The sequence below is a fragment of the Hydrogenophaga sp. GW823-FHT04C09 genome (genome assembly GCF_058796355.1).
Genome location: NZ_JBXAIO010000003.1, coordinates 163,970 through 220,086, shown reverse-complemented (window position 1 = coordinate 220,086; position 56,117 = coordinate 163,970). Strand labels below are relative to the sequence as shown.

Annotated in this window: 49 protein-coding genes (2 of these 49 running past the window's edge); 27 read left to right on the top strand and 22 right to left on the bottom strand. The window is 67.2% G+C overall.

The window, feature by feature from the left end; genetic code table 11:
• Together AC1Q9M_RS10085 and AC1Q9M_RS10080 are read right to left on the bottom strand one after the other, a co-directional pair.
• Positions 1-881: the beginning of a catecholate siderophore receptor Fiu gene (locus tag AC1Q9M_RS10085; protein ID WP_492433601.1), read on the bottom strand. 1,345 nt of this gene lie to the left of the window's left edge; 881 of the gene's 2,226 nt are visible here — the first part of the coding sequence; it begins with the start codon at positions 879-881; its stop codon lies beyond the left edge, outside the window.
• Positions 882-1,136: 255 nt separating this feature from the next.
• Positions 1,137-3,539, bottom strand: coding sequence for a TonB-dependent receptor domain-containing protein (locus AC1Q9M_RS10080; RefSeq protein ID WP_492433599.1), 2,403 nt, complete (start codon positions 3,537-3,539; stop codon positions 1,137-1,139).
• 436 nt (positions 3,540-3,975) lie between these two features.
• On the opposite strand from AC1Q9M_RS10080, the gene ahpC reads away from it, so the two are divergent.
• Both ahpC and ahpF read left to right on the top strand, forming a co-directional pair.
• On the top strand, positions 3,976-4,539 hold the full coding sequence (gene ahpC, locus AC1Q9M_RS10075) for an alkyl hydroperoxide reductase subunit C (protein WP_291111412.1): 564 nt from the start codon (positions 3,976-3,978) through the stop codon (positions 4,537-4,539).
• Positions 4,540-4,687: 148 nt separating this feature from the next.
• Entirely contained in the window at positions 4,688-6,277 is a 1,590-nt protein-coding gene (ahpF, locus tag AC1Q9M_RS10070) for an alkyl hydroperoxide reductase subunit F (RefSeq protein WP_492433597.1), read from the top strand.
• Positions 6,278-6,325: 48 nt separating this feature from the next.
• Here ahpF and AC1Q9M_RS10065 read toward each other — a convergent pair whose 3' ends face one another.
• The 4 genes from AC1Q9M_RS10065 to ppsR all read right to left on the bottom strand — a co-directional run bounded on the left by AC1Q9M_RS10065 (position 6,326) and on the right by ppsR (position 9,578).
• The gene (locus AC1Q9M_RS10065; RefSeq protein ID WP_492433595.1) at positions 6,326-8,032 is read right to left on the bottom strand and encodes a cation acetate symporter; all 1,707 of its coding nucleotides are present in this window, start codon (positions 8,030-8,032) and stop codon (positions 6,326-6,328) included.
• Positions 8,029-8,337 carry a DUF485 domain-containing protein gene (locus AC1Q9M_RS10060; protein ID WP_382156949.1) on the bottom strand — a complete coding sequence of 103 codons (309 nt, stop codon included), beginning with the start codon at positions 8,335-8,337 and terminating at the stop codon, positions 8,029-8,031. The genes AC1Q9M_RS10065 and AC1Q9M_RS10060 overlap by 4 nt, the downstream gene beginning before the upstream one ends.
• 105 nt (positions 8,338-8,442) lie before the next feature.
• Complete coding sequence (locus AC1Q9M_RS10055; RefSeq protein ID WP_444686837.1) at positions 8,443-8,637, bottom strand: hypothetical protein; 195 nt, start codon at positions 8,635-8,637, stop codon at positions 8,443-8,445.
• Positions 8,638-8,756: 119 nt separating this feature from the next.
• Positions 8,757-9,578, bottom strand: a complete 822-nt coding sequence (gene ppsR, locus AC1Q9M_RS10050) for a posphoenolpyruvate synthetase regulatory kinase/phosphorylase PpsR (RefSeq protein ID WP_291111404.1) — start codon at positions 9,576-9,578, stop codon at positions 8,757-8,759.
• Between the two features lie 165 nt (positions 9,579-9,743).
• On the opposite strand from ppsR, the gene ppsA reads away from it, so the two are divergent.
• The 10 genes from ppsA (at position 9,744) to dnaB (ending at position 20,224) form a co-directional block, all read left to right on the top strand.
• The gene (ppsA, locus tag AC1Q9M_RS10045; RefSeq protein WP_492433592.1) at positions 9,744-12,137 is read left to right on the top strand and encodes a phosphoenolpyruvate synthase; all 2,394 of its coding nucleotides are present in this window, start codon (positions 9,744-9,746) and stop codon (positions 12,135-12,137) included.
• Positions 12,138-12,200: 63 nt separating this feature from the next.
• Positions 12,201-12,473, top strand: a complete 273-nt coding sequence (locus AC1Q9M_RS10040; RefSeq protein ID WP_382320408.1) for a DUF4212 domain-containing protein — start codon at positions 12,201-12,203, stop codon at positions 12,471-12,473.
• Positions 12,466-14,529: a VC_2705 family sodium/solute symporter gene (locus tag AC1Q9M_RS10035; protein WP_492433589.1), complete on the top strand. Its 2,064-nt coding sequence runs from the start codon at positions 12,466-12,468 to the stop codon at positions 14,527-14,529. The genes AC1Q9M_RS10040 and AC1Q9M_RS10035 overlap by 8 nt, the downstream gene beginning before the upstream one ends.
• Before the next feature lie 126 nt (positions 14,530-14,655).
• Positions 14,656-16,338, top strand: coding sequence for an MFS transporter (locus tag AC1Q9M_RS10030; RefSeq protein WP_492433587.1), 1,683 nt, complete (start codon positions 14,656-14,658; stop codon positions 16,336-16,338).
• Between the two features lie 211 nt (positions 16,339-16,549).
• The gene (locus AC1Q9M_RS10025) at positions 16,550-17,023 is read left to right on the top strand and encodes a hypothetical protein (RefSeq protein ID WP_444686833.1); all 474 of its coding nucleotides are present in this window, start codon (positions 16,550-16,552) and stop codon (positions 17,021-17,023) included.
• Between the two features lie 130 nt (positions 17,024-17,153).
• Complete coding sequence (gene rpsF / locus AC1Q9M_RS10020) at positions 17,154-17,540, top strand: 30S ribosomal protein S6 (RefSeq protein WP_291111398.1); 387 nt, start codon at positions 17,154-17,156, stop codon at positions 17,538-17,540.
• A gap of 24 nt (positions 17,541-17,564) precedes the next feature.
• Entirely contained in the window at positions 17,565-17,852 is a 288-nt protein-coding gene (priB, locus tag AC1Q9M_RS10015) for a primosomal replication protein N (RefSeq protein ID WP_444691252.1), read from the top strand.
• A gap of 11 nt (positions 17,853-17,863) precedes the next feature.
• Positions 17,864-18,145 (top strand): 30S ribosomal protein S18, encoded by a 282-nt coding sequence (gene rpsR, locus AC1Q9M_RS10010; protein WP_068166407.1) that lies wholly within the window; start codon positions 17,864-17,866, stop codon positions 18,143-18,145.
• A 13-nt stretch (positions 18,146-18,158) separates the two neighbouring features.
• A complete protein-coding gene (rplI, locus tag AC1Q9M_RS10005; RefSeq protein WP_382156962.1) occupies positions 18,159-18,611 on the top strand; it encodes a 50S ribosomal protein L9 in 453 nt (150 codons plus the stop codon).
• Positions 18,612-18,784: 173 nt separating this feature from the next.
• Complete coding sequence (gene dnaB, locus AC1Q9M_RS10000; RefSeq protein ID WP_291111389.1) at positions 18,785-20,224, top strand: replicative DNA helicase; 1,440 nt, start codon at positions 18,785-18,787, stop codon at positions 20,222-20,224.
• 66 nt (positions 20,225-20,290) lie between these two features.
• Here the strand turns inward: dnaB and AC1Q9M_RS09995 are convergent, their stop codons facing one another.
• The 3 genes from AC1Q9M_RS09995 to AC1Q9M_RS09985 form a co-directional block, all read right to left on the bottom strand.
• On the bottom strand, positions 20,291-22,039 hold the full coding sequence (locus AC1Q9M_RS09995; protein ID WP_444686832.1) for a PhoH family protein: 1,749 nt from the start codon (positions 22,037-22,039) through the stop codon (positions 20,291-20,293).
• 194 nt (positions 22,040-22,233) lie between these two features.
• Complete coding sequence (locus AC1Q9M_RS09990) at positions 22,234-22,710, bottom strand: peroxiredoxin (protein WP_291111385.1); 477 nt, start codon at positions 22,708-22,710, stop codon at positions 22,234-22,236.
• Positions 22,711-22,881: 171 nt separating this feature from the next.
• A complete protein-coding gene (locus AC1Q9M_RS09985) occupies positions 22,882-23,262 on the bottom strand; it encodes an Mth938-like domain-containing protein (RefSeq protein WP_492433582.1) in 381 nt (126 codons plus the stop codon).
• A 138-nt stretch (positions 23,263-23,400) separates the two neighbouring features.
• On the opposite strand from AC1Q9M_RS09985, the gene AC1Q9M_RS09980 reads away from it, so the two are divergent.
• The 10 genes from AC1Q9M_RS09980 to AC1Q9M_RS09935 all read left to right on the top strand — a co-directional run bounded on the left by AC1Q9M_RS09980 (position 23,401) and on the right by AC1Q9M_RS09935 (position 34,949).
• Positions 23,401-24,627, top strand: coding sequence for a pyridoxal phosphate-dependent aminotransferase (locus tag AC1Q9M_RS09980; protein ID WP_382156968.1), 1,227 nt, complete (start codon positions 23,401-23,403; stop codon positions 24,625-24,627).
• A gap of 27 nt (positions 24,628-24,654) precedes the next feature.
• Positions 24,655-25,977 carry a homoserine dehydrogenase gene (locus tag AC1Q9M_RS09975; protein ID WP_382320398.1) on the top strand — a complete coding sequence of 441 codons (1,323 nt, stop codon included), beginning with the start codon at positions 24,655-24,657 and terminating at the stop codon, positions 25,975-25,977.
• Entirely contained in the window at positions 25,977-27,419 is a 1,443-nt protein-coding gene (thrC, locus tag AC1Q9M_RS09970) for a threonine synthase (protein WP_382320397.1), read from the top strand. Before AC1Q9M_RS09975 ends, thrC begins: the two co-directional genes overlap by 1 nt.
• Positions 27,416-27,958 carry a molybdopterin-guanine dinucleotide biosynthesis protein B gene (gene mobB / locus AC1Q9M_RS09965; protein WP_382320395.1) on the top strand — a complete coding sequence of 181 codons (543 nt, stop codon included), beginning with the start codon at positions 27,416-27,418 and terminating at the stop codon, positions 27,956-27,958. Before thrC ends, mobB begins: the two co-directional genes overlap by 4 nt.
• A complete protein-coding gene (locus tag AC1Q9M_RS09960) occupies positions 27,955-29,247 on the top strand; it encodes a molybdopterin molybdotransferase MoeA (protein WP_382320393.1) in 1,293 nt (430 codons plus the stop codon). The genes mobB and AC1Q9M_RS09960 overlap by 4 nt, the downstream gene beginning before the upstream one ends.
• Complete coding sequence (locus AC1Q9M_RS09955; RefSeq protein ID WP_382156978.1) at positions 29,244-29,495, top strand: MoaD/ThiS family protein; 252 nt, start codon at positions 29,244-29,246, stop codon at positions 29,493-29,495. Before AC1Q9M_RS09960 ends, AC1Q9M_RS09955 begins: the two co-directional genes overlap by 4 nt.
• 1 nt (position 29,496) lies before the next feature.
• On the top strand, positions 29,497-29,970 hold the full coding sequence (locus AC1Q9M_RS09950) for a molybdenum cofactor biosynthesis protein MoaE (protein ID WP_382320391.1): 474 nt from the start codon (positions 29,497-29,499) through the stop codon (positions 29,968-29,970).
• Position 29,971: 1 nt separating this feature from the next.
• Positions 29,972-30,730 (top strand): GNAT family N-acetyltransferase, encoded by a 759-nt coding sequence (locus tag AC1Q9M_RS09945; RefSeq protein WP_492433578.1) that lies wholly within the window; start codon positions 29,972-29,974, stop codon positions 30,728-30,730.
• A gap of 99 nt (positions 30,731-30,829) precedes the next feature.
• A complete protein-coding gene (gene clpB, locus AC1Q9M_RS09940; protein ID WP_382156984.1) occupies positions 30,830-33,448 on the top strand; it encodes an ATP-dependent chaperone ClpB in 2,619 nt (872 codons plus the stop codon).
• 79 nt (positions 33,449-33,527) lie between these two features.
• Positions 33,528-34,949, top strand: coding sequence for a coniferyl aldehyde dehydrogenase (locus tag AC1Q9M_RS09935; RefSeq protein WP_492433576.1), 1,422 nt, complete (start codon positions 33,528-33,530; stop codon positions 34,947-34,949).
• A gap of 1 nt (position 34,950) precedes the next feature.
• Here AC1Q9M_RS09935 and AC1Q9M_RS09930 read toward each other — a convergent pair whose 3' ends face one another.
• Complete coding sequence (locus tag AC1Q9M_RS09930) at positions 34,951-35,205, bottom strand: hypothetical protein (RefSeq protein ID WP_492433574.1); 255 nt, start codon at positions 35,203-35,205, stop codon at positions 34,951-34,953.
• 110 nt (positions 35,206-35,315) lie between these two features.
• Complete coding sequence (locus tag AC1Q9M_RS09925) at positions 35,316-36,152, bottom strand: AraC family transcriptional regulator (protein WP_382156990.1); 837 nt, start codon at positions 36,150-36,152, stop codon at positions 35,316-35,318.
• Positions 36,153-36,235: 83 nt separating this feature from the next.
• On the opposite strand from AC1Q9M_RS09925, the gene AC1Q9M_RS09920 reads away from it, so the two are divergent.
• Together AC1Q9M_RS09920 and AC1Q9M_RS09915 are read left to right on the top strand one after the other, a co-directional pair.
• Complete coding sequence (locus AC1Q9M_RS09920) at positions 36,236-37,480, top strand: MFS transporter (protein WP_444686829.1); 1,245 nt, start codon at positions 36,236-36,238, stop codon at positions 37,478-37,480.
• A 145-nt stretch (positions 37,481-37,625) separates the two neighbouring features.
• Complete coding sequence (locus AC1Q9M_RS09915; protein WP_492433572.1) at positions 37,626-40,160, top strand: DUF1631 family protein; 2,535 nt, start codon at positions 37,626-37,628, stop codon at positions 40,158-40,160.
• Positions 40,161-40,173: 13 nt separating this feature from the next.
• Here AC1Q9M_RS09915 and AC1Q9M_RS09910 read toward each other — a convergent pair whose 3' ends face one another.
• Positions 40,174-42,066 carry an InlB B-repeat-containing protein gene (locus AC1Q9M_RS09910; RefSeq protein WP_492433570.1) on the bottom strand — a complete coding sequence of 631 codons (1,893 nt, stop codon included), beginning with the start codon at positions 42,064-42,066 and terminating at the stop codon, positions 40,174-40,176.
• A gap of 196 nt (positions 42,067-42,262) precedes the next feature.
• Here AC1Q9M_RS09910 and AC1Q9M_RS09905 point away from each other — a divergent pair, with 196 nt between their 5' ends.
• A complete protein-coding gene (locus AC1Q9M_RS09905; protein WP_382320382.1) occupies positions 42,263-42,574 on the top strand; it encodes a hypothetical protein in 312 nt (103 codons plus the stop codon).
• A gap of 8 nt (positions 42,575-42,582) precedes the next feature.
• Here the strand turns inward: AC1Q9M_RS09905 and AC1Q9M_RS09900 are convergent, their stop codons facing one another.
• Both AC1Q9M_RS09900 and AC1Q9M_RS09895 read right to left on the bottom strand, forming a co-directional pair.
• Positions 42,583-44,373 (bottom strand): ATP-binding response regulator, encoded by a 1,791-nt coding sequence (locus tag AC1Q9M_RS09900; protein WP_492433568.1) that lies wholly within the window; start codon positions 44,371-44,373, stop codon positions 42,583-42,585.
• Complete coding sequence (locus AC1Q9M_RS09895) at positions 44,374-44,988, bottom strand: LuxR C-terminal-related transcriptional regulator (protein ID WP_492433566.1); 615 nt, start codon at positions 44,986-44,988, stop codon at positions 44,374-44,376.
• Between the two features lie 132 nt (positions 44,989-45,120).
• Between AC1Q9M_RS09895 and AC1Q9M_RS09890 the strand changes: the two genes are divergently transcribed.
• Positions 45,121-46,086: a diiron oxygenase gene (locus tag AC1Q9M_RS09890; RefSeq protein ID WP_492433565.1), complete on the top strand. Its 966-nt coding sequence runs from the start codon at positions 45,121-45,123 to the stop codon at positions 46,084-46,086.
• A 1-nt stretch (position 46,087) separates the two neighbouring features.
• Here the strand turns inward: AC1Q9M_RS09890 and AC1Q9M_RS09885 are convergent, their stop codons facing one another.
• A complete protein-coding gene (locus tag AC1Q9M_RS09885) occupies positions 46,088-48,334 on the bottom strand; it encodes a heavy metal translocating P-type ATPase (RefSeq protein WP_492433563.1) in 2,247 nt (748 codons plus the stop codon).
• 148 nt (positions 48,335-48,482) lie between these two features.
• Here AC1Q9M_RS09885 and AC1Q9M_RS09880 point away from each other — a divergent pair, with 148 nt between their 5' ends.
• Complete coding sequence (locus tag AC1Q9M_RS09880; RefSeq protein ID WP_444686825.1) at positions 48,483-48,755, top strand: hypothetical protein; 273 nt, start codon at positions 48,483-48,485, stop codon at positions 48,753-48,755.
• A 49-nt stretch (positions 48,756-48,804) separates the two neighbouring features.
• Here AC1Q9M_RS09880 and AC1Q9M_RS09875 read toward each other — a convergent pair whose 3' ends face one another.
• From AC1Q9M_RS09875 to AC1Q9M_RS09845, 7 genes are all read right to left on the bottom strand, one after another.
• Entirely contained in the window at positions 48,805-49,683 is an 879-nt protein-coding gene (locus tag AC1Q9M_RS09875) for a sugar phosphate isomerase/epimerase family protein (RefSeq protein WP_492433560.1), read from the bottom strand.
• Between the two features lie 3 nt (positions 49,684-49,686).
• Entirely contained in the window at positions 49,687-50,874 is a 1,188-nt protein-coding gene (locus AC1Q9M_RS09870; RefSeq protein WP_492433558.1) for a dihydrodipicolinate synthase family protein, read from the bottom strand.
• A gap of 4 nt (positions 50,875-50,878) precedes the next feature.
• A complete protein-coding gene (locus AC1Q9M_RS09865; protein ID WP_444686823.1) occupies positions 50,879-52,042 on the bottom strand; it encodes a Gfo/Idh/MocA family protein in 1,164 nt (387 codons plus the stop codon).
• A gap of 43 nt (positions 52,043-52,085) precedes the next feature.
• Positions 52,086-53,057, bottom strand: coding sequence for a tripartite tricarboxylate transporter substrate binding protein (locus AC1Q9M_RS09860; protein ID WP_382157008.1), 972 nt, complete (start codon positions 53,055-53,057; stop codon positions 52,086-52,088).
• 231 nt (positions 53,058-53,288) lie between these two features.
• Positions 53,289-54,644, bottom strand: coding sequence for an enolase C-terminal domain-like protein (locus AC1Q9M_RS09855; protein ID WP_492433555.1), 1,356 nt, complete (start codon positions 54,642-54,644; stop codon positions 53,289-53,291).
• Positions 54,641-55,471 (bottom strand): sugar phosphate isomerase/epimerase family protein, encoded by an 831-nt coding sequence (locus AC1Q9M_RS09850; protein ID WP_492433553.1) that lies wholly within the window; start codon positions 55,469-55,471, stop codon positions 54,641-54,643. Before AC1Q9M_RS09850 ends, AC1Q9M_RS09855 begins: the two co-directional genes overlap by 4 nt.
• Positions 55,468-56,117 carry the end of a tripartite tricarboxylate transporter permease gene (locus AC1Q9M_RS09845; protein WP_382326462.1) on the bottom strand. The gene runs 850 nt beyond the window's last position, so only the last 650 of its 1,500 coding nucleotides appear in the window; its start codon lies off the right edge, out of view; it ends in the stop codon at positions 55,468-55,470. Before AC1Q9M_RS09845 ends, AC1Q9M_RS09850 begins: the two co-directional genes overlap by 4 nt.

Genomic DNA, 56,117 nt, shown 5'->3' with positions numbered 1-56,117 from the left:
ATGTCGGCATCGACCTTTTCCTGGTCGCTGGGGCTGCCATAGAAGTTCTCGCGGCGCACCTTGGCGCCCAGCGGCGAGGTGAATCCTTCGTAGCCGATGGCGGGAATGCCGCCGTCCGGCACGTTCTTCTGGCGCAGGTGCTGGCTGAAGAGGTGCAGGCGGGTGGGCGTGCCCAGGCCGGTGACGTAGGACAGGCCCACGCCATAACCCTTGTTCTCCACATAGTCGCGGCCATCCACGCCACTGTCCTGCACCATGGCGTTCAGGCGGAAGGCGGAGGTTTCGCTCAGTTGCTTGTTCAGATCGACGGTGGCGCGCTTGCGGCTGGCGGTGCCGACCGTGCCGGAGGCGCTGCTTTCGTCACCCAGATGGGCCTGCTTGGAGATCAGGTTGATGAAGCCCGACGCAGCGCCACGGCCGGTTTCTGCACCGGCGGCGCCCTTGACGATCTCGACCTGTTCCAGGTTGAAGGTGTCGCGCGTGACGGCGCCGAGGTCGCGGATGCCGTCGACGAAGGTGTTCTGCTGCAGCGAGAAACCGCGCAGCTGGAAGGTGTCGCCGGCCGAGGTGTTGCCGTTCTCACCCATCTGCATGGTGATGCCGGGGGTGTTGCGCAGGGCTTCCATCAGCGTGACCGCGCCTTGCTCTTCCAGCACTTCCTTCTTGATGATCTGGATGGTCTTGGGCGTGTCCACCAGCGGGGCCGTCATCTTCTCGTTGGCCGATTTGTCGGCCTTGTACGGCACCTCGGGGGCTTCCTTGACGGTCACCGTGGGCAGGGTGGTGGTCTGCTGCGCCATGCCGGCGGCAGGAACGGAGGCGGCCAGGAGGGCCAGGAGGTGGACGGGTTTGCTGTGCTTGCGGCTGCGGATATGGGCCATGGGTGAGTCCTTGCGGTGCGGGTGCGATGGTGTGTTGGCTGGCAGGCGTCCACATCACACCGGCACGGTGCAAGGGCACGGCAGGTCGTCGGGGGCTTTGGCTGGCTTCGGCCGGGATTATCACAAATAAAAATCATTCCTATTCACAATTTTTCCATTTTGTTGTGAATTGGCGTCAGGAACGACGAAAGGCGCCAGGGCCCTGAGGCCGTGGCGCGGGGTCGCTGAACGGGTCAGCGATTGAGGAAAAGCGCGTCAGAACCGCGCGTTCAGGCTGATCCAGAAATTGCGAGCCTTGGCCTTGACGTTGTAGTCGTCGCGGAAGACCGGCTGCTGGCCCCCCACGCAGGTGTTGCCGCTGGTGCAGCTCGTGAAGCTGGTGCTGTAGCTCGTGAAGTCGTGGTCCAGCAGGTTGTTGATGCGGGCGTTGAGCGTCACGTTCTTGCTGATGCGGTAGCTGCCACCGAGGTGCAGCATGTTGTAGGCCTTGTAGTACATCGCGCTGTTGGTCGGCGCGTCCCAGCCGCGGTAGCGGTCGGACACCGCCTCCAGGTTCAGGAACAGTTCCAGCGAAGGCGTGGCCGACCACGAGAGGGCAGCGTTGGCCATGTGCTTGGCGCTTTCCGACAGGGGGCGGCCGATGGCTGCACCGGTCTTCTGTTCCGAGTCGGTGTAGGTGTAGTTGGCGCGCACCATCCACGTCGGCGAGAGGCGGTAGCGGCCGGCCAGCTCCAGGCCCTTGAGTTCCGCGCGGCTGATGTTCTGCGTCTGGCTGAAGGAAGCGAAGCCCAGGTCGCGCCAGCCCAGTCCGACGTCGGCACAGGGCACGCCAGGCGCCGCGCCTTCGCAGTTGGCGATGGTCGGCCCGCCGCTGTCGATCTTGTCCTTGAAGCGGTTCTGGAACACCGTGGCGTTGAAGCTGTGGCCGTTCGTGCTGTTGAAGTAGGCCGCGAGTTCGCCGTTGACGCTGGTCTCGGGCTTCAGATCCGGATTGCCCACGAAGGGCGAGGTGCCCTGGCCACCGAAGCCGGTGATGCCTGGGAACAGCTGGCTGGTCTTGGGCGTCTTGTAGCCCGTGCTCACGCCACCCTTGAAGGTCCACGAAGGATTGGCCTCCCAGACACCGTACACGCGCGGGCTGGTCTGTCCGCCGAAGATGTTGTGGTTGTCGTGGCGCAGGCCCGTGGTGAGCGTGAAGCCGGGGCGCAGCTGCCAGTTGCCTTCGGCGAACACCGAGGTCATCTCGTGCTTCTGCACGGTGCCCGGCTGCGGGTTGTTGCCGAACATGCCGAAGGTGCCGTCCTCCATTTCGCCGTCGATGTACTGGCCGCCCACCACGACGAGGTGGTTGCCCAGCGGGATGTCGAGCTTGCCGTCCAGCGTGTACTGGCGGGTCTCCATCACGCGCGCGGGGCGCGGCAGGAAGGACTCCAGCGTGGCGCGTTGCGCGGGCGTCATGTTGTTGAGCTTGGCCGTGGCGTTGGCGCCGGGCACCGCGGCCCACAGGGCCTGCAGGCGCGCCCGCTCCTCGGGGGAGAAGGGCAGGGTGCGGCCCTTGTTGGCCGTGTCCACGTAGGACAGCGAGATCTCGCTGTTGCCGATGTCCCACTTGCCCTTGTGCGTCAGCGACCACTGGTCGCGCGTGAACTTCTGTTCAGGCAGGTAGCCCACCTGGGGTGCTGCGAACGTGGCGTTGTTCGAGCGCCAGATCGTGGCGATGCTGTCCACCGTGCCCAGAGGGAAGCTGCCGTCGGCTTCGGGGCGGTTGTTGTAGGTCTGGCGTGAAGTGTCGACGTCGAACAGGAATTCGTGGCGGGCGCTGGGCGTGAGCGCCAGGCGCATGCCCAGGCTCTGGTTCTTGTTGTCCACCGTCTTGCCGCCGCCGCCGAAGCCCAGGGCGCGCGGGCGCACGGCGCCGTTGGGATACACCACGTCCGCGTACTCGGGGCGTGATGCGTCCCGGTCGTACAGGCTGCCGCGCAGCTGGAAGCCGAGCACGCCGGGCTTGATCGGGCCCATGAGGTTGAAGTCGGTGGTCTTGTCGTCACCGAAGTCGCTGTTGCCCTGCACGGTGAAGGACTGCGTGACCGAGCCGGTCCATTGGTCGGGGATCTTGCGCGTGATGATGTTGATCACGCCGCCCAGCGCGTCCGCGCCGTACAGCGTGGACATGGGGCCGCGGATGACTTCGATGCGCTCGATCGTCTCGATCGGCGGGATGTGGTTGAACTGGTTGCCGCCGAAGGAGTTGGGGTACAGGTCGCCGTTGTTGTTCTGGCGCTTGCCGTCGATCAGGATCAGCGTGTAGTCGGCGCCCATGCCCCGGATGCTGATGGTGCCCTGACCGGTTTTGTCCGTGGTCTCGCCCACGTCCACGCCCTCGATGTCGCGCACGGCATCCAGCAGGGTGGTGTAGGGGCGCTTCGCGAGCTCTTCGCGCGTCACCACCGAAATGCTGGCGGGCGCATCGGCAATCTTCTGTTCGACGCCGGAGGCCGACACCACGACCTCGGACAGCGAGCCATCGGCTTGCTGGGCGTGGGCAGCACCCAGGCTCAGCGCGTACAGGCTGCAGGCCACGGCGGTGGCTTGCAAGGGGAAGCGGTAGCCCGACGAAACGCCGCGCTGGCCAGCCGACGGGGTGGATGCTCTCGACATCAAAAATCCTTACGTATGCATGCGTTGATGGAGTTGGCTGGCATGCATCCACTCGGTATCGCGCGCATCACACAAGGGACGGGGGCTGGGGAGGGGCTGGCTGGCTACTTTTCTTATTATTACAAATGAAAACCATTCTTGTTAAGTTTTTGATAATTTTTTTGTGATAGCTCGTTCGGTGCCTGCCGTAAAGCTTCCGGCGGGAACGCGGTTTGCCCTCCGAAATCTCGCCAAAAACGATGCTGTCGCCGGAATGTGGTAAACACGAATGGCCCTCATCGGGCGAGTTGCTGCACAGCAACAAGAAAAAGCTATCGGGTGGATAAACACTATCAATCCCGGAGATTGGTAGTTATTTGCTATCATTCACCCCATGGCGATACGGAAAACCCTTTCTGATCGCCGCCTCTTTCTCAACCCCAACCCAAGGAAAACCATGTCCCTGATCAATACCACCGTCCAGCCTTTCAAGACCACGGCCTTTCTGAACGGCAAGTTCATCGACGTCAGCGACGAGACGCTGAAGGGCAAGTGGTCAGTGCTGATCTTCATGCCCGCTGCCTTCACCTTCAACTGCCCCACCGAAGTGGAAGACGCGGCCGAGAACTACGCCGAATTCCAGAAGGCTGGTGCCGAGGTCTACATCGTCACGACCGACACGCACTTCTCGCACAAGGTGTGGCACGAAACCTCGCCCGCCGTGGGCAAGGCCAAGTTCCCGCTGGTGGGCGACCCGACCCACGTGCTGACCAACGCTTTCGGCGTGCACATCCCTGAAGAAGGCCTGGCGCTGCGCGGCACTTTCATCATCAACCCCGAAGGCACGATCAAGACCGCCGAGATCCACTCCAACGAGATCGCCCGTGACGTGAAGGAAACGCTGCGCAAGCTCAAGGCCGCCCAGTACACCGCCGCCCACCCCGGCGAAGTGTGCCCGGCCAAGTGGAACGAAGGCGCCAAGACCATCGCTCCTTCGCTGGACCTGGTCGGCAAGATCTGATCCTGCGTTCCATCCGCGATGAGGCCCAGCCTCTCCGGTTGCACGTCGAAGAACCCGCGGGCCCAGAAGGCCCGCCGGGGACCCCTGGCCGCCTTTCAATCCCTGAGGAGGCCGGTTCTCAAAGTCGCTTAGATAAAGGAAACACAACATGTTGGACGACACCCTCAAGGCTCAACTCGGCGCTTACCTCGAGCGCGTGACACAACCTTTCGAGATCGTCGCTTCCTTGAGCGACTCTGAGAGCTCCCGCGAAATGCTTGATCTGCTGCAGACCATCCAGGCGCTGCGCAGCGACAAGATCACCCTGAAGACCGACGGCCAGGATGCGCGCCGGCCTTCGTTCACCCTGCAGCGCGCGGGCAGCGACACTTCGTTGCGCTTCGCCGGCCTGCCGCTGGGCCACGAGTTCACCTCGCTGGTGCTGGCCCTGCTGTGGACCGGCGGCCACCCGCCCAAGGTCGAGCAGGACGTGCTCGAACAGATCCAGGCGCTGGACGGTGACTTCAATTTCGAGGTCTACATGTCCCTGACCTGCCACAACTGCCCGGACGTGGTGCAGGCACTGAGCCTGATGGCGATCCAGAACCCGAAGATCAAGACCACGGTCATCGAAGGCGGTGCCTTCCAGGACGAGGTGACGGCGCGCGAGATCATGGCCGTACCCATCGTGTTCCTCAACGGCCAGGTGTTCGGTTCGGGTCGCATGACGGTGGAAGAGATCGTCGGCAAGCTGGACGTGAACGCCGATGCGCGCGAAGCCGCGAAGCTCAACGCCAAGGACCCGTTCGACGTGCTGATCGTCGGCGGCGGCCCGGCTGGTGCCGCGGCGGCGGTGTACGCCGCCCGCAAGGGTATCCGCGTGGGCGTGGCGGCCGAGCGTTTCGGCGGCCAGGTCAATGACACGATGGCGATCGAGAACTACATCAGCGTGCTCGAAACCGACGGCCCGAAGTTCGCCGCCGCGCTCGAAGCGCAGGTGCGCCACTACGACGTGGACATCATGAACCTGCAGCGCGCCGACAAGCTGATCCCGGCGAGCGAGCCCAACGGCCTGGTGCAGGTGCAGATGGCCAATGGCGCGGTGCTGAGCGCGCGCAGCGTGATCCTGTCCACCGGCGCGCGCTGGCGCAATGTCAACGTGCCCGGCGAGGCTGAGTACCGCAACAAGGGCGTGGCTTACTGCCCGCACTGCGACGGTCCGCTGTTCAAGGGCAAGCGCGTGGCGGTGATCGGTGGTGGCAACTCGGGTGTCGAGGCCGCGATCGACCTGGCCGGCATCGTGCAGCACGTGACGCTGATCGAGTTCGCCGATGCGCTCAAAGCCGATGCCGTGCTGGTGAGCAAGCTCAAGAGCCTGCGCAACGTGGACATCCACGTGAACGCGCAAACGACCGAGATCACCGGCGCCGACGGCAAGGTGAATGGCCTGAGCTACAAGGACCGCGCGAGCGGCGACGTGAAGCACGTCGAACTCGAAGGCGTGTTCGTGCAGATCGGCCTGGTGCCCAACACCGAGTTCCTCAAGGGCACGGTGGAGCTGAGCCGCTTCGGCGAGATCGTGGTGGACGCCAAGGGCCACACCAACGTGCCCGGCGTGTTCGCGGCGGGTGACTGCACGACGGTGCCGTACAAGCAGATCGTGATTGCCGCCGGTGAGGGTTCGAAGGCCGCGCTCAGCGCCTTCGACCACCTGATCCGCCAGCCGGTGGTGGCACCGGCCGAGGCCGTCGCGGCCTGATGCGACGAAGCCAGAGCCGAGGCGCCACCTCGGCCTGGCTTCTGCCCCTCAATGCGCGGCGGCCGCCGCAGCGCCGATGCCCGTCTCCGAGCGCACCTGCTGGGCCAGGAAACCGGCGCGGTCCACCCGCGCGCGCTGGCTCTTGTCCAGCACCGAGAACAGCCAGATGCCGGCGAAACCGATCGCCATCGAGAACAGCGCCGGCGAGGTGTAGGGGAACAGCGCCGACCCCTTGGGGTTGCCCAGCGTGGCTTCCCAGACCGAGGGCGAGACCACGGTGAGGGCCACCGAGGACACCAGACCCAGGAAACCGCCGATCACCGCGCCCTTGGTGGTGCAGTCCTTCCACAGCACGCTCATGAAGAGCACGGGGAAGTTGGCCGAGGCCGCGATGGCGAAGGCCAGCGAGACCATGAAGGCGATGTTCTGCTTTTCAAAGGCAATGCCCAGCACCACCGCGACAACGCCCAGGCAGAGCGTGGTGATCTTGGACACCCGCAGCTCGGCGGCCGAATCGGCCTTGCCCTTTTTCAGCACGGTGGCATAGAGGTCGTGCGACACGGCCGAGGCGCCCGAGAGGGTGAGGCCGGCCACCACGGCCAGGATGGTGGCGAAGGCCACGGCCGAGATGAAGCCCAGGAACACGTTGCCGCCCACGGCGCTGGCCAGGTGCACAGCGGCCATGTTGTTGCCGCCGAGCAGGCCGCCCTTGGCATCGAGGAACTGCGGGTTGGTCAGCACGAAGGTGATGGCGCCGAAGCCGATGATGAAGGTCAGCAGGTAGAAGTAGCCGATCCAGCCGGTGGCCCACATCACGGACTTGCGCGCTTCCTTGGCGCTGGGCACGGTGAAGAAACGCATCAGGATGTGGGGCAGGCCGGCGGTGCCGAACATCAGCGCCATGCCGAAGCTGATGGCCGAAATCGGGTCCTTGACGAAGTTGCCCGGGCCCATGATGGACTGCCCGATGGAGGCCGCGGCCTCGGCCACCTTGCCGTCCTTGAGCGCGAGTTCGGTCTTGATCTTCACCGCACCGGCGAACATGGCTTCGGGGCTGAAGCCGAAGTGCAGCAGCACCATGAAGGCCATGAAGGACGCGCCGCCGAGCAGCAGGCAGGCCTTGATGATCTGCACCCAGGTGGTGGCGGTCATGCCGCCGAAGAGCACGTAGACCATCATCAGCGCGCCCACGATCACCACGGCGATCCAGTACTCCAGGCCGAACAGCAGCTTGATCAGCTGCCCCGCACCCACCATCTGCGCGATCAGGTAGAACGCGACCACCACCAGCGTGCCCGAGGCCGCGAAGATGCGGATGGGTGCCTGCTGGAAGCGGAACGCGGCCACGTCGGCGAAGGTGAACTTGCCCAGGTTGCGCAGGCGCTCTGCCATCAGGAAGGTGATGACAGGCCAGCCCACCAGGAAGCCGATGGAGTAGATCAGGCCGTCGAAGCCCGAGGCCATCACCGCCGCGGAGATGCCGAGGAACGAAGCCGCCGACATGTAGTCGCCCGCGATGGCCAGACCGTTCTGGAAGCCCGTGATGCCGCCGCCGGCGGTGTAGAAGTCGGACGCGGAGCGGGTCTTGGCGGCCGCCCATTTGGTGATGTACAGCGTGCCCAGCACGAAGAGGCCGAACATGCCGATGGCGGTCCAGTTGGTGGCCTGTTTGTCGGCCTGGCCGAGGTCGGCGCCGGCGGCCCAGGCCGCGACGGACACGCTGGCCAGGGCCAGCAGGGTGAGCACGCGCCTCATTTCCGCACCGCCTTGGCCACGGCCGCGGAGAGTTCGTCGAACTCGGTGTTGGCGCGCTTGACGTAGACCGCCGTGATGACGATCGTGAAGACGATGACGCCAAAGCCCAGCGGGATGCCGACGGTCATGACGCCATCGCCCGTGAGCCGCGACAGCAAGGCCTTGTCAAAGGCCACCAGCAGGATGAAGCCGTAGTACACGACCATCATCGCCAGCGTCAGCCACCAGCCGAAGCGCGATCGTTTGGCCTTGAGTTGAAGGTAAGCGGGGTTGCTCGCGATCCGTTGAACCAGACTCTCGTCCATGCATGTCTCTCGGGTTGATTTCGGGTGACATGGAGCGTAGGACCTGGCACTTACGGAGCACTGACCCCGGGCTGACGCGGGGCTGACCCGCGCCTTGTTCCTGGCTTACTTCGGCTGTTCGGCCGGCGCGGGTGCGGCGGGGGTGGCAGGTGCCGCTGCCGGTGCGGCAGGCGCCGCCTGCTCGGTGTGCGGTGCATCCATGCCGTGCTTCTCACCGCCCATGTCGATGTCGCCACCCTTCATGAGTGCAAAGAGGGCGACGGCGGCGAAGATGACGAAGGCGATGAAGATCTTGATCATGTCTCGAATAGGTGTTGGCGTCTGCCGTGAAGGCAGGGGAGGGCGGGAACGGGCAGGGCCCGCCAGCCCATTTTTCGGGCACTGGCTGACGTCTTTCTGACAGCGCCCGAGCCGAGCCCTCAGTACTCCAGGCGCTCGGGCCGGATCTCCTGCAGGATCGTGGTGGCGATTTCCTCGATCGACTTCGTGGTGGTCGAGAGCCAGCGGATGCCTTCGCGGCGCATCATGGCCTCGGCCTCGGCCACTTCCATGCGGCAGTTGTCGAGTTGCGCATAGCGCGAGTTGGGCCGGCGCTCGTTGCGGATCTCGCTCAGCCGCTCGGGCGCGATCGTCAGACCGAAGATCTTCTTGCGGTGCGGCACCAGGGCAGGGGGCAGCTGGCGGCGCTCGAAGTCTTCCGGGATCAGCGGGTAGTTCGACGCCTTCAGGCCGTACTGCATCGCCAGGTAGAGCGAGGTCGGGGTCTTGCCGCTGCGGCTCACGCCGACCAGGATCACGTCCGAGCCCTCCAGGTCCTTGTGGCTCTGGCCGTCGTCGTGGGCCAGCGAGAAATTGATGGCCTCAATTCGGTCGTGGTAGGCCTGGCTCTTGGAGGCGTCCGAGAAACGGCCCACGCGGTGGTTGGACTTGATGCCGAGCTCGTGCTCCAGGGGGGCGACGAAGGTGCCGAACATGTCCAGCAGCACGCCCTTGCACTGGGTTCGGAACACCGACAGCACGTCCATGTCGACCACCGTCGTGAACACCAGCGGTCGCTTGCCTTCGACGTCGGCGACGTGGTTGATCTGGCGCACCGCCTGGTGCGCCTTGTCCACGCTGTCCAGGAAAGGCAGCCGGACCCGGCGCATGGTGGCCTCGAACTGGTTCAGGATGGCGTTGCCGAAGGTTTCGGCCGTGATGCCGGTGCCGTCCGAGATGAAGAAGACCGTTCGATTGGGCATGTGGGCCGCGTCCTTACAATGCTGGGTGTTGTGTCTGCGCCAGCCATTATCCTGCCGCAGGCGCCCCCGTATCTGCTTCCCTGCCCGGCGTCGGACCCACAACAGAACAACAGGTCGCCCCGCTGGCGCTTGGAACCCCGGTTTTTCAACCTTAGGAGCTTTCCCATGTCCCAGCTGTTTGGAGCGACCGATCTGGTCGTGCCGTTCGAAAAACTGCGAATGAGCGATGTCGAGTCCGTCGGCGGCAAAAATGCCAGCCTCGGCGAGATGATTTCGCAACTGCCCACCGGCGTGAAGGTGCCGACCGGCTTTGCCACCACGGCGCACGCCTTCCGCGAATTCCTCAAGCACGACGGCCTGACCGAGCGCATCAACGCCCGGCTGGACCAGCTGGACACCGAAGACGTGCGGGCTCTGGCTCAGGCCGGTGCCGAGATCCGCGCCATGGTCGAAAACCAGCCGTTCCCGGCCGACCTGGAAAAAGCGATCCGCGACGCCTTCGTGACCCTGAGCGCCGGCAACGCCAAGGCCTCGTTCGCGGTGCGCTCCTCGGCCACGGCCGAAGACCTGCCCGACGCCTCGTTCGCCGGCCAGCAGGAAACCTTCCTCAACGTGGTGGGCATCGAAGAGGTGCTGCACAAGATGAAGGAGGTGTTCGCCTCGCTGTACAACGACCGCGCCATCAGCTACCGCGTGCACAAGGGCTTCGCCCATGCCGACGTGGCGCTCTCCGCCGGCGTGCAGCGCATGGTGCGCTCCGACACCGGCGCGGCCGGCGTCATGTTCACCATCGACACCGAGAGCGGCTTCGAGGACGTGGTCTTCATCACCTCCAGCTACGGCCTGGGCGAAACGGTGGTGCAGGGCGCGGTGAACCCGGACGAGTTCTACGTGCACAAGCCCATGCTCAAGGCGGGCAAGCGCGCGCTGATCCGCCGCAACCTGGGCTCCAAGCTGATCCAGATGGTGTTCAGCACGCCCGAGGAAAAGGCCGGCAGCGGCAAGCTGGTGAAGACCATCGATGTGCCGGTGGAGCAGCGCAACCGCTACAGCCTGTCCGATGCCGACGTCGAGCAACTGGCGAAGTACGCGCTGGTGATCGAGCAGCACTATGGCCGCCCGATGGACATCGAGTGGGGCAGGGACGGCACCGACGGCCAGATCTACATCCTGCAGGCCCGGCCCGAGACGGTGAAGAGCCAGAGCGCCGGCAAGACCGAGGTGCGCTACAAGCTCAAGGGCAAGGGTGCCGTGCTGGCCAGCGGTCGCGCGATCGGCCAGAAGGTGGGCACCGGCCCCGTGCGCCTGGTGCACAACATCAGCGAGATGGACAAGGTGCAGCCCGGCGACGTGCTGGTGACCGACATGACCGACCCGAACTGGGAACCGGTGATGAAGCGCGCCAGCGCCATCGTGACCAACCGGGGCGGGCGCACCTGCCACGCCGCCATCATCGCGCGCGAGCTGGGCATCCCGGCCGTGGTGGGCTGCGGCGACGCGACCGACCTGCTCAAGGACGGCACGCTGGTCACCGTGAGCTGCGCCGAGGGCGACACCGGCAACATCTACGACGGCCTGCTGGAGACCGAAATCACCGAGGTGCAGCGCGGTGACATGCCGCCGCTGGACGTGAAGATCATGATGAACGTGGGCAACCCCCAGCTGGCCTTCGACTTCGCCCAGATCCCCAACGGCGGGGTGGGCCTGGCGCGGCTGGAGTTCATCATCAACAACAACATCGGCGTGCACCCCAAGGCCATCCTCGACTACCCGAACATCGATGCCGACCTGAAGAAGGCGGTGGAGTCCGTCGCGCGGGGACATGCCTCGCCGCGCGCGTTCTACGTCGACAAGGTGGCCGAAGGCGTGGCCACGATCGCGGCGGCTTTCTGGCCCAAGCCCGTCATCGTTCGCCTGTCCGACTTCAAGAGCAACGAGTACCGCAAGCTGGTGGGCGGCTCGCGCTACGAACCCGAGGAAGAGAACCCCATGCTGGGTTTCCGGGGTGCGGCGCGCTACGTCAGCCACGAGTTCCGCGAAGCCTTCGCCATGGAGTGCGAGGCGCTCAAGCGCGTGCGCGAGGACATGGGCCTGAGCAACGTGCAGGTGATGGTGCCCTTCGTGCGCACTCTGGCCCAGGCCGAGCGCGTGACCGGGCTGCTGGCCGAAAAGGGCCTGGCGCGCGGCGTGAACGACCTCAAGGTCATCATGATGTGCGAGATCCCTAGCAACGCGGTGCTGGCCAAGCAGTTCCTGCAGTTCTTCGACGGCTTCTCGATCGGCTCCAACGACCTGACGCAGCTCACGCTGGGCCTGGACCGCGATTCGGGCCTGGAGCTGCTGGCGCACGACTTCGACGAGCGCGACCCGGCCGTCAAGGCCATGCTGACCATGGCCATCGGCGCCTGCAAGACCGAAGGCAAGTACGTGGGCATCTGCGGCCAGGGCCCCAGCGACCACCCCGATTTCGCCGAGTGGCTGCGCGACGAGGGCATCAGCTCGATCTCGCTCAACCCGGACAGCGTGATCGACACCTGGAAGCAGCTGGCCAAGGAGTGATCGCCTCGCTGCTGCGAGCAAATACCTAGGCGGCGCGAGCCGCCCGGGTGCGATGATCCGGTGATGTCCGAGCGCCCCACGACCGACGAACACGACCGCCGCGCCCTGGCGCTCAAGGCGGTGCTGTTGTCGGTCATGGTGCTGGCCTCGTTCGGGGTCTGCTTCTTCGCGCGTGAGCTGAGCGTCGTCGTCATGGGCTGGCCGTTGCACTTCTGGATGGCGGCCCAGGGCGCGGTCCTGGTGTTCATCGTCATCGTGGTGGTCTATGCCAGCGTCATGAGCCGTCTGGAAGCCGAGGAGGCGCGCGGCGAGGCGAGCGAGGCCAGTGATGCCTGACAGCCCGGCCTACGCGGCCTACAAGCGCCGGCTGCACCGCATCCTGGCGTTCTACATCCTCGCCCTGATCGCTTTCCTGCTGCTGATGGCCTGGGCCGAGCAGAGCGGCCTGTCCCGGCGCTGGCTGGGCCCCATCTTCCTGTTCTCCACGGTGATGATGTACGGCGGCATCGGCATCTATGGTCGCACCGCCGACCCCGAGGAGTACTACGTGGCCGGGCGGCGCATTCCGCCGGTCTACAACGGCATGGCCGCCGCCGCCGACTGGATGAGCGCGGCCTCCTTCATCAGCCTCGCGGGAGGGTTGTACCTGCAGGGCTTCGGGGGCACCGAAACGCAGGCCGGCGGGCTGGCCTATGTGCTGGGCTGGACCGGGGGCTTCTGCCTCGTGGCCCTGCTCATCGCGCCCCACCTGCGCAAGCTCAACCTGTACACGGTGCCGGACTACTTCAAGGAGCGTTTCGGCGGGCGCTGGCCCCGGCGCATCGCGGCGTTTTCGGCCGTGCTGTGCTCCTTCACCTACGTGGTCGCGCAGATCTACGGCATCGGTCTGGTGGCCTCGCGGCTGACCGGTGTGCAGTTCGAGATCGGGATCATGCTGGGCCTGGGTGGAGTGGTGCTGTGCTCGTTCCTGGGCGGCATGCGGGCCATCACCTGGACCCAGGTGGCGCAGTACATCATCCTGCTGCTCGCCTTCCTCATCCCTGTGTCCTGGCTGGCCTACAAGCAGCTGGGCAACCCGCTGGCGCCCCTGGTGTACGGCGAGCAACTCGAGAAGATCGCCCAGCTCGAGCACGATCTGATGGCCTCGCCGGCCGAGAAGCAGGTGCAGGACGAGTTCGCGCGGCGCGCGCGCGAGTACGCGGTGTGGCTGCAGGACGTGGAGGGCACGCTCAAGCGCGAGCGCGCCGCCAAGCAGGAGCGCGTCCGCGCGCTCAAGTCCCAGAACGCCGACATGGAGCTGGTGGTCGCGGCCACGCGCGAACTGGCGGCCTTGCCCCCTGACGTGGCGACGGCGCGGGAGCGGTGGACGCGCGCCATGCAGGAAAGCGAGGAGCGGTCCCGGCCGCTGGGTGGGCTCATGCCGCACAGCCAGGCCTTCGCGGGCGATCCGGACGGCACGCCCGCCGAGCGCGAGACCTTCCAGTCCTCGCGCGCGAACTTCCTGGCCCTCATGTTCTGCCTGATGGTGGGCACGGCGGGGTTGCCGCATTTGCTCACGCGCTACTACACCACGCCATCGGTGGCGACCGCACGCTCTTCGGTGGCGTGGTCGCTGTTCTTCATCACCCTGCTGTACCTGAGCGCGCCCGCGCTGGCGGTGCTGGTGAAGTACGAGGTAATGCAGAACGTGGTGGGCAGCAGTTTCGATGCCTTGCCGCCCTGGATCGCGCAGTGGTCGCGCATGGACGGTTCGCTGGTCTCGGTGAGCGACATCAATGGCGACGGCATCCTGCAGTTCAGCGAACTCCGCCTTGGCGCCGACGTGATCATGCTGGCCACCCCCGAGCTCGGTGGCATGCCCTATGTGGTCTCGGGCCTGGTGGCCGCCGGGGGGCTCGCGGCCGCGCTGTCAACCGCCGATGGCCTGCTGCTGACGATCAGCAATTCGCTGGTGCGCGACACCTACTGCCACGAGGTCAAACGCATCGTCACGCCCGAGCAGCGCGTGATCCTCTCCAAGTTCGCCTTGCTCAGTGTGGCCACGGTGGCGGCCTTCGTCGCGGCGCTCAAGCCCGCCGAAATCCTGCCCCTGGTGGCGTCCTCGTTTTCGCTGGCCGCCTCCGCCTTCGTGCCCGCCATGATCATGGGCATCTTCTGGTCCCGCACCACGGGCCCGGCCGCGGTGGCCGGCATGTTGATCGGCCTGGGCACCACGGTGCTCTACATGATGATCAACGCCCCCTCCGTGCGCGCCTTTTTCGCCATGCCTGCGGGGCAAGACCTCTGGTTCGGCATCCAACCTCTGTCGGCGGGGGTCTTCGGTGTGCCGGTGGGCTTTGTGGTGATCGGTCTTCTGAGCTTGTTGCAGCGCCGCAAGGGCGCCAGCGCTTAGGGGTTTACACCAGTTCCGAGGGTGCTGGCGTGCCCAGGACACCCTCTGTCAGTTTCTTGTCAGACGCTCCTAAAACACTGCGATGGCATCTTGTGCCAGCCATCTAACTTAGGAGACTTCAACATCATGGCAACTTCGACGGCCAGTGCTTCTGCACCGATGACCAAGGAGGAGAGAAAGGTGATCTTCGCCTCTTCTCTAGGGACGGTTTTCGAGTGGTATGACTTCTATCTCTACGGCTCGCTCGCGGCCATCATCGCGCGCCAGTTCTTCTCCGGCCTGGATCCAACATCCGCCTACATCTTCGCCTTGCTGGCCTTCGCGGCGGGCTTCCTGGTGCGGCCGTTCGGTGCGATCTTCTTCGGCCGCCTGGGCGACATGATCGGGCGCAAGTACACCTTCCTGGTGACCATCCTGATCATGGGCGCGTCCACGTTCATCGTGGGCCTGCTGCCCAGCTACGCGTCCATCGGCCTGGCCGCTCCCGTCATCCTGATCATCCTGCGCATGCTGCAAGGCCTGGCGCTGGGTGGTGAGTACGGCGGTGCCGCGACCTATGTGGCCGAACACGCGCCGCACGGCAAACGGGGCGCCTACACGGCATGGATCCAGACCACGGCCACGCTGGGTCTGTTCCTGTCGCTGCTGGTGATCCTGGGCGTGCGCACCGCGATGGGCGACAAGGAGTTCGGCGAATGGGGCTGGCGCATTCCGTTCCTGGTGTCCATCCTGCTGCTGGGCATTTCGGTCTGGATCCGCTTGAGCCTCAATGAGTCGCCGGCGTTCCAGAAGATGAAGTCCGAAGGCAAGACCTCCAAGGCGCCGCTGACCGAGTCCTTCGGCCAATGGAAGAACCTGAAGGTCGTGATCCTGGCGCTGCTCGGCCTGACCGCCGGCCAGGCCGTGGTCTGGTACACGGGGCAGTTCTACGCGCTGTTCTTCCTGACCACGATCGCCAAGGTGGACGCCACAACCGCCAACCTGTTGATCGCCGCCTCGCTGTTGATCGGTACGCCGTTCTTCATCTTCTTCGGCACGCTGTCCGACAAGATCGGCCGCAAGCCCATCATCATGGGCGGCTGCCTGATCGCTGCGCTGACCTACTTCACCGTCTTCCCGATGTTGCTCAACTACGCCAACCCGGCGCTGGTGGCGGCTCAACAGGCGAACAAGGTCACCGTGACGGCCGATCTGAAGGAGTGCTCGTTCCAGGGCAGCCCGATTGCACGCGACATCGATTTCCGTACCTCGTGCGACATCGCCAAGCGCGCACTCACGCAGGCGTACATCCCGTACACCAGCGTGCAGGGTCCGGCCGGTGCACCCGCGACGGTGACGCTGGGCGACAAGGTGCTGAACTCGCCGGTGGGCGTGCTCAACGAGAAGCGCGATGCCTTTGCGGCTGACAGCGCGAAGGCCATTGGTGACTTCCGCAAGGCACTGACCGACACCGCCAAGGCCGAAGGCCTGACCACCCCTGCGGATCCCGCCAAGATGAACAAGGGCATGGTCCTGCTGATCCTGGTGTTCCTCGTGATCCTGGTGACCATGGTGTACGGCCCGATCGCCGCGATGCTGGTCGAGATGTTCCCCACGCGCATCCGCTACACGTCGATGAGCCTGCCGTACCACATCGGCAACGGCTGGTTCGGCGGCTTGCTGCCCACCACGGCCTTCGCCATGGTGGCCGCCACCGGCGACATCTTCTACGGTCTCTGGTACCCGGTGATCGTGGCCGCTGGCACGTTCATCATCGGCATGATCTTCATCCGCGAGACCAAGGACGTGGACATCTACGCCAAGGACTGAGGTTGAGCAGGGTCGCGCCCGCCCGCGGGCGGGTGCGACTTTCTTCACAGAGCCCGCCCCGTGCGGGCTTTTTCATGGGCGCTCCGGTATGGATAAACCCCAATTCAAATGCCGCCAGTCGCATGTAAAGCTCGTTTCATCCAACTTCCGCGTTGAGTCATCCCGGTGACCGGTACAAACCACCCCCGGTGGAGCTTCCTCGAGAGAACCCATGAGCATTGTGAAAACCGAAACCGGCCTGCAGGTCATGAAAGACCGATCGGTGCCGCTGACGCCGCGACAACGGTCGGTCTTCATCCTCGTGGATGGCCGGCGTTCCATGGCGGAGCTGCTGGCGGCATCGGCCGCCATGGGGGTGTCCCAGGAAGACGTAGAGCACCTGTTCGCGCTCGGATTGATCACCGATTCGGCACCCAAGCCCTCGGCCGCGGAGCAGGCGGTGGCCGCGGCCCACGACGAAGTGCTCAAGGAGCACAACTCGCGCAGTTCGGTGCAGCGCTATCAGGATGCCTATCCCATCGCCACCCGGCTCACCGCCAGCCTGGGCTTGAGGGGGTTTCGCCTGAATCTGGCGGTGGAGGCCGCCGGCAACTACGAGCAACTGCTCGAGCTGGCTCCCAGGATCCGCGAGGCCGTGGGCCCCGAGAAGTTCGTGCCCCTGGACAAGGCGCTGAACAACCGCTGAAGCAGCTGGGGTACCGAAAAGCCGCGATTTGCTATAATCGTGAGCTTTTCGCCTTGCCACACCGCTTCCAGACGCGGCGGGTGGCTGAATCCCGCCGTGGCTCCCCACGGCTCATCCTCAAGGAGTGTCTATGCGTCACTATGAAATCGTTTTGCTGATCCATCCGGACCAAAGCGAACAGGTTCCGGCTATGCTGGAGCGTTACAAGGGCATGATCACCACCGGTGGTGGCAAGATCCACCGTGTTGAAGACTGGGGCCGCCGCCAGATGGCTTACCAGATCAACAAGCTGTCCAAGGCCCACTACCTGTGCGTCAACATCGAGGCCGATCAGGCCGTGATGTCCGAACTGGAACACGCGTTCAAGTTCAACGACGCCGTGCTGCGCCACCTCACCGTGCTGCGCAAGAAGGCCGACACCGGTCCGTCGGCCATGATGAAGTCGGTCGAGCGCGAAGAAGCCCGCAAGCTTCAACAGCCGGCCACGCACCAGTCGCAGGAGCAGGCCGCCGCCTAAGTCTGTGGCGCCAATCGTCATCGGGTGAACCGTCTTCAATTGTCCGCCGTGGTGGTGCAGGTGCAGAGCCTGCGTTACACACCGGCAGGCATCCCGGCCGTCAACCTCGTGCTTGAACACGAGTCCCAGGTCGTCGAGATGGACACCCCCAGACAGGTGAAATTGCAGCTGAGGGCCGTGGCCTTCGGTGCCCAGGCCGAAATCCTCTCCCGACAGGGCCTGGATGCGGCTTGTGAGTTTCACGGTTTCATGACGAATGCGCGCAATGGCAAAGGCGTGGTGTTCCACATCCAAGATTTCAGCAAAACATAGGAAGGCCCATCATGGCTGCACCCAAACGTTTCAACAAAGACAAGCGCCCGAAGCGCAACACCCAGTCGCTGCTCTTCAAGCGCAAGCGCTTCTGCCGCTTCACCGTGGCCAACGTCGAAGAAGTCGACTACAAGGACGTGGACGTCCTGCGTGACTTCATCGCCGAAAACGGCAAGATCATTCCCGCGCGCCTGACCGGCACCCGTGCGTTCTACCAACGCCAGGTCAACACCGCCATCAAGCGCGCGCGCTTCCTGGCCATGCTGCCCTACAGCGACCAGCACCGCGTCTGAAAGAGAGCCTGACATGCAAATCATCCTGCTCGACAAAGTGATCAACCTCGGCGCCCTCGGCGATGTGGTCAAGGTCAAAGAGGGCTATGCCCGCAACTTCCTGATCCCCACCGGCCGTGCCCGCCGTGCCACCCAGAGCGCCATCGCTGAATTCGAAGCCCGCCGTGCGGAACTCGAAAAGGTGGCGGCGGCCAAGCTGGCCGAAGCCCAGGCCCTGGGCGAGAAGCTCGCTGCCGTGACGGTCAAGCTGTCGCAAAAGGCCGGCGTGGACGGCCGCCTGTTCGGCTCCGTGACCAACCACGACGTGTCCGAAGAGCTGAACAAGCAAGGCTTCGCTGTGGCCAAGTCGCAAGTGCGCATGCCCAACGGCCCCCTCAAGAACGTGGGCGACTACACCGTCAGCGTCAACCTGCACACCGACGTGACGGTCGACGTCAACGTCTCGGTGCTCGGCGAAACCGCCTGAGTTCCGCGCAGCGTTCTGCAAAAAGCCGCTGCCTTCGGGCAGCGGCTTTTTTTTGCGCGGCGCGGGCGGGTTATCCCGCCTTCTGCACGCGATTCACACCGGATTTCCACAGGGTTGTCCACCCCTGATCCATCCCCTGGGGCGTACCATCGCTCTTTAGCTGCGATACCTCCATGTCCACTGCCTTTTCCAGTCCCTTCCCCGACTTTGATGCGGGCTTTGAAGACCCTGTGGGTGATCGTCAGGTCGCCCAGTTGCGCGTGCCCCCGCATTCCATCGAAGCCGAATCCAGTGTGCTGGGCGGCCTGCTGCTCGACAACGGCGCGTGGGACCGTGTGGCCGACCTGATCAACGACTCCGATTTCTATCGGCACGAGCACCGGCTGACCTATTCTGCGATCGCGACCCTGGTCAACGGGAGCAAGCCTGCCGACGTGGTGACGGTGTTCGAGCACTTGCAGAACCTGGGCAAGGCCGAAGAGGCGGGTGGGTTGGCGTACCTCAACTCGCTCGCGCAGTACGTGCCGAGTGCGGCGAACATCCGCCGCTATGCCGAGATCGTGCGCGAGCGCGCGATCCTGCGCAAACTCGTGACCGCCAGTGATGAGATCGCGACCGCCGCCTTCAATCCGCAAGGACGGCCGGTCGCCAAGATCCTGGACGAGGCCGAGCAGAAGGTCTTCAAGATCGGCGAGGAAGGCTCCCGGATGAAGGAGGGCTTCCAGAGCATGGACAAGCTCGTGGTGGACCTCCTGGACCGTGTGCAGGAGATGGCCGACAACCCGGCGGACGTGACGGGTGTTCCCACCGGGTTCATCGATCTGGACCGCATGACCTCGGGCCTGCAGGCGGGTGACCTCGTGGTGCTGGCGGCGCGTCCCTCCATGGGCAAGACCGCGTTCGCGATCAACATCGCCGAGCACGTGGCCCTGAACGAAGGGCTGCCTGTGGCCGTGTTCTCCATGGAAATGGGCGCATCGCAGCTGGCGGTGCGTGTGGTCGGCTCCATCGGCCGGATCAACCAGGGGCATCTGCGCACCGGCAAGCTCACCGACGACGAGTGGCCCCGCCTGACGGAGGCGATCGAAAAGCTGCGCACCGTGTCGCTGCACATCGACGAGACGCCGGGTCTCACGCCCAGCGAGCTGCGCGCCAATGCCCGCCGATTGGCCAGGCAGTGCGGCAAGCTGGGTCTGATCGTGGTCGACTACCTGCAGCTCATGAGTGGCTCCGGCGCGTCCGGGGGCGACAACCGCGCCACCGAGCTGGGCGAAATCTCGCGGGGGTTGAAGATGTTGGCCAAGGAGCTGCAATGCCCGGTGATCGCGCTCTCCCAGCTCAACCGGTCGGTCGAGCAGCGCACCGACAAGCGCCCCATGATGTCGGACTTGCGTGAGTCCGGTGCCATCGAGCAGGATGCGGACATCATCATGTTCATCTACCGCGACGAGTACTACAACCGCGAGAACTGCAAGGAGCCGGGTGTGGCCGAGATCATCATCGGCAAGCAGCGCAACGGCCCCACCGGCGTGGTGAAGCTGGCCTTCCTGAACATGCTCACCCGTTTCGAAAGCCTGGCAGGCGGTGGCATGGGCGGTGGCAGCGATTACTGACGACAGGTGACGCGCATGAAAAAACCCGGCCAAGGCCGGGTTTTTTCATGGCGAAAAGCCTTCAGGTCAGAGCACTTCGCTGGCGAAATCGGCCAGGCGCGAACGCTCGCCGCGCGCCAGCGTGATGTGTCCGCCATGCGGCCAGCCCTTGAAACGATCGACCGCGTAGGTCAGGCCCGACGAACCCTCGGTCAGGTAGGGCGTGTCGATCTGTGCGAGGTTGCCCATGCAGATGATCTTCGTGCCCGGGCCGGCGCGGGTGATCAGCGTCTTCATCTGCTTGGGCGTCAGGTTCTGCGCCTCGTCGATGATCACGTAGCGGTTCATGAAGGTGCGGCCGCGCATGAAGTTCATGCTCTTGACCTTGATGCGGCTGCGGATGAGCTCATTGGTGGCAGCGCGCCCCCACTCGCCGGCATTGCCGCCGTCGCCCTTGGCCAGGAATTCGAGGTTGTCGTCGAGCGCACCCATCCAGGGGCCCATCTTTTCCTCTTCGGTGCCCGGCAGGAAGCCGATGTCCTCACCCACGCTCACGGTGGCGCGCGTCATGATGATCTCGGTGTAGCGGCGGTCGTCAAGCACCTGGGTCAGGCCGCTGGCCAGTGCCATCAGCGTCTTGCCCGTGCCCGCGGTGCCGGCCAGCGTGACGAAGTCAATCTCCGGATCCATCAGCAGGTTGAGCGCGAAGTTCTGCTCGCGGTTGCGGCTGGTCACACCCCACACCGCATTTTTCAAATGGGTGTAGTCCTTCAGCGTCTTGAGCACCGCGGTCTTGTCGCGGATTTCGGTCACACGGGCGTACAGCGAGGGCTCGCCGGGCGCCTCGAAATACACGAACTGGTTGATGTAGAACTGGCCCACGGCAGGGCCGCTCACGCGGTAGAACGTGTGGCTGCCGCTCTGCCAGCTCTCGATGGTCTTGCTCTGGCGCGTCCAGAAGTCCTGGGGCAGGGCCAGGGCGCCGGCGTAGAGCAGTTCCCCGTCGTCCAGGGTCTTGTCGTTCTGGTAGTCCTCGGCGGCCAGGCCCAGCGCGCGCGCTTTCACCCGCATGTTGATGTCTTTCGACACCAGGATGACTTCGCGTTGCGGATGCCGTTCGCGCAGGGCATGCACCACGCCCAGGATCTGGTTGTCGGCCTTGCCCTGGGGCAGGCTGGAAGGCAGGGCGTTGTCCAGCGGCTCGGTCTGGAAAAACAGCAGGCCACGGGCCGACTGATGGCCGGTGGCCGAGAGCTTGAGGCCCTTGGCCATGTCGCCACCTTGCTGGGCCACCAGGGCGTCGAGCGTGCGGCTGGTCTGGCGGCCGTTGCGGGCCACCTCGGTCATGCCCTTTTTGTGGCCATCGAGTTCTTCGAGCACGATCATGGGCAGGAAGATGTCGTGTTCCTCGAAGCGGAACAGGCTCATGGGATCGTGCAGCAGGACGTTGGTGTCCAGCACGAACAGCCGCGCCGGCCCGTTGCCGGCCTTGCCTGCGGTGCGCCGGCGGTTGCTGGCCACCGGTGCCACGGGGGCCCGGGGTTCGGCGGGCGCCTCGGGGACGGGCTGGCGCACCTCGGGGGCTTTGGCCACCACCGGCGCGGGCGGGCGCACGGGTGCCTTCGGCACTTCGGCACGTGCAACGGCAGCTGTCGTCGAGGGTTTTCGACCCCGCCCATTGCCCTTCGGCGCCGAGCCCGCCGGGGTGGCGGGTGCAACCGGTGCGGACGGTTCCAGAACAGGGTTCAAGTCCAGTGGCTCTTCGGCGGCTCGAAGGGAGTAGGCGTCGGGGGCTAGCAGGGCTGCGCGTTTGGAGGGTGCGGGAGGCAGTGGCATGGAGGACTTGTGGTGTCAGCGCGGGGCCGGAAAACAAAAAGCCGCCGGGAAAACCGGGCGGCTTTGAGAGCTGCGGAGCTTGTCGAAAGAGGGTGGGGCTGAAAAGCTTCCCGTTGTCATGAATTCATTATGCACGAGTCGTGTGACCCGGAAATCTCTGCATCAGCGTGGTCCCACTCCCTCGATTCAGGGGGTCAGGGCGCCTTCTTGAGCGCCTTGACCGCCTTGAGCACGTCTTCCACGTGACCAGGCACTTTCAGGCCGCGCCATTCCTGCTTGAGCACGCCATCCGGGCCGATCAGGAAGGTGCTGCGCTCAATGCCCTTGACCTTCTTGCCGTACATGATCTTGTTCTTCACCACACCGAACATGTGGCACATCTTCTCTTCGGTGTCCGCGATCAGCTCGAAGGGCAGTTCGAGCTTGGTCTTGAAGTCGTCGTGCGACTTCATGTTGTCGCGCGACACGCCGAACACCTGCGCGCCGGCCTTGACGAAATCCTTGTATTTGTCGCGGAACTGCATGGCCTCGGTCGTGCAACCGGGGGTGTTGTCCTTGGGGTAAAAATACAGAACGATGGTCTGGCCAAGGTGGGTCTGGTTGCTGACCTTCACGCCACCGGTGGCCTGCGATTCAAATTCGGGAATGGGTTTGTTGACAACGACTGCCATACTGCGTGGACCCCTGACGTAAGTTGGTGGTGATTCGTTGGCTTCCCGGGTGCTTCACGGCATGCCCTGCACTGGACATGCAAAAGGGGGCCGTGGCAGGAAACAATCCGCTATTTTACCCTGATTGCGCCATTCCGTCACGGTTTGGCTGGAGAGGGGAACGAGGGCGTTTCAGGTTTCGATCAAAAGCGCCGCCACGACGCGGCGGCCTTCGCCAGCCAGGATGTTGTAGGTGCGGCAGGCCGCGGCGGTGTCCATGGTTTCCACGCCGATGCGGCGCTCCATCAAACCCTGCAGCAGCGCGGGCCGCACGAAGCGCAACCGGGAGCCACTGCCGAACACCACCAGTTCAGGTGCTTCGGGCATGACGCTGGCCAACTGCTCGAAGTGCGTGGCGGTGAGGTCTTCGAAGCGCTGGCATTCCCAGGGAATCAGCTGGCCCCCCGAGGCGAGCACAAGGCTGCCGGCATGGCGCAGGCCGTTCACGGCGATCCACCCCTCGCCGTAGGAGGTGATGGACTGTGTGTCCAGCTTGTCGGCGTGAAGTTTCATGGGAAGGCAGTGGATCAGAAGGGCTGGGGATCTGTGGTCAAATTGCAGGTTTTCCCTGCTGAAGAGACCGAATATAACGCCCGGTGCACCTCGGCGGGGCATGTTGGTCATGACCCCACAACCCCCTCCGGAGGGCCTTTGAAAAGCATCCAGAAATCCGCCAAGCTTGCCAACGTCTGCTACGACATCCGCGGGCCCATCATGGACGCGGCGCGTCAGATGGAAGAGGAAGGCCACAAGATCATCAAGCTCAACATCGGCAACCTGGCGGTGTTCGGCTTCGATGCGCCGGAGGAGATTCAACAGGACATGATCCGCAACCTGCCGAACTCGGCGGGTTACTCCGACAGCAAGGGCATTTTCGCGGCGCGCAAGGCGGTGATGCACGAAACGCAGAAGCAGGGCATCAAAGGCGTGGCCCTGGAAGACATCTACCTCGGCAACGGCGCGAGCGAGCTCATCGTGATGGCGACCAACGCGCTGCTGGACAACGGCGACGAGCTGCTGCTGCCGGCACCGGACTACCCGCTGTGGACGGCCGCGGCCAGTCTGTCGGGCGGCACGCCGGTGCACTACATGTGCGAAGAGTCCAACGGCTGGATGCCGGACATCGACGACATCCGCCGCAAGATCACGCCAGCGACCAAGGGCATCGTGGTGATCAACCCGAACAACCCCACGGGTGCGCTGTACTCCGACGATCTGCTCAAGGCCATCGTGGAACTCGCGCGCGAGCACGGGCTGGTGATCTTCGCCGACGAGGTGTACGACAAGGTGCTGTACGACGGTGCCAAACACACGGCCATCGCCAGCCTGTCGGACGACGTGCTCACGCTGACCTTCAATTCACTGTCCAAGAGCTACCGGTCGTGCGGCTACCGCGCGGGCTGGCTCGTGGTCTCGGGCAACAAGAAGCCCGCCAAGGACTACATCGAGGGCCTGAACATGCTCTCGAACATGCGCCTGTGCGCCAACGTGCCGGGCCAGTGGGCGATCCAGACCGCGCTGGGCGGGTACCAGAGCATCAACGACCTCGTGTGCGAAGGCGGTCGCCTGCGCCGCCAGCGCGACCTTGCCTACGAACTCATCACCGCCATTCCGGGCGTGAGCTGCGTCAAGCCCTCGGCCGCGCTCTACATGTTCCCCAAGCTCGACCCGAAGATGTACCCGGTCGAGGACGATCAGCAGATGTTCCTGGAACTGCTGCAGGAAACGCGCGTGATGCTGGTGCAGGGCACCGGGTTCAACTACCCGGACAACCAGCATTTCCGCATCGTGTTCCTGCCGCACGAGGACGACCTGCGCGAGGCCATCCACCGCGTGGCCAAGTTTTTCGAGGGCTGGCGAAAACGCCACGGCACCTGATTTTTCCGCTTCCCAACCATGACCGACATGAAACCGATCCAAGTAGGCCTCCTGGGCATAGGCACCGTAGGCAGTGGCACGTTCAACGTGCTTCAGCGCAACCAGGAGGAGATTCGCCGGCGCGCCGGTCGTGGCATTGAAATCACCATGGTGGCCGACCTGGACGTGGCCCGCGCGCAGTCCATCGTGGGTCCGGACGTGAAGGTCGTGAACGACGCGCGCGCCGTGATCGCCAACCCCGAGATCGACATCGTGATCGAGCTCATCGGCGGCTACGGCATCGCCAAGGCCCTGGTGATGGAAGCCATCGCCGCTGGCAAGCACGTGGTCACCGCGAACAAGGCCCTGCTGGCCGTGCATGGCACCGAGATCTTCGCGGCCGCTTCGGCCAAGGGCGTGATGGTGGCCTTCGAGGCGGCCGTGGCCGGTGGCATTCCCATCATCAAGGCGCTGCGCGAAGGCCTCACCGCCAACAGCATCCAGTGGATCGCCGGCATCATCAACGGCACGACCAACTTCATCCTTTCCGAGATGCGCGACAAGGGCCTGGACTTCGCCGTCGTGCTCCAGGAGGCGCAGCGCCTGGGTTACGCCGAGGCCGACCCGACCTTCGACATCGAAGGCGTGGACGCGGCGCACAAGGTCACGCTCATGAGCGCGATCGCCTTCGGCATTCCCGTGCAGTTCGACAAGGCCTATGTGGAAGGCATCACCCAGCTGGGCGCCACCGACATCAAGTACGCCGAACAGCTCGGCTACCGCATCAAGCTGCTGGGCATCACCAAGCGCACGGCGCAAGGCATCGAGCTGCGTGTGCACCCGAGCCTGGTGCCGAGCAAACGCCTGATCGCCAACGTGGAAGGCGCGATGAACGCCGTGGTGGTCAACGGCGACGCCGTGGGCACCACGCTCTACTACGGCAAGGGCGCGGGCAGCGAGCCCACCGCCAGCGCCGTCATCGCCGACCTGGTGGACATCACCCGCCTGCACACGGCCGACCCGCACCACCGCGTGCCGCACCTGGCCTTCCAGCCCGACGCCTTGAGCGATCTCACCGTGCTGCCCATGAGCGAGGTGGTGACGAGCTACTACCTGCGCCTGCGCGTGGCCGACCAGGCCGGCGTGCTGGCCAAGGTCACCGGTTTGCTGGCCGGCGCCGGCATCAGCATCGACGCGGTGCTGCAGCGCGAGGCCGACGAGGTGAGCGGCGAAGGTGGCACCTCCACCGACCTCATCATCCTCACGCACGACACGCGCGAGGGCACCATGAACGACGCCCTGGCGCAACTGCAGACGCTGCCCACCGTGCTGGCGCCCATCGTGCGCATCCGCAAGGAAGAGCTCAACTGATGCGTTACCTCTCGACCCGCGGCCATGCCGACCGCAAGCGCTTCTGTGAAATCCTGCTGGAAGGCCTGGCGCCCGACGGCGGCCTCTACCTGCCCGAGCGTTACCCGCAGGTCGATGCCATTGCGCTGCAGCGCCTGCGCGAGTCGTTCAACGGCGGCCGGCCCGGGGGCTACGCCGCGCTGGCGTTCGAGATCCTGTCGCTCTACATCGACGACATCCCCGCCGCCGACCTGCGCGCGTTGTGCGAGAAGACCTACACCGAGGCGGTCTTCGGCACGCCGCAGATCGTGCCGCTGAAGAAGCTCGAAGACGGCTTCTACCTCGAAGCCTTGTCCAACGGCCCCACGCTGGCCTTCAAGGACATGGCGATGCAGTTGCTCGGCAACCTGTTCGAGTACGAGCTGGCGCGCCGCGGTGAAGAACTCAACATCCTGGGAGCGACCTCCGGCGACACCGGCAGCGCGGCCGAGTACGCCATGCGCGGCAAGCACGGCGTGCGCGTGTTCATGCTCAGCCCGCACGGGCGCATGAGCCCGTTCCAGCAGGCGCAGATGTTCAGCCTGATGGACGAGAACATTCACAACATCGCGATCGAAGGCGTGTTCGACGATTGCCAGGACATCGTCAAGGACGTCAGCAACGACCTCGCGTTCAAGCGCGCCCACAAGATCGGCACCGTCAACTCGATCAACTGGGCCCGCCTGCTGGCCCAGGTGGTCTACTACTTCGCTGGCTATTTCCAGGCCACCACGAAGGACACCGAGCAGGTCTCGTTCACCGTGCCCAGCGGCAACTTCGGCAACGTGTGCGCGGGCCATGTGGCGCGCCAGATGGGCTTGCCGATCCGCACGCTGGTGGTCGCCACCAACGAAAACGACGTGCTCGACGAGTTCTTCCGCACCGGCGTGTACCGCGTGCGCGGCAGCGCCGACACGCACGAGACCTCCAGCCCGTCGATGGACATTTCCAAGGCCAGCAACTTCGAGCGCTTCGTGTTCGACCTGCTCGGGCGCGACGGCGATCGCGTCAAGGCCTTCTTCGGTGAAGGCCTGTCGCGCGAGGGCCGCTTCGACCTGAGCACCGACCCGGTGTTCGCCGAGGCCGCGAGCCACTATGGTTTTCGCAGCGGCAAGAGCACGCATGCCAACCGGCTCGACACGATTCGCGACGTGTACCAGCGCCACCGCCTGATGATCGACACCCACACCGCCGACGGTGTGAAGGTGGCGCGCGAACACCGTGAAGCCGGCACCCCCATGGTGGTGCTGGAGACCGCGTTGCCCATCAAGTTCGCCGAAACCATTGTCGAAGCCCTGGGCCGCCAGCCCGATCGCCCGGCGCAGTTCCAGGGCATCGAAGACCTGCCCAAGCGGGTGAAGGTCATGCCGGCCCGCACCGCCGACGTGCAGGCCTTCATCGCCGAGCACTGCGCCCGCGCATGAAGGTGGTCGGATTCGCGGGCTACTCCGGATCCGGCAAGACCACGCTGGTCGAACAACTGATTCCCGCGCTGCAGCTGCGCGGGCAGCGCGTCTCGGTGGTCAAGCACGCCCACCATGACTTCGATATTGACCACCCGGGCAAGGACACCTGGCGCCACCGCGAGGCCGGCGCCTTCGAGGTGCTGGCCGCCTCGCCCCGGCGGCTGGTGATCATGCGCGAGCTGCAGGATCGCGTGGAGCACTCGGTGCACAGCCTCATCGCCGAGCTGCACCCCGCGGTGGACTGGGTGCTGGTCGAGGGTTTCAAGGACAGCGACCTCGCCAAGGTCGAGGTCTGGCGCCAGGCCCATGGCAAGCCGGTGCGTTACCCCGCCGACGATCGCATCGTTGCCGTCGTGACCGACAGCCCGCAGGCCTTGCCCGCACCCACCCCACGCACGGTGCTGGATTTGAACCACCCCGATGACGTGGCGCTCTGGTTGCTCGACAATGCAGACCGCTTCGCCTACCAGGCCCATCCGCCTTCCACGACGCCATGAACGCCTCCCAACCTCCCGCACGCGCACCGCTGATGTCGCTGGCCGACGCCATGACCGACCTGCTGGGCCGTGTCGAGGCGCTGAGCGCGACCGAGACCGTCGCCACGTTCGACGCCGACCGCCGCGTGCTCGCGCAAGACCTGGTCTCGGCCCTGCAGGTGCCGCCGAACGACAACTCGTCCATGGACGGCTACGCGGTGCGCGTGGCCGATGTGACCGAGCCGGGCCAGGTGCTGCGCGTGAGTCAGCGCATCGCCGCCGGCCACGCGGGCCAGCCTCTGGAGCCGGGCACCTGCGCGCGCATCTTCACCGGCGCACCCATGCCCGCCGGGGCCGATGCCGTGGTGATGCAGGAAGACACCATCGAGGTGGGGGGTGACATCCACGCCGTGCACATCCAGGCGGTGCCCGAGGCGGGCCAATGGGTGCGCCGCGCGGGCGAAGACGTGACGCGCGGCGCCGTGGTGCTCGCCCGGGGCGAGCAGCTCTCGCCCGCGAGCCTGGGCCTGGCCGCGAGCCTGGGTCTGGCACACCTGCTGGTGAACGCGCGGCCGCGCGTGGCGCTGTTCTCCACCGGCGACGAACTCGTGATGCCGGGCGAGGTGCCGCCCGAAGCCATGAAACCTGGCGCGATCTACAACTCCAACCGGTTCTTCCTGCGCACGCTGCTCCAGCGCATGGGCTGCGAGGTGAGCGACCTCGGCATCGTGCCCGACCGTCGCGAAGCCACGCTGGCCGCACTCAAGACCGCGGCCGACCACCACGACCTGATCCTCACCAGCGGCGGTGTGTCGGTGGGCGAGGAAGACCACATCAAGCCCTCGGTGCAACAGCTCGGCAGCCTGGACCTGTGGCAGATCGGCATGAAGCCGGGCAAGCCCTTCGCGTACGGCACGGTGCGGCGCGATGGTGGCGCGGGTGCGGCGGCGGGCGTTGCCTGCCATTTCATCGGCCTGCCGGGCAACCCGGTGTCCAGCTTCGTCACCTTCCTGCTGCTGGTGCGGCCCTTCCTGCTCAAGCTGCAAGGTGTGCCCGCGAACCGCTTCCAGGCGCTGCCGCCGGCCACCACGCTGCCCGCTCATTTCACCGTGGCGCGGGCCGACAAGCGCCGCGAGTTCCTGCGCGTTCGCCGCAACGCCGCGGGCGGGCTGGACCTGTTCCCCAACCAGAGTTCGGGTGTGCTCACCTCCGCCGTCTGGGGCGATGGCCTGGTCGACAACCCGGCCGGTACCACCATCGCCCACGGCGACCCCGTGTCCTACATCTCCTTTGCGGACCTGCTCGCATGAAAGTTCAGTTGCGCTACTTCGCCGCCATCCGCGAGGCCCTGGGCATGGGCAGCGAAGCGGTGGACACCCAGGCCACCACGCTCTCGGCCTTGCGCGCCGAGCTCGTGGCGCGCGGGGGCGCGTACGCGGACGTGCTGGCGCCGGGCCGGGCGGTGCGCGTGGCCCTGAACCAGGCCATGAGCGAGGAGTCCGCCCCACTCACCGAGGGCGCCGAGGTCGGGTTCTTTCCTCCCGTCACGGGTGGTTGAAATGGCGCCCCGCGTCCGCATCCAGACGGAAGACTTCGACCTCAGCACCGAGGTCGCTCAACTGCGCCTGCAGGACGCGCGCGTGGGCGCCGTCTGCAGCTTCATCGGCACCGTGCGGGACCGCAACGACGGCCAGAGCGTGAGCACGATGGAGCTGGAGCACTACCCAGGCATGACCGAAAAATCGATCGAGGCCATGATCGATGAGGCCTTCCAGCGTTTCGATCTGTACGGCGCGCGCGTGATCCACCGCGTGGGCCTGCTGCAGCCGCTGGACCAGATCGTGCTGGTGACCGTGACCTCCGCGCACCGGGGCGAAAGCTTCCAGGCCTGCGAGTTCCTCATGGACTACCTCAAGACCCAGGCGCCGTTCTGGAAGAAGGAACAGACGCCCGAGGGCGCGCGCTGGGTCGACGCCCGCGTGAGCGACGACGCGGCGCTCGCGCGCTGGGGCATCGAGGCGCGCAACGGTTGACATGACCCGCGCCGCCGACGTCGAAGCCATCGAACGCGCCACGCTGCAGGCGGTGGCGCCGGAGGTGGTGGAGGCCTTGCCCGGCTGGTTGTTGCCCATGGACAGCGGCACCGTGGGCCGCGCGCGCAGCGCCGTGCCCCTGCACCATGCAGCGCCCGACCTTGGCTTGCTGGCCTCGATCCTGGCGCGGTATGAGGCCCGTGGCTTCACCCCCGCGCTCCGCCTGCCGGACCTGCCCGCGTTCGAGCCTTTCCAGCAGGCCTTGCGGCAGCAGGGTTTCGTGCGCCGGCAGCCCACGCTGACGCAGACCGCCCCGATCGAGGCGCTGCTGAACGCCGAGTCCGATCCGGCCGCTGTCCTGGCCGATGCGCCCGACGCGGCCTGGATGGCCATGTTCCTGGGCGAGGGCCTGGACCCGGTGGATGGCGAGAGTCGTGCCCGCTCGCTGAGCCGCGCCACGGGCACGCGGTATGCCAGCCTGCGCGAGAACGGCCACACGCTGGCCTGTGGCGCGGCCTCGTTCGGCCACGGCTGGCTGGGGGTGCACGGCATGCGCACCGCAGCCGCGCAGCGCGGCCGCGGCCTGGCTGGGCGCTTGCTGCGCGCGATGGCGCGGGAGGCCGCGCAACGGGGCCTCCTTCAGGCCTTCCTGCAGGTCGACGCCAGCAACGCACCGGCGCTCGCGCTCTACCAGAGGCTGGGCTTTTCCACGGCCTGGGCTTACGCTTACTGGCGCCGGCCCGACCCTGCGTCGGTTTGATCGGCGTCAACCCGGGTGGCGGCAGCGGGTGCCGCGCCTTGAAAACCCGGGGATCAGCGCCATGTGTGATGCAGTTCTGAATTCACGGAGAGCCTTTTCATGCGTCTCGACAAACTCACCACCAAGTTCCAGGAAGCCCTCGGCGAAGCGCAAACCCTGGCCCTGGGCGCCGACAACGCCTACATCGAACCCGCCCACCTGTTGCTGGCCTTGCTGCGCCAGGCCGACGGCCCGCAGTCGCTGTTGCAGCGCGCGGGCGTGAACGTGCCGGGCCTGGCCAAGGCCGCGGAAGCGGCGGTCAAGCGCCTGCCCGAAGTGCAGGGGCAGGACCAGGTGCAGGTCGGCCCCGAGCTGGCCAAGCTGCTGCAGGCCACCGAAAAGGAGGCAATCAAGCGCGGTGACCAGTTCATCGCCAGCGAGCTCTTCCTGCTCGCCGTGGCCGACAGCAAAGGCGAACTCGCCCGCATCGCCAATGAAAACGGCCTGAACCGCAAGAGCCTGGAAGCGGCCATCACCGCCGTGCGCGGCGGGCAGAAGATGGACAGCCCCGAGGCCGAAGGCCAGCGCGAAGCCCTCAAGAAATACACGCTGGACCTCACCGAGCGCGCCCGCCTGGGCAAGCTCGACCCGGTGATCGGCCGCGACGACGAGATCCGCCGCGCCATCCAGGTGCTGCAGCGCCGCACCAAGAACAACCCCGTGCTCATCGGCGAACCCGGCGTGGGCAAGACCGCCATCGTCGAAGGCCTGGCGCAGCGCATCGTGGCCGGTGAAGTGCCCGACTCGCTCAAGGGCAAGCGCGTGCTGAGCCTGGACATGGCCGCGCTGCTGGCCGGCGCCAAGTTCCGCGGCGAGTTCGAGGAGCGCCTCAAGACCGTGCTCAACGAACTGGCCAAGGACGAGGGCCAGACCATCGTCTTCATCGACGAGCTGCACACCATGGTGGGCGCGGGCAAGGCCGAAGGCGCGATGGACGCGGGCAACATGCTCAAGCCGGCCCTGGCGCGCGGCGAACTGCATTGCGTGGGCGCCACCACGCTTGATGAATACCGCAAATACATCGAGAAGGACGCCGCGCTGGAGCGCCGCTTCCAGAAGATCCTCGTGGGCGAGCCCAGCGTGGAGGCGACCATCGCCATCCTGCGCGGCCTGCAGGAGAAGTACGAAGTGCACCACGGCGTGCAGATCACCGACCCGGCCATCGTGGCCGCGGCCGAACTCAGCCACCGCTACATCACCGACCGTTTCCTGCCCGACAAGGCGATCGACCTGATCGATGAGGCCGCGTCCAAGATCAAGATCGAACTCGACTCCAAGCCCGAGGTGATGGACCGGCTCGACCGCCGCCTGATCCAGCTGCAGATCGAGCGCGAAGCCGTGCGCCGCGAGAAGGACGAGGCCTCGCAGAAGCGCTTTGGCCTGATCGAGGAAGAGATCGCGCGGCTGGAAAAAGAGATCTCCGACTACGACGAGATCTGGAAGGCCGAGAAGGCCGCCGCGCTCGGCTCCAAGGACGTGATGGAAGAGATGGATCGCATCCGCTCGCAGATCAAGACCTTCACCGACAAGGGCGATTTCAACAAGGTCGCCGAGCTGCAGTACGGCAAGCTGCCCGAACTGGAAAAACGCCTGAAGGACGCGCAGGCCGTCGAGTCGGGCAAGGCGCTGAACAAGGACGGCAAGGGCCGCCCACAGCTGCTGCGCACGCAGGTCGGCGCCGAAGAGATCGCCGAGGTCGTGGCGCGCGCCACCGGCATTCCGGTGTCCAAGCTCATGCAGGGCGAGCGCGACAAGCTGTTGCTGATGGAAGGCAAGCTGCACGAGCGCGTGGTCGGCCAGGACGAGGCCATCGGTGCCGTCGCCAACGCCATCCGCCGTTCGCGCTCGGGCCTGTCCGACCCGAACCGCCCGACCGGCTCCTTCCTGTTCCTCGGCCCCACGGGCGTGGGCAAGACCGAGCTGTGCAAGGCGCTGGCCGGTTTCCTGTTTGACAGCGAAGACCACCTCATCCGCATCGACATGAGCGAGTTCATGGAGAAGCACTCGGTCGCGCGCCTGATCGGCGCGCCACCCGGCTACGTGGGTTACGAGGAGGGCGGTTACCTCACCGAAGCCGTGCGCCGCAAGCCTTACAGCGTGGTGCTGCTCGACGAGGTCGAGAAGGCCCACCCCGACGTGTTCAACGTGCTGCTGCAGGTGCTCGACGACGGCCGCCTGACCGATGGCCAGGGCCGCACCGTGGACTTCAAGAACACCGTGATCGTCATGACGAGCAACATCGGCTCGCACATGATCCAGGCCATGGTCGGCGCGCCGTACGACGAGGTGAAGGAAGCGGTCTGGGACGAACTCAAGAACCACTTCCGGCCCGAGTTCCTCAACCGCATCGACGAGACGGTGGTGTTCCATGCGCTCGACGCGAAGCACATCGAATCGATCGCCGCGATCCAGCTCAAGGTGCTCGAAGCGCGCCTGGCCAGGATGGACCTGCACCTGGATGTCTCGCCGGCGGCCCTGGCCGAGCTGGCCAAGGTCGGCTTCGATCCGGTCTTCGGCGCGCGCCCGCTCAAGCGCGCGATCCAGCAGCGCATCGAGAACCCGCTCTCGAAGTTCCTGCTCGAAGGGCGCTACCCACCGAAGTCGTCCATTCCGGTGGACGTGGACCCGGTGCAGAACCCCGGCGTGTTCGAGTTCGGCGACGGCGTCGTGCAGGCCTGAGGCCGGGGGGCTCCTCCGTCCGTCGTGGATGGGGGAGGGGCTCTACCCTTGACGGGAGGGGCGGCCTATCATGAAACCCATGACCCAGATCCCTCCCTCCCTGCCTCTGCGGGCGCTGTTCGACGCGCAGTACAACGCCAGCCGCGCCCAGGTGGACGTGCCACTGGCATTGCGGCGCGACCGGCTGGCCCGACTGCGTGCCCTGATCGACAGCCACGCGCCGGCCCTGGCCGAGGCAGTGGAGGCCGACTTCGGCGTGCGCTCGCCGCAGCTCACCGAGGCGGCGGACCTGTTCGTGCTGCGCGCGGGCATGGCCCAGCTGCACAAGCACCTGCCCGGCTGGATGAAGCCGCAGCGCGTGGCCACGCCGCTGTACCTGCAGCCCGCGCGGGCCCACATCCAGCGCCAGCCCCTGGGCGTGGTCGGCGTCATCGGTCCCTGGAACTACCCGCTGCAACTCACGTTCGGCCCGGCCGCCACGGCGCTGGCGGCCGGCAACCGCGTGATGCTCAAGCCCAGCGAACTCACGCCCCACACCTCGGCCCTCATGGCCACGCTGGTGCAGCAGGCTTTCGCGGCCGACGAGTTCAGCGTGGTGCTGGGCGGGCCGGACGTGGCGCAGGACTTCTCCCGCCTGCCGTTCGACCACCTGTTCTTCACCGGCTCCACCCAGGTCGGCCGCCAGGTGGCGGCGGCCGCGGCGGCCAACCTCACGCCCACCACGCTGGAGCTGGGCGGCAAGTCACCCTGCGTGATCGATGCCTCGTGCGACCTGAACGATGCGGCCGTCAAGATCGCGCACGGCAAGCTGCTCAACGCCGGCCAGACCTGCATCGCGCCCGACTACGTGCTGCTGCCGCGCGACCGGGAGGCCGAGTTCGAACGCGCCTACACCGCCGCCGTGGCGCGCCTGTTCCCCAGCATCGCGGGCAACCCCGACTACGCCGCCATCGTGAGCGAGCGGCACCAGGCGCGCCTGGTCGCGCTGCTGGACGAAGCCCAGGCCGGCGGCGCGCGCGTGGTGAATGTGGCGCCACCCGGTGGCACCAGCGGCGGTGCGCGCCAGATGAACCCCGTGCTGGTGTTCGATGCGGCGCCGGGCCTGCGCCTGATGGGCGAAGAAATCTTCGGCCCCATCCTGCCGGTGGTGGCCTACGACGGCATCGACGACGCCATCGCCTTCATCAACCTGCGACCCCGACCGCTGGCGCTGTACTGGTTCGGCAGCGACACCGCCGCGCGCGACCGCTTGCTGAACCGCACGGTCAGCGGTGGCGTGACGGTGAACGACACGCTGATGCACATCGCGCACGAAGGCCTGCCTTTTGGTGGCGTGGGCGAGAGCGGCTGGGGCTCGTACCACGGCGAGGCCGGCTTCCTGCGCTTCACGCAGCAGAAGCCGGTGCTGGTGCAATCGCGCTGGGCGATGGGCTGGCTGTTCTACCCGCCGTATGGGGCGCGGTTCCAGCGTGTGATGGGGCTGCTCAAGCGCTGGCTCTGAGTCAGGCACCCGCCACCGCGTCGTCGTCGGTCTCCGCCGTGGCCCCGGTCGTGGCGCACTGCAGCAAACCTTCTTGCTGCAAACGCTGCAGAAGTTCTTTCACATCGTTGCCGAGCAGGCCCACCAGTTCCTGCTCGCTGCGCTTGCCATTGGCCAGCAACAGGACGGTGTGTGTCTGGCGGCCCAGTCGGTCGGGCCAGGTGAGGGCATCCCAGGCGCGGGATGTCTTCACGTAGCGTTGGTTGTTGCATTCCATCTTTTTTACTCCCCGAATCTCGGCACCATTCTGGCCCGAGCATGTCCCATGCTGCCTGTCAGATATGACAGCTCCTTGAAGGGCGGAAAGACGGCCGCGCCGAGTCTCCTTCAGCGCTGCTGGCCGTCGGCCCGCAAGCCCCAGCGCGTTGGCGGATGGCCCATGGCCGCCTTGAACATCGCGCTGAACGCACTGTCGCTGGCGTAACCCGTGGCCGCCGCCACCTGACCGATGGGCATGCCCCGGGCGAGCATAGGCAAGGCGTGTGCCAGCACCGCCTGCTGTCGCCACTGCTGGTAGGTGGTGCCCAGTTCTTCGCGGAACAGCCGCGCCACGGTGCGTTCGCTCGCGCCGGTGTCGGCCGCCCACTCGGCCAGCGTGGCGCGTTCGCCGGGTGCGCGCAGCACCGCCTCGCACAGGGCGCGCAGCCGCTTGTCGCGCGGCAGCGGCACGCCCAGGGTCTGGGTGTCGGCGTGCGCCAGCTCGTCGAGCACCAGATCGGTCAGCAGGCGGTCGCGTGCCGGTTCGGCCGCGCGCCGCGTGGCCGCGTCCATGGCCTGGATCAGCTCGCGCAACAGGGGGGAGACGACGATCATGCGGCAGGCCGTCCAGCCGGCGGGCGCGGCGCCCGCGTGGATGTAGAGCGTGCGCAGCTCGGCGGCCTCGCGCACCGTGACGGCGTGGCGCATGCCGGGCGGAATCCACACGGCGCGCGAGGGCGGCACGATGTAGGTCACCGCCTGCAGGCTCGGGTCGTCGGGAGAGGCCATCGCCTGCACGATGCCGGTGGCGCAGTAGGCCAACTGCCCCCAGGGGTGGCGGTGCGGTTCGAAGTGGGTGTCCGCGCTCAGGTCGCGGGCGCGCACGCGCACCGGGCGAGCCGCGTCGGGCGTGAAGGGATCGGTGTCTCCGAGGAGCGTGGGGCCGGGGCGAGGGCGCTGAGGCATCGTTTTGGTGCGTTGGCGGATTTTCAACGAATTCTGACAGATCGTCGCGATTCGGCGAAGTCGGGCCGATCTACGATCACGCCATGTCTTCCTCCAGCACCACCTCATCCCTGCCGCCGCCCGTGGCCCTGCGGCAGGACGCCAGCCTCATCGGGCTGGTGGGCCTGGCCCACATGGTCAGCCATTTCAGCCAGCTGCTGCTCGCGCCGCTGTTCCCCTGGCTCAAGGACGCGTTCAACGCCAGTTACGCGGAGCTGGGTTTCCTGATGACCATCTTCTTCGTCACCTCGTGCGCGGTGCAGACCGCCTCGGGTTTCGTGGTGGACCGCCTCGGTCCCCGCCCCGTGCTGTTCGCCGGCCTGGCGCTGCTGGGCGTGGCGGCTTTCGGGTTCGCGGCCAGCACCGGCTACTGGATGATGGCCTTCTTCGCCATCGTGGCCGGCATCGGCAACGGGGTGTTCCACCCGGTGGACTACACCCTGCTCAACCGCAAGGTGAGCGCGCCCCGCCTGGGGCACGCCTACAGCGTGCACGGCATCACCGGCAGCCTGGGCTGGGCGCTGGCGCCGGCCATGATGGTGCCGATCGCGCTGGCCTTTTCCTGGCGCGCGGCGCTGGCCAGCGCGGGTGTGCTGGCCTTCGCGGTGCTGGCCGTGCTGTGGTTCAACCGCGAGCGCCTCAGCCTGCCGGCCGCGCCCAAGCCGGCCCAGGGACCGGCCCACGCGGCCACGGAAAGCTCCACGGCCTTCCTGCGCATCCCGGCGGTGTGGATGTGTTTCGGTTTCTTCTTTTTCTATGCCATGGCGCTCAGCGTGGTGCAGGCTTTCGCGCCCGAAGCCGCGCGCCAGCTGCACGGCGTGCCGCTCGCGCTGGTGGCGGTGTGCCTGACGATCTACATGGTCTGCGCGGCCGGCGGCATGGTGCTGGGTGGCTTCCTCGCGTCCGATCCGGCGCGCTGCGAGCGCGTGGTGGGCGTGGGCTTTGGCCTGGCGGCGGTCATCGCGCTGGTGCTGGCCTTTGCCCATGTGCCGGCGGCGGTGGTGCCGGTGCTGTTCGGCGCCATGGGCTTCTCGGCCGGCATCGCGGGCCCTTCGCGCGACCTGCTGGTGAAGAAGTCCACGCCCGACAACGCCACCGGCCGTGTGTACGGCGTGGTGTATTCCGGGCTGGACATCGGCCAGGCCATCTCGCCGCTGATCTTCGGCGTGCTCATGGACCACGGCCAGTTCCAGGGCGTGCTGATCGGCCTGGCGGTGGTGCAGGCGGTGCTCATCGCGAGCGCTTTCAACGTGCGCCGGGTGCGGCGCACCGTTTTGGCGCCGGCCTGAAGCCGGCCGGCCACCCGGGCGCCGCCGATGCTGGTGTTGCGCCCGGCTGCCGAATATTTGCCGCCCTTCACGCGGTGGGCCTTGCCAGCGGGTATAAAAGCATCTTGATACATATACCCACCCGGCCGATTCCCGCACACCGCCCATGACGGCGCCCTCCCGTTTGCTGCAGCAGTGCTTTCAGGAAGCACTCTCTGGCGCGCCCGACATGCTGGCGCGCTGCGCCGACTCGGCCATCGCCAGCCTGCAGGCCGCGGAAAAAGCTTCCAAGGAAGTCGCCCAGCGCGACCGCCTCGCGCTGGCCTGGTGGGGTCTGTTGCAGAACAAGATCCAGTGGGGACGCAGCTTCTCGCAGCACCTGCGCGATGCCCTGATGGCCTCGCCCGAGATGAACAGCTCGCGCCCGGCCCTGCTGTCCGAGTCCTCCCTGCTGTCGCTGGTGGAGGACGACGCGGTCAACGAGTCGCTCGAATCGGCCCGGCTGGTGCACAGCCTCATGCCGGTGGTGGAGCAGCAACTCGGCGTGCTCGATGCCCTGATGAGTTCGGTGATCGGCCTGCAGACGGTGCAGGCCGAGCGCAACCCCATGCGGCCCTCGGTCTTCGTGCGGGCGCTGCGCGAGCTCATGGCCTCGGCCGAGTCCGAGCCCGAGGTGCGCGCCCTGTGGTTGCGGCACATGGGCGACGCGCTGGCCCGCGAGCTGCAGAAACTCTACGAGCGCGTGGCGCTGATCCTGCAGCGCGCCAACGTGCAGGAAGCCGGCTACCGCGTGCGGCTGGTGGAAGAGTCGGGCGCGTCCACCCGATCCGGCGGCCTGTCCACGCGCTCGGGCAACCTGGGCACGTCGTCCCGCGCGGCCGGGCTGGGCGTCCCGCCCAGCAGCCAGTGGCAGGACGCCGGCGACACCGGGGGCAGCGGCCACCACGCGCCGGGCTGGGCCAGTGCCGATCCGCTGCCATCCATGCAGACGCTGGCGCGCATGCAGCCGGGTGAAGACCACCAGGTCTTCCATGACTTCCTGAAGCAGGGCGGCAAACACTTCGACCGCCACCTGACCCCGGACTACTACGAGCAGGTGAGCGAAGAGCTCGCCGCCATCGAGGCGTTTGCCGCGATCCCGGTGCTCGACGAGTCCATGATCCTGGAGCAGCAGACGCAGTACCGCGACCTGCCGGTGGTGGACCGGCCGGCGCGCGAGATCGGCATCTCCAGCCAGCTCAGCCACAAGGCCTGGGGCACCTACGCCGCCGCGCACGAGCGCTCGCGCGTGCTCATCCACCTCAAGCAGAAAGCGCAGCGCGTCAGCCAGGCCGTGGGCCTGGACCTGGTGCGCACGCTGGTCAGCCAGGTGGCGAGCGATCCCTTGCTTCTTGGGCCGGTGCGCGAATCGGTGGTGGCGCTGGAGCCGGCGCTGTTGCGCCTGGCCATGGCCAACCCGCGCTTCTTCAACGAAGACGAACACCCCGCGCGGCGCCTGATCGAGAGCGTGGCGCAGCGCAGCTTCAAGTTCAACGACGAGTTCGCGCCCGAATTCGACAGCTTCTTCCAGCCGGTGCAGAGCGCGTTCAACGAGCTCAATGCCACCGCCACCCGCGACCCCCAGCCGTTCGCCGACGTGCTCACCGAGCTGCGGCAGGGCTGGGAAGCGCAGGACCAGAAGGAACTCGCGCTGCAGGACAACAGCCTGCAGTCCATCCGCTATGCCGAAGAGCGGCAGGCCATGGCGGACCAGATCGCCTGGGACCTGAGCCAGCGGCCCGACGTGGACAACGCGCCCGGCGTGATCCTCGATTTCCTCTACGGCCCCTGGTCGCTGGTGATCGCCTCGGCCAAGCTCAACGAGCCGGACGAGGCCGACCCCGGCGGCTACCGCAAGGTGGTGTCCAACCTGCTGTGGAGCGTGAAGAAGGAAGTCACGCTCAAGCGGCCCAAGGAGTTGTTCGCCATGGTGCCGGGCATGCTCGCCACGCTGCACGCGGGGCTGGACATGCTGGGCAAGACGCGCGAGGAAACCAAGCCCTTTTTCGATGCGCTGATGCGCCTGCACCAGCCGGTGCTGGGCCTGCGCCGCGCGCGCATCCGCGCCGACGCGAGCCACTCCGGCCTGCCGCCGATGGAGAACTCGGGCGCGATGCCCCTGGAGGAGGTGCCTTCCTCCATGTCCATGGACCTCGACGAAACCCTGCCCGCCACGCCCGAGCAGCGCAAGCCGAAGCCGCGCGCGCAGCCCTGGCTGGGCAAGCGCGAGCTGGAAGCCGCCGGTTTCGAGGACACCATGCCGACCGATTACGGCGACCTCATCGAAACCCAGGTGCAGGCCCGCGCCAGCGAGGACGATTCGCAGGCCGCGGCCCTGGCCGAAGAGGGCGAACTGGAAGACATCAACGCCGCCGCTACGCTGGTGGGCCTGCACGAAGGCGACTGGGTGGACCTGTATTCCCACCGCGAGTGGCTGCGCGCCCAACTCATCTGGGCCAGCAGCAAGGGCACGCTGTTCATGTTCGTGAGCCGGGGAGGCCGGCCGCATTCGATGACCAAGCGCAGCTGCGAACGCCTGATCGCCAGCCGCCTGTTGCGCCCGGTCAATACGCAGCAGGGTGTGGTGCAGAAGGCGCTGCAGGCCATGAAAAAGGCCGACCCCGCCGCCTCGTCGAGGTCGGCGGAGTCGGCCGCGGCCTGACGGCCGTCGCCGTTCACGGCCCCGCGTTCCAGCGGCGCACCACGATCTGCGTGCCGGTGGCGGAGAAGAGCTGCGCCCATCCGAGCACCGCGTGGCCTTGCCCGTTCATGGCCAGGGCCGGGGTGTACGACGGGTCGGTGTAGGTTTCCACCACCTCCGCCGTGGACCAGCCGCTGCCCGGCGTCAGGCGCGACACCGTGACGTTGCTGCCCACGGGATCGACCCAGGCGACCATCGCGCGGTCCGCGCTGTCCACGCCCACCACCGGCAGGCTGTCCCAGGTGCCGCCGTTGGCGCTGCGCAGCGTGGTCGGGCCGCTGAAGGCCACCGCCTGCGGGGCGGCCGCCGCCGCGTTCAGCGATTGGTCGGCATCGCCCCAGACCACCACCGCCGTGCCCGCCGCGTTCATGCGCAGCACCGGCGTGCTGACGAAGCCTTGCGTGTTGGGCACGGCTGGTGCCACGGTGCCCACCGCCGGTTGCCAGGCGCCGGCATTGAAGCGTTTGAACCAGATGGCGTTGTTGCCGGTGCCGCCCGCGATGTCGAGCTGGCCCCAGGCCAGCAGGCCGTTGCCACCGGCATCGAGCGCGAGGTCGTGCCGGCCCAGGGTCTGGAAGGCGCCCGCGTCGGTCACGATGGCGGCAGCGGTTCCCCAGCCCGCGCCCACGGTGAAGCGGTTGCCCCAGAGGTCACCGCCGCCGCCGGAGCGCTTCCACACGGTCAGTGCGTCGCCGGCGGGCGTCACCGCCACCACGGGGTCACCGTCCACGCTGCCGACCACCTCGTTGGTCTCGATCAGCTGCGGCGAACCCCAGCCGCTGCCGGGCGTGTAGCGGTTGGCGTGGATGCTGAAGCGCGTCGCCGGGCCGATCTGCGACCAGACCGCCACCGCGTTGCCGCTGTGGTCCGTGCCCACGCTGCTCACGCCGACCATGCCCGCGCCACTGTCCACCACTGCGGCGGCGCCCCAGCCGGTGGTGGGGTCCAGCGGCCTCGCATGCAGGTCCACCGTGGGGCCGGCCTGGATCCACAGCAGCATGCCGCGCCCCGTGGCCGCGTCCACCGACAAGCGCAGTTCGCTCACGTTGCCAGTGTTGCTCTCCAGCCGCTCGGGCGTGGACCAGGTGCCTCCCGAGACCGAGCGGCTGCTCCAGACGTGGTGCTCGGTGGTGCCCGGGTTCAGCTGGCGCCACACGGCGGTGGCCCGGCCCGCGTCGTCGATGGCCACCACCGGCGTCGCCGCGCCCGCGCCCGCCAGGTTCACCAGCTCACCCCAGCCCGCCTGGCTGGGCGCTGCCTTGAAGGCGGCCGCCACGGCTCGCGCCGCGCTCATCGTCACGTCGCAGCTCAGGGCCTGGTTGCGGCAGGCGCCGCTCCAGCCATCGAACACCTGGCCCGACGCGGGGCTGGCCGTCAGCGTGACCAGGGTGCCGGCGTTGAACTGGGCCTCGCAGCTGCTGCCGCAGCTGATGCCCGCCGGTGACGAAGTCACATCGCCGCTGCCGGTGCGCGTGACCGACAGGTCGAAGCGCGTGGCCGTGGTGGCCACGAAGGTGGCCGTGGCCGAGCGCGCCTGGTCCATCGACACGGTGCAGGTCAGCGCCGCGCCGCTGCAGGCGCCGCTCCAGCTGGCCAGTTGCTGCCCCGCCGCCGGTGTGGCCGTCAGCGTCACCGCGCTGCCGGTCGCAAAGGGTGCGCCGCAGGCGTCGTTGCAGTCCAGCCCGGTGGGCAGTGAGCTGATGTTGCCGCTGCCCACCACGGTCACCTCCAGCCTGCTGGTGTCCGGAGCGGGAGCGGGGCTGTTGCCACCACTTCCACTGCTGTTGTTCGAGCCTCCACAGGCGCCCAGCACGGCGGCCACCGCCGCCAGCACGGACAGCCGTGCGATCGTTCCTTGCCATTTCATTCATGTGCTCCATGGTTGTACATGGGGCGGATGCTAGGAACGAAGGGCGCGCGGCTCCATAGCACCATCGGGCAGGGCGATGCGCGCGCGCATCACCTGCCCGAAGGTGCTGTTCCCCGCCGGGGAGGTCCTGCCTAGCATGGGTTCGCGGCAGACCTTGCCGTCACCACCTCACTCTTTCAGGACAGGAGAACCCATGCACTCACCCAGACTCTGGGTACCCACCCTTGCCGCGCTGCTGCTCACCGCCGGTTGCGCATCGATGGCCGTGACCGACGAGGCCATCGTCGACCGCACCGCCTTTGCGCTCGGCCTGGAGCGAAACGCGTTCACCGTGAGCAACCGCGTCGACGAGGGCACCACCACCCGCTACGCCGTGCGCACCAAGAGCGGCCAGGAATACGGCTGCTTCGTCGGCGGGTCCTTCAACGTGCTGGGGCGCTCGGTGTCCGAGGCGGTGTGCAGCCGCAAGGGCGCGCCGCCCGCGCGCAACCCCCTGTTGCGCTGAGCCCTTCCTCAGTCGGGCTGCGGCGCCTGCTCCCTGGCGAACACCTGACCGAGGAACGCGCGCAGCTGCACCGGCCGCACCGGCTTGACCATCACCGTCAGGCCGGCGTCCTGAGCCAGCCGCATGTGAGGGCTTCCGGCGTCGCCCGTCACCATCACGGCGGGCACCTCGTCACCCAGCAGCGCGCGCACGTCGCGCAAGGCGTCGATGCCGCTGGCACCGTCGGGCAAGCGCAGGTCCACCACCAGGGCATCGGGCCGGAACCCCGTCCGGATGTGGCCCAGGCTGGTGGCCGCATCCGCCGCCGAACGCACGTCGCAACCCCACGAGCGCAACAGGCCCGTGAGCGCGGCGCGCGCATCGGCGTCGTCCTCGATCACCAGCACGCGGTGGCCGGGCAGCAAAGCCTCTTGGGCGCCCGGCTCGGGATGGGCCGTGGCGCTCATCGTGACTTCGTCCATGGCCACGCGCCGCAGCTTCAGGGAAAACACGCTGCCCTGGCCGGGCGCCGAGCGCAGCACCGACACATCCAGCGACAGCAGGTCGCTCAGGCGCTTCACGGTGGCCAGGCCCAGTCCCAGGCCCAGGTGGCGGTCGCGGGCCGGGTTGCCCACCTGGTAGAACTCCTCGAAGATGCGCGGCAGGTCCTCTTCATCGATGCCGATGCCGGTGTCTTCCACATCGAGCCAGACGTGGCTTTCGTCGCTTGTCAGGGCGCAGGCCACCCGCACGGCGCCGCGCTCGGTGTAGCGGATGGCGTTGGAGACCAGGTTGCTCAGCACGCGGGCCAGCAGGGCGCGGTCGCTGTGCACTGCGAGTCGGCCCACATCGATGTCCAGCCGCAGGCCCTTGGCCAGCGCCAGCGGTTCGTGGGGCCGGCAGCACTCCCGCACCAGATCGTCCAGCGGAAAACTCGACCAGTGCGGCGCCATGTGGCCCACGTCGAGCCGCGTGATCTCCAGCAGGTCGTCGATCACCTCCGCCATGCCCTCCACGCACTCGACCAGGTGGGTGGACACCGCGGTCACGTCCACCTTGTGGCCCTGTTCCAGCAGCGTCTGCGACAGCAGGCGCATGGCGTGCAGGGGCTGGCGCAGGTCGTGGTTGGCGGCCGCGAAGAAACGGGTGCGCGCCGCGTTCGCCTCTTCGGCCACGCCGCGCGCGGTTTCGCTGCGTTCGTTCTCTCTTTGCAAGGCGACGATCAGTTCCTCGTTGCGCTGGCGCTGGACGTGGATCTCGCGCAGGGCCAGCGACTGGTTGCGACCGCTGACCAGGGCGTACACACCGATCAGGAACACCAGGAACGCCAGCACCGCGTGGTACGGGTTGGCCGTCCACAGGTCGCGCAGGATCAGCGGGCCGAGCACCAGGCCCACATGGGCGATCAGCGTGAGGCGGAAGCCGGGCAGGCGCACCGAGCCGCCCATGGCGATCGCCACCAGCGTGATGTGCAGGATGGACTCCGCCTGGGGCGGCCCCGGGGTCAGCAGGACCACGCTCAGCAGGCCCCACAGCGCGGCATGCACCAGCGTGCTGCTCAGCCACCAGCGGATCCGGGGGGCCGAGCGCGGCACGCGGTACACGAACAGGGACGCCACCAGCCTCTGCGTGCTCACCGCGCAGAAGGCGACCAGCCACCAGTCAAGGCGCGAATCGGTCTGCGAGTCGGCGAACTGCAGGTAGCAGATCAACGCGCCCAGTGTGCTCAGGAACCACACCGCCGGGGTGGTGCGCACCAGCCGGTTGATCTGGTCCATCTCCAGCGCGGTCGGGCCCGGGGCGCTGGTGGGTCGGTCCATTCAGATGAGGCCCGAGTCGCGTGCCAGCACCAGCAGGTGCGTGCGGTTGCGCGCGCCCAGCGCATCCAGCAGCGCGGTGACGTGCAGCTTCACGGTGCGCTCGGCAATGCCCAGTTCGTGCGCAATCTGCTTGTTCTGCTGGCCCCGCGCGATCAGCAGCAGCACCTCGAGCTGGCGTGCCGTCGGCCCTGGGGTGGTGGTGGTATTCGCGGGCACCTGGCTGGTGGATGCCGTCGGGAGGAAATGTTCGCCACCGCCGACGATCTTCTCCAGCGCGGCGAGGATCTCGGCGATCGGCAACGACTTGCCCAGAAAGCCCGCGGCGCCGGCCGTGCGCGCCTGCGCCAGCAGGTGCCGGTCTTCCTGGCCCGAGATCAGCACGCGCGCGACCAGCGGGTGGTGCGTGCCGAAGCGCCGCAAGCCGGCCAGCCCATCGTCGCCCGCCAGCCGGTAGTCGATCAGCACCACATCCAGCCCGGGCCATTGCCGGGCCAGCGCCAGCCCGTGTTCCAGGTGCAGCACCGCCCGGGCGTCGATGCCTGGGCGCAGGTGGGTGAGGGCGTGAACGAACCCGACGCCGAACATCGGGTGGTCATCGATGAGAAGCAGGTTCATGGGCGTGTCGATTCTGGGCCCGCCATGCACTTTTGGGCACTGCCCTAAGGGGCAGGTCACCGCCTTTCGGGAATATCGCCACGGATTCTTGACATACTCGAGAACCCCTCAATCGAATGCGGAAGAACCCGGATGCGCGCCAGAAAGGAAGCCGACTCGCCCTTCAAGGACTGGATCGCCACCGCCTCGGTGCGCGCCAAGCCCTCATTGACCGACTTCGATCTGTCCGGCAGCGCGGGCGAGTTCAGCAGCGTGCAGTGGTTCGTCTTCGGCCAGACCGACGAACTCATGTCGCACCCGGCGCTGCGCCACCTCGACATGGCCCGGCGCAACCGCCTGTGCGCCGCGCGGCTGGTGCATTTCCTGGACGACATGGCGCTCACCGAGCACCGCATCGTCAACGTGGCGGCTCAGGTCATCGCGGAAAACCGCCTGCGCGCCTTCGTGCCCGAAGCGCTCGCGCTCGACGCGTTGAAGCTGTACACCGACGAGGGCTACCACGCCTACTTCACGGCCCACGCGAGCCGCGCCATCCGCGAGGTGTTCGCGCTGGAGGCGCGCGACGAACCCAGCCTGAAGATCTCGGCCATCGAGGCGCTGGCGGCCCAGGTGCCGGCGCAGCGGCGCGACCTGGCCTGGTTCATGGTCGGCTTCGTCGGCGAGACCATGATCACCAAGGCCATCGTCGACGTCATGCGCGGCACGGCGCACACGGCGGTGCAGGGCATGCTGCTCGCGCACCTGGAAGACGAGTGGGTGCATGCGAAGTACTTCGCCCACCTGTTCGAGCGGATCTGGCCCCGGCTGGACGGCAACAGCCAGGCCTTCTTCGGCCGCCTGCTGCCCGACGTCATCGCGGCCTTCCACACCTGGGACGACGGCTTCCATCGCCGCCTGCTGGGCGATGCCGGCCTGGATGCCGCCGCCACCGAACGCGTGCTGAGCAAGGTGAGTGGCGAGGGCCTGCGCCACGCGCACATGCGCAGCCGCTGCGGCAACACGCTCCAGGTGCTGGAGCGCTGCGGTGTCTTCAAACACGACGCGCTGCGCGCGCTCTTCGTCCAGCGCGGCCTGCTGGACCGCGACCGCGCCTACTGAATCAGCGCCGGCGGTGGCGCAGCAGCCGCAGGCCGTTGAACACCACGAGCAGGCTGCCGCCCATGTCGGCGAACACCGCCATCCACAGCGTGGCCTCACCCACCACCGCGAGGCTCAGGAACACCACCTTGATACCCAGGGCGAGGGTGATGTTCTGCCACAGCACGGCCTTGGTGGCGCGGGACAGGTCGATGAACTCGGCGAGCTTGCGTGGGTCGTCGTCCATCAGGGCCACGTCGGCCGTCTCGATCGCGGTGTCGGTCCCCGCGGCGCCCATGGCAAAGCCGATGTGGGCCTGGGCGAGCGCCGGTGCGTCGTTGATGCCGTCGCCCACCATGCCCACCACCGTGCCGCCGGCCGAGAGTTCCTGAATCGCCTTGAGCTTGTCTTGCGGCAGCAGCTCGCTGCGCACGTCCTCGATGCCGACCTGCCGCGCGATCGCCTCGGCCGTGTGCCGGTTGTCGCCGGTCAACATCACCGGGCGAACGCCCAGTTGCTTCAGCTGCGCGACGGCCTCCACGCTTTCCGGGCGCACCTGGTCGGCGATCGCGAAGATGGCGATGGGCACCTTGCCGCGCACCAGCACCACTGCCGTCTTGCCCTGCGCCTCCAGCGCGTCCAGCTTCGCCTCCAGCTCGGGCGAACACGCCGCCGATTCTTCGACCAGGCGGTGGTTGCCCAGGCGGTAGCGCTCGTTCGCGATGCTGCCTTCGATGCCGCGTCCCTGCAGCGCCTGAAAACCGGTGACCTCCCGCAGGGTGCCGGTGCCGCGCGCGGCAATCGCCTTGGACACCGGGTGGTCGCTGCGCCCGGACAGCGACACCGCCAGCGCCAGCACCTCGTCTTCGCTGCCCTGCAGCGCCTGCACGTCGGTCACCACCGGTCGGCCCTGCGTCAGCGTGCCGGTCTTGTCCAGGGCCAGTACCTTCAGCCGGTGGCCTTGCTCCAGGTACAGGCCGCCCTTGACCAGGATGCCGCGCCGGGCGGCGGCGGTCAGCCCGGACACGACGGAGATCGGCGTGGACAGCACCAGCGCGCAGGGGCAGGCGATGACCAGCAGCACCAGCGCCCGGTAGACCCAGGTGAGCCAGTCCGCGCCCGTCAGCAGCGGCGGTAGCACCGCGATGGCGATGGCCACCGCAAACACGGCCGGCGTGTAATAGCGCGCGAAGGTGTCCACGAAACGCTGGGTCGGCGCGCGGCTGGCCTGGGCCTCCTGCACCGCGCGGATGATGCGGGCCAACGTCGAGTCGTCGGCCTTGGCCGTCACCTGGTAGAGCAACTCGCCGTTCTGGTTGATGGTGCCGGCGAACAGCTTGTCGCCGGCCTGCTTGTCCACCGGCACGCTCTCGCCCGTGATGGCGGCCTGGTCCACCGCCGAGGAGCCGGAGGTGACGGTGCCGTCGAGCGCGATGCGTTCCCCCGGGCGCACGCGAACGGTCGCCCCCAGCGCCACCGTGGCCGCCGGCACCTCCCGCCAGGCCGAGCCCTGCTGCACCGTGGCCATCTCGGGCGCCATCGCCATCAGGCCTTCGATGGCGCGGCGCGCGCGGTCCAGCGATTTCTCTTCGATCATTTCCGCGATGGCGAACAGCACCATGACCATCGCCGCTTCGGGCCACTGGCCCAGGATGGCGGCGCCCGTGACCGCCACCGTCATCAGGGCGTTGATGTTCAGGTTGAAGCGGCGCAGGGCGACGAGGCCCTTGCGGTAGGTGTCCAGACCAGCCAGGGCAATGGCGCCCAGCGCGAAGGCTACCGCCCCGAACGAGGCATCGCCATAGGCCAGCGCCACCACCTCAGCCGCCAGCGCCAGCACGCCACCCACGGCGAGCTTCCAGGGCGAGGTGTCGTTGGCGTGCGTGTGGCCAGGCCCTTCCTCGTGGTCATGGCCGTCCTTGTGGTCGTGTTCATGGTCGTGGTCATGCGCCGCATGGCTGGCGGGCGCGGGGGGCGCCGCATCCACCGTGCGGATGCCGATCGACGCCAGGCCCTTGCCCTGGGGCGCCGCGCGCCCCGGGCGCACCTCGAAGCCCGAGCGGGCCGCCGCCGCGAGCAGCTCGGGCTCGGGAATCGCGCTGTGCTGGATGCGCACCGATCGGCGGATGAAGTCGGGCGCCACGTCGTGCACGCCGTCCACGCGCCGCAGTTCCTTTTCCACCAGGTTGAACTCGGCCGCGCAACACATGCTGGGCACGTGCAGCACGGTGGACTCGGCGGGGCTCGGTGTCAGGGTTTTGTCGCTCATGGGCTGATTTGAAACCCTGGAGCCGCTGGAGGGTCAAGCCTGCCCTTGTCGGCTGGCTCCTACAGCGGGCGGCGGGTTGTGCCGACAGGCCGGGCTGGCCGCCGCTGGGATCATGCGTTCAAGCCAACAACGCATCGAGGAGACTTCCATGAACCGCAACGCCGCCTACCTGCCCGGCAACCGTGACGACTCCTGGTTCGGTTTTTTCTCCAACGCGCTGATCTGGCTGCTGTTTGCGGCCGCCGGCTTGTTGCTCATGTGGTTTGTCTCGGTGTTGAACGACGTCACGCAGCGTGGCGAACAGCGCCGCCTGCAACAGCGCACCACAGGTTCGCTGATCCTGGCCGACGAGGCCGAGCGTCGGAGCCGGCCCGTGGCCGCCGTGCTGGCGGCAAGCACCGAGGCCTCCACCCTGCGCTGAAACCTCGCCGTCCAAAAAACAAGGGCCCGACATGCGGGCCCTTGTTTCATCACACCGCGCTGCGGTGCCTCTCGATGCAGGTCTTCAACACCTCGTCGTGATCGCGCTTCCACCAGTTGCCGGTGGAGAAGATCTCCACCTCGCTGAAGCCGGCGAAGCCCTGCGCTTCCACCCAGCCCCGGATGCGCGGGATGTCGATCACGCCGTCGCCCATCATGCCCCGGTCGTTGAGCAGGTCGGTGGTGGGCGTGAGCCAGTCGCACACGTGGAAAGCCAGCAGGCGGTTCTTGCCCGCGCGTTCGATCTGCGCCTGCAGCTTGGGGTCCCACCACACGTGGTACACGTCCACCGCCACGCCGATCGCGCCGGTCTGGCCCGGGTCGAGCGCGTCGCACACGTCCAGCGCCTGCTCCATGGTGTTGATGCAGGCGCGGTCGGCCGCGTACATGGGGTGCAGGGGCTCGATGGCCAGCGGCATGCCGTTGGCCTTGGCGTACTCGAGCAGCTCGGCAATGCCTTCGCTCACCTGTTGGCGCGAGCGGCCGATGTCCTTGTGCGCGGCCTGGCCGGCCAGCGCGCCGGGCAGGGCGCCGACCACCAGCACCAGGCAAGGTGCGTTCAGTTCACAGGCCTCGTCCACCGCGCGGCGGTTGTCGTCGCGCGCGGCCTGCAGCCCGGCGGCGTCCACCGCCGGGAACATGCCGCCCCGGCAGTAGCCCGAGAGCTTCAGGCCGAGCGACTTCACCTGGGCCGAGATGGTTTTCAGCCCGACGGCGGCGACCTGGTCCCGCCACGGTGAGATGGCCGGGATGCCGTGGCGCGCGCAGGCGTCCAGGATCTGATCGAGCGGCAGGTCCTGCCCCCGGCTCTTGCGCACCGTGGCGGTGTTGAGCGAGAGCCAGCGGTGGTCTTGGGAGAAGTCGCGCATCGATCAGGCCTCCACGCCATGCAAGGCCAGCAGCGTGCCCATGCGGCGCACGGCCAGCTCGGGCTGCTCCAGCAGGTTGGCCGCATCGGCCAGGCGGAACAGCTCGGCGAAGTGCGGCAGCGAGCGCGTGCTCTGCTGGCCACCGACCATGGTGAAGTGCGACTGGTGGCCGTTGAGCCAGGCCATGAAGACCACGCCGGTCTTGTAGAAACGCGTGGGCGCGGCGAAGATGTGGCGCGACAGCGGCACCGTGGGGCCGAGGATGTCGTGGAACTTCTGCAGGTTGCCTTGCGCAAGTTCGCCCAGCGCGGCGCTGGCGGCGGGGGCGATGGCGTCGAAGATGCCCAGCAGCGCGTCGCTCTGGCCGTGCGTCTTCTCGGCGCCGAAGCCGTCACCGGCGATGAGCTCGGCGTAGTTGAAGTCGTCGCCGGTGTACATGCGCACGCCCGGGGGCAGGCGGCGGCGCATCGCGATTTCCTTGTCCTTGTCGAGCAGGGAGATCTTGATGCCGTCCACCTTGTCCGGGTGCGCGGCGATCACGGCCAGCGCGGTGTCCATGGCCTTGTCGGGGTCGTTGTCGCCCCAGTAGCCCTTGAGCGCGGGGTCGAACATGTCGCCCAGCCAGTGCAGCACCACGGGCTGCTTGGCCTGGCTCAGGATGCGGTCGTACACGCGCTCGTAGTCGGCCGGGCTTTTGGCCACGCGCGCCAGGGCGCGGCTGGCCATCACGATCAGCTTGCCGCCGAGCTTCTCGATGGCGGCCATCTGCTCTTCGTAGCCGGCGATGACTTCATCGACCGTCTTCACGTTCTCCAGCACGAGGTGGTCGGTGCCGCAGCCCGACGCCACCAGCGCGCCGGGCACGTCCTTGGCGGCGTCGAGCGAGCGGCGGATCAGCTCCAGCGAGGTGGGCCAGTCCAGGCCCATGCCGCGCTGCGCGGTGTCCATGGCCTCGGCCACGCCCAGGCCGAGCGACCAGAGCCGCTGGCGGTAGGCGATGGTCGCGTCCCAGTCCACCGCGCACTGCAGCCAGGGATCGATGGCGGCGAGCGGGTCGGCCACCACGTGGGCGGCGGAGTAGGCGATGCGGTTGAACTTCACGCCCGGCGCGGGCTTCACCGGGGTGGTGCCGCGCAGGGTGTAGGCCTCGACCTTGCAAGAGGCGTTGGGCAGTTTCAGGGACAGTGCCATGGCGTCAGACCTTCAGCGCGGGCACGTCGATCCAGCGGCGTTCCTTCCAGCTGTCCAGCGCGGCTTCCACCAGCTGCACGCCCTTGGCGCCTTCGGGCAGCGTCCACGTGTAGGGCTCGTTCTCCACCACGTGGCGGATGAAGTGTTCCCACTGGATCTTGAAGCCGTTGTCGTACACCTGCGTGTCCGGCACGTCCTGCCATTGCTCGGAAAAGTTCATGGTCTGCTTCACATCCGGGTTCCACACCGGGCGCGGCGTGTTCACGCGGCTTTGCGCCTTGCAGCCGGTCAGCGTGGCGACGGCGGAGCCGTGCGTGCCGTCGACGTGGAAGGTCACGAGGTCGTCGCGGTTCACGCGGGTGGCCCAGCTCATGTTGAGCTGCGCGATCACGTTTTCGCCGTTGTGGCCGGTGAGTTCGGCGGTGGCGTAGGCCGCGTCGTCGGCGGTGCACTCGTAGGGTTTGCCGGCTTCGTCCCAGCGCGTGGGGATGTGCGTGGTGCCGATGCACGAGACCGATTTCACTTCACCGAACAGGTTGTCCAGCACGTAGCGCCAGTGGCACATCATGTCCAGGATCATGCCGCCGCCGTCTTCCTTGCGGTAGTTCCAGCTCGGGCGCTGGATGGGCTGCAGGTCGCCTTCGAACACCCAGTAGCCGAACTCCAGGCGCACGCTGAGCATGCGGCCGAAGAAGCCGGCGCGGCGCAGCATGTCGAGCTTGCGCAGCCCGGGCAGGAACAGCTTGTCCTGCACGGCGCCGTGCTTGAGGCCCGAGCTCTGCGCCAGGCGCGCGATCTCCACCGCCTCGTTGAGGTTGGTGGCGATCGGCTTCTCGCAGTACACGTGCTTGCCGGCGCGGATGGCCTTGGCCAGCAGGGTGGGGCGCATCTGCGTGGTGCCGGCGTCGAAGAAGATGGTGTCGCTCTTGTTGGCCAGCGCGGCATCGAGGTCGGTGCCCCAGCGCGGGATGTTGTGGGCCTTGGCCAGCGCTTCCATCTTCTCGGCGTTGCGGCCGACCAGGATGGGGTCGGGCATGACCCGGTCGCCGTTGGAGAGCGTCACACCGCCTTGCGCGCGGATCGCGCAGATGGAGCGGATCAGATGCTGGTTCATGCCCATGCGTCCGGTCACGCCGTGCATGATGATCCCGAGTTGTTGAACGGCCATTGTCGAATTCCTTCTCTTCGCTTTGAAAACCCCGGGGCCGGGGTCAGTTGGTCACTTGCAGGCCGGCGGCTTTCACCAGCACGGCGTTGCTCTTGATTTCTTCCTTGATGTAGGCATCGAACTGCTCGGGCTTGAGCGTCCAGGCATCGGCGCCCAGCTTGAGGAAACGTTCCTTCACTTCGGGCGTGGCCAGGGCCTTGACGACTTCGTCGTGCAAGCGGTTGACGACGTCGCGCGGCGTCTTGGCCGGGGCCATCATCCCGATCCAGAAGTTGAATTCGGAGCCGGGCACGCCGGCTTCGGCGGTGGTGGGCACATCGGGCAGGGCGCTGGCGCGGCGCGGCGAGCCCACGGCCAGGGCCAGCAGCTGGCCTTCCTTGATCTGGCCGATCACCGGGGCGATGGGCGAGAAGTAGTAGTCCACGCGGCCGGCGAGCACTTCGGTGACGGCCTCGGCGGAGCCCTTGAAGGGGATGTTCACCGCATCGATCTGCGCGGCCATCTTGAACTTCTCGGCGTTGAGGTGGGTGGCGCTGCCCTGGCCGGCGGAGGCGAAGTTCATCTTGCCGGGGTTGGCCTTGGCGTTGGCCACCAGCTGCGGCAGCGTCTTGAGGTTTCGGCTTGGCGCGATCACCAGCACGTTGGGGGTGGAGGAGATCGGGGTGACGCCAGCGAAATCGTTCACCGTGTCGAAGGACAGCTTGGCGAAGGTGGAGGGGCTCACCGTGTGCGAAGACGAGTGGATCATGATGGTGTAGCCATCGGGCGCGGCCGTGGCCACCGCCGCCTGGCCGATGGTGCCGCTGGCGCCGCCGCGGTTGTCCACCACGATGGGCTGGCCCATGCTCTGGCTCATCTTGTCCGTGATCGCGCGCGCAATGATGTCCGTGGTGCTGCCCGCGGCGAACGGCACGATCACGCGGATGGCCTTGTTCGGGTAGGCCTGCTGCGCGGCGGCGGGCAGGCTGGTGGCGAGAGCGAACGCGGCCAGGGCGGTGGCGTGAATCAGTTTCATGCTTGTCTCCAGTGAAAAAGGGCTGGTTGTTGGTTTAATTCACCAATCAGTGAATAGCGGAAATTATAGAAGCGGTCGCGAAAGATGCGCAAGCGAAGATTGCGGGCATCGCATTCAGGGTTTTCCCTTGGTTCTACGGGCGTCGGCGCGCCCGACCGCGGCTCGGCCCCCACAGCCACGGCGGTCTGCGGTGAGCCGCAGACCGTTTTCAATTAACCATTCAGTGAAATTTCAGGCGATGGCCTGCAGGCTGCGCCATTGCGGCGTCGCCGCGGTCGCGAAGCCCGGCGCGTGCAGGGCGTGCAGGTCGAGCTGGCCCTGGCGCACCGCCAGGTGGGGGCGGCCCGCCGTGGTTTCGTAGAAGCCGGGGTGGGCGCGGGCGAAGGCCAACGCTTCGTCGGCGGGCGCGGTGCCGAAGCCGTCCACGTAGTGGTGGCCGTTGCGCTCGATGTGGCGCACGCCCAGGCTGGCCGCGAGCAGGGTGTCCTGCTGCACCGCCAGGCCGGCCTGGCAGGTGAGGTCTTCGCCCGAGAGCAGCAGGCGCGGGTCCTGCGCGATGCGGTGCGCGTTGCGCAGCGAGCGGTAGATGCCCTTGCAGGCCTTGCTGGAGATGCCGTGGTAACCCAGCGCCAGGCCCTCGTCGAGCGCGGCCGCGTGGTCGTCGGACTCGTCCAGGATCACCGGCACGCCGATGCCCAGCGAGGCGATCGATTCGCGCAGCGCCACCGCGCGCGCCAGGGGCTGCTCCAGCAGCAGGGTGCGGCGCAGCAGATCGGCCAGCGCGGGCGTGGTGCGCAGCGCCTGCCAGAACTTGCCCAGGCTGGTGGCGTCGGTGAAGGTTTCGTTGCCGTCGAGCGTGACGCGGTAGTCCCCGCCCAGGCGCTGCAGCACCTCGGCGATGCGGGTGAGGCGCTCCACGTCGGCGCCGATCTGGCCGCAGAGCTTGAGTTTGAAGTGGTGCAGGCCGTGGCGCCGGATCGCCGCCTCCAGCGTGGCGGGCAGGCCGTCCTGCGGGTCGGCGCCTTCGTCGCCCTCCACCAGCCGATCGGCCAGGCCCACGGTGTGGCGCAGCACCACGTGCGTGGGGCGCACCAGGTCGAGCCGCGGGCCCCAGGGGTCGCCGAGCACGCCGGCGTGCACGCCATCGACCCACGAGCGGCCGGCCGCGCGCAGCGCCGCGTCGGCCACGGCCTTGTCGAGCAGGGCGGGGCCGAACTGCGCGGCCAGGCGCGGCAGCCGCCGCACCACCGAGGTGGCGATGGCCGCCTCACCCGCCTCGTGCGACAGCGCATGGGGGCTGAGCGCCTCGCGGGTCGCCTGCACGGCCTCGCGCGCGTTGCGCAGCGATTCGCGCAGCTGTTCGAAATTCTGTTCGTGGGTGAGCGTGGGCGATTTGTCGAACCACTTGGGCACCATCAGTTCGGCGCTCGCGCCTTCCACGCGCCGGCCATTCACCTCGGCGAGCACGCGCACGAAGGCCTGCGGGCATTGCGTGACGGTGGCGGCGCCGAAACGGAAGGGCAGGCGCAGCGTGACGTGGCGCTCGTACAGCTGCACCTCGTGCACGCGCAAGGTCACAGCGCTCATGACAGGGTCCTCCAGATCTCACGCACATGCTGTGCCGAGGCCTGGGCGCAACCCAGGCCATCGGGCACGTATTCAAAGGGTTCCACCGCCACCCAGCCGGCGTAGCGCCCGTCTTTGAGCTCCTGCAGCACGGGGCGCTGGTCGGTCTCGCCCTGGCCGGGGCCGCGGCGGTTCCTGTCGTTCAGCTGCACGTGCGCGATGTGGCCGCTGGCGAGAAAGCGGCGCAGCACCTCGTGCACGGGCTCGGTTTCGTTGTGCGAGGCGGCGCTCACGTCGAGCATGGTGCGGATGGCGGGCGAACCGATGCGGTCGACCATCGCGGCGGCCTCGGCCACGGTGTTGACCACCGGGGTTTCGAAGCGGCCCAGCGGTTCGATGCAATACACCACGCCCGCGTCCGCGGCGTGTGGCGCGAGTTCGGCCATGGCGGCCTCGAAGCGCGCGGCAGCGTCCGCCACGCTCTGGCCGGGGCCGGGCGAGCGCTGTTTGGGCGAGCCGTGCACGAGCGCGCGCGCGCCGCAGGCGGCGGTGAAGTCGATCAGGCGGCGCAGCAGGTCCAGTGTGCGGCGGTGCAAGGCTTTGTCGTCGCTCACCAGCGAAAGGCCGGGAGGCTTGACCAGCAGCCAGTGCAGGCTGGAGACGGCCAGGCCGTGGCTGTGCGCGGTGGACCGCACGCGGTGGGCGGCGGTACTGTCGAGCGCCTCGGGTTCGTCGGTCAGCGTGAAGGGCGCGATTTCCAGCGCGTCGTAGCCCATGCGCTCGGCGGCCTCGCACTGGGCCGCCAGCGGCAGGGGCTGCAGCACCTCGTTGCACAGGGCCAGTTTCATGCCGTTGCCTTGGGCCGGGCCTGGCGGCCGTACAGCGTCCACAGCTTCCAGGCGATGGTGGCGAAGATCATGGCGGCGACGGTGCCGGCGATGGGGCGCGTGAAGAAGGGCGAGAGGTCGCCGTCGGACAGGATCAGCGCGCGGCGCAGGTTCTTCTCCATCAGGTCGCCCAGCACGATGCCCAGCACCAGCGGCGCCATGGGGTAGCCGTAGTGGCGCAGGAAGAAACCGATCAGGCCGAAGGCCAGCATCACGTAGACGTCGAACAGGCGCCCGGCGATGGCGAAACTGCCCACGGTGCACAGCACGAAGACGATGGGCACGATCAGGTGCTGTGGCACGCGCAGCACCTGCACCAGCGCCTTGGTGAGCACCAGGCCGAAGATCAGGATGCCGATGGTGGCGAACAGCATCATGGTCACCACGTCGTACACGAACTCGGGGTTCTCCACCATGATCAGCGGCCCCGGCTTGACGCCGTGGATGATCATCGCGGCCATCAGCACGGCGGCCGGCGCCGAGCCGGGAATGGCCAGGGTGAGCACGGGGATCACCGCGCCGGGCACGCAGGCGTTGTCGCCGGTCTCGGCGGCCATCAGGCCTTCGATCGAGCCCTTGCCGAACTTCTCCTTTTCCTTGCTCGCGC

What these genes read in the sequence shown, in the direction of transcription:
- AC1Q9M_RS10080 (WP_492433599.1), bottom strand. Translation starts at nt 3,539, where the DNA reads ATGTCGAGAGCATCCACCCCGTCGGCTGGCCAGCGCGGCGTTTCGTCG.
- ahpC (WP_291111412.1), top strand. Translation starts at nt 3,976, where the DNA reads ATGTCCCTGATCAATACCACCGTCCAGCCTTTCAAGACCACGGCCTTT.
- ahpF (WP_492433597.1), top strand. Translation starts at nt 4,688, where the DNA reads ATGTTGGACGACACCCTCAAGGCTCAACTCGGCGCTTACCTCGAGCGC.
- AC1Q9M_RS10065 (WP_492433595.1), bottom strand. Translation starts at nt 8,032, where the DNA reads ATGAGGCGCGTGCTCACCCTGCTGGCCCTGGCCAGCGTGTCCGTCGCG.
- AC1Q9M_RS10060 (WP_382156949.1), bottom strand. Translation starts at nt 8,337, where the DNA reads ATGGACGAGAGTCTGGTTCAACGGATCGCGAGCAACCCCGCTTACCTT.
- AC1Q9M_RS10055 (WP_444686837.1), bottom strand. Translation starts at nt 8,637, where the DNA reads ATGATCAAGATCTTCATCGCCTTCGTCATCTTCGCCGCCGTCGCCCTC.
- ppsR (WP_291111404.1), bottom strand. Translation starts at nt 9,578, where the DNA reads ATGCCCAATCGAACGGTCTTCTTCATCTCGGACGGCACCGGCATCACG.
- ppsA (WP_492433592.1), top strand. Translation starts at nt 9,744, where the DNA reads ATGTCCCAGCTGTTTGGAGCGACCGATCTGGTCGTGCCGTTCGAAAAA.
- AC1Q9M_RS10040 (WP_382320408.1), top strand. Translation starts at nt 12,201, where the DNA reads ATGTCCGAGCGCCCCACGACCGACGAACACGACCGCCGCGCCCTGGCG.
- AC1Q9M_RS10035 (WP_492433589.1), top strand. Translation starts at nt 12,466, where the DNA reads ATGCCTGACAGCCCGGCCTACGCGGCCTACAAGCGCCGGCTGCACCGC.
- AC1Q9M_RS10030 (WP_492433587.1), top strand. Translation starts at nt 14,656, where the DNA reads ATGGCAACTTCGACGGCCAGTGCTTCTGCACCGATGACCAAGGAGGAG.
- AC1Q9M_RS10025 (WP_444686833.1), top strand. Translation starts at nt 16,550, where the DNA reads ATGAGCATTGTGAAAACCGAAACCGGCCTGCAGGTCATGAAAGACCGA.
- rpsF (WP_291111398.1), top strand. Translation starts at nt 17,154, where the DNA reads ATGCGTCACTATGAAATCGTTTTGCTGATCCATCCGGACCAAAGCGAA.
- rpsR (WP_068166407.1), top strand. Translation starts at nt 17,864, where the DNA reads ATGGCTGCACCCAAACGTTTCAACAAAGACAAGCGCCCGAAGCGCAAC.
- rplI (WP_382156962.1), top strand. Translation starts at nt 18,159, where the DNA reads ATGCAAATCATCCTGCTCGACAAAGTGATCAACCTCGGCGCCCTCGGC.
- dnaB (WP_291111389.1), top strand. Translation starts at nt 18,785, where the DNA reads ATGTCCACTGCCTTTTCCAGTCCCTTCCCCGACTTTGATGCGGGCTTT.
- AC1Q9M_RS09995 (WP_444686832.1), bottom strand. Translation starts at nt 22,039, where the DNA reads ATGCCACTGCCTCCCGCACCCTCCAAACGCGCAGCCCTGCTAGCCCCC.
- AC1Q9M_RS09990 (WP_291111385.1), bottom strand. Translation starts at nt 22,710, where the DNA reads ATGGCAGTCGTTGTCAACAAACCCATTCCCGAATTTGAATCGCAGGCC.
- AC1Q9M_RS09985 (WP_492433582.1), bottom strand. Translation starts at nt 23,262, where the DNA reads ATGAAACTTCACGCCGACAAGCTGGACACACAGTCCATCACCTCCTAC.
- AC1Q9M_RS09975 (WP_382320398.1), top strand. Translation starts at nt 24,655, where the DNA reads ATGAAACCGATCCAAGTAGGCCTCCTGGGCATAGGCACCGTAGGCAGT.
- thrC (WP_382320397.1), top strand. Translation starts at nt 25,977, where the DNA reads ATGCGTTACCTCTCGACCCGCGGCCATGCCGACCGCAAGCGCTTCTGT.
- mobB (WP_382320395.1), top strand. Translation starts at nt 27,416, where the DNA reads ATGAAGGTGGTCGGATTCGCGGGCTACTCCGGATCCGGCAAGACCACG.
- AC1Q9M_RS09960 (WP_382320393.1), top strand. Translation starts at nt 27,955, where the DNA reads ATGAACGCCTCCCAACCTCCCGCACGCGCACCGCTGATGTCGCTGGCC.
- AC1Q9M_RS09955 (WP_382156978.1), top strand. Translation starts at nt 29,244, where the DNA reads ATGAAAGTTCAGTTGCGCTACTTCGCCGCCATCCGCGAGGCCCTGGGC.
- AC1Q9M_RS09950 (WP_382320391.1), top strand. Translation starts at nt 29,497, where the DNA reads ATGGCGCCCCGCGTCCGCATCCAGACGGAAGACTTCGACCTCAGCACC.
- AC1Q9M_RS09945 (WP_492433578.1), top strand. Translation starts at nt 29,972, where the DNA reads ATGACCCGCGCCGCCGACGTCGAAGCCATCGAACGCGCCACGCTGCAG.
- clpB (WP_382156984.1), top strand. Translation starts at nt 30,830, where the DNA reads ATGCGTCTCGACAAACTCACCACCAAGTTCCAGGAAGCCCTCGGCGAA.
- AC1Q9M_RS09935 (WP_492433576.1), top strand. Translation starts at nt 33,528, where the DNA reads ATGACCCAGATCCCTCCCTCCCTGCCTCTGCGGGCGCTGTTCGACGCG.
- AC1Q9M_RS09930 (WP_492433574.1), bottom strand. Translation starts at nt 35,205, where the DNA reads ATGGAATGCAACAACCAACGCTACGTGAAGACATCCCGCGCCTGGGAT.
- AC1Q9M_RS09925 (WP_382156990.1), bottom strand. Translation starts at nt 36,152, where the DNA reads ATGCCTCAGCGCCCTCGCCCCGGCCCCACGCTCCTCGGAGACACCGAT.
- AC1Q9M_RS09920 (WP_444686829.1), top strand. Translation starts at nt 36,236, where the DNA reads ATGTCTTCCTCCAGCACCACCTCATCCCTGCCGCCGCCCGTGGCCCTG.
- AC1Q9M_RS09915 (WP_492433572.1), top strand. Translation starts at nt 37,626, where the DNA reads ATGACGGCGCCCTCCCGTTTGCTGCAGCAGTGCTTTCAGGAAGCACTC.
- AC1Q9M_RS09910 (WP_492433570.1), bottom strand. Translation starts at nt 42,066, where the DNA reads ATGAAATGGCAAGGAACGATCGCACGGCTGTCCGTGCTGGCGGCGGTG.
- AC1Q9M_RS09905 (WP_382320382.1), top strand. Translation starts at nt 42,263, where the DNA reads ATGCACTCACCCAGACTCTGGGTACCCACCCTTGCCGCGCTGCTGCTC.
- AC1Q9M_RS09900 (WP_492433568.1), bottom strand. Translation starts at nt 44,373, where the DNA reads ATGGACCGACCCACCAGCGCCCCGGGCCCGACCGCGCTGGAGATGGAC.
- AC1Q9M_RS09895 (WP_492433566.1), bottom strand. Translation starts at nt 44,988, where the DNA reads ATGAACCTGCTTCTCATCGATGACCACCCGATGTTCGGCGTCGGGTTC.
- AC1Q9M_RS09890 (WP_492433565.1), top strand. Translation starts at nt 45,121, where the DNA reads ATGCGCGCCAGAAAGGAAGCCGACTCGCCCTTCAAGGACTGGATCGCC.
- AC1Q9M_RS09885 (WP_492433563.1), bottom strand. Translation starts at nt 48,334, where the DNA reads ATGAGCGACAAAACCCTGACACCGAGCCCCGCCGAGTCCACCGTGCTG.
- AC1Q9M_RS09880 (WP_444686825.1), top strand. Translation starts at nt 48,483, where the DNA reads ATGAACCGCAACGCCGCCTACCTGCCCGGCAACCGTGACGACTCCTGG.
- AC1Q9M_RS09875 (WP_492433560.1), bottom strand. Translation starts at nt 49,683, where the DNA reads ATGCGCGACTTCTCCCAAGACCACCGCTGGCTCTCGCTCAACACCGCC.
- AC1Q9M_RS09870 (WP_492433558.1), bottom strand. Translation starts at nt 50,874, where the DNA reads ATGGCACTGTCCCTGAAACTGCCCAACGCCTCTTGCAAGGTCGAGGCC.
- AC1Q9M_RS09865 (WP_444686823.1), bottom strand. Translation starts at nt 52,042, where the DNA reads ATGGCCGTTCAACAACTCGGGATCATCATGCACGGCGTGACCGGACGC.
- AC1Q9M_RS09860 (WP_382157008.1), bottom strand. Translation starts at nt 53,057, where the DNA reads ATGAAACTGATTCACGCCACCGCCCTGGCCGCGTTCGCTCTCGCCACC.
- AC1Q9M_RS09855 (WP_492433555.1), bottom strand. Translation starts at nt 54,644, where the DNA reads ATGAGCGCTGTGACCTTGCGCGTGCACGAGGTGCAGCTGTACGAGCGC.
- AC1Q9M_RS09850 (WP_492433553.1), bottom strand. Translation starts at nt 55,471, where the DNA reads ATGAAACTGGCCCTGTGCAACGAGGTGCTGCAGCCCCTGCCGCTGGCG.